Source organism: Chlamydia abortus, assembly GCF_002895085.1.
In the GTDB taxonomy this organism is placed as follows: domain Bacteria; phylum Chlamydiota; class Chlamydiia; order Chlamydiales; family Chlamydiaceae; genus Chlamydia; species Chlamydia abortus.
In genome coordinates, this window is the sequence record NZ_CP024084.1 from 863,232 (window position 1) to 920,902 (window position 57,671).

Here is a 57,671-nt window from a genome sequence, read left to right on the forward strand (position 1 = left end):
CAGGGATTCTTCCGCATCGTAATCTATAATATCCTGTAGAAGCACGAGTACCTGGAGCTATTGGCGAATCTAAATTTTGAATAACTCCAAGTACTCCTTCATGAATATCATCATTCGAGAAATTTCCTTTAACAACTTCCTCAATCCCGTAGAGGAATGCCTGATGGGAATCAAAAATTTCAGGATCACGATAACTGTAGCAATAAAATGCTCCCCTACCGAGATTCACTGCTGCTCCTGATCCATAGGCCCCACCTTGTTCACGAATTTTTGTATGCAACACAGTGTTATCAAGAATTTCTGCAGCTACGGTAAGGGCAGCAGCATCAGGATGATCATAAGGCAAATCTCCTATAGGGAAAGCTAGAGCATTAAAGGCCGCACGAGCAGGAATATACAAACCCTGTGATGCTAGGGAAATATCTATAGAAGGATTGACCCAAGGTTCGCAGGACTTACCTTCTACATCTAAAATCCCATAGAAATTATTCTCATATAAGTGTTGGTAATTTGCCTTACTACCACTAAGAACGAGTTGACGCTTACCAAAGAAACACTTGTTATATAAGGATTGTAGAATGCCGACTACATTGTCTATTTCCTTATCAAAATTATTTGTAAGATCACGAATTTTATCTACGTAAGGCAGACCTGAAGCTAAATAAGACATAGTTGCCGTTATAGATTTATCCATGCAGGCCATGCTGACAGCGTAACTCATCGGGCTATTACGCACACTATTTGTCAACGCCTCGTTATGCTGCATGAGTAATTCCTTGATTCTCGCTACGTCGGTAAAATCAACACTCATGAGAGTATCTCCCATAACTTGAAACAATTTATCAGCTTTCGATATTAAAGCTTTCCCACGTAGACTTATTGATGGTGATAACAAAGTGTTGTTATTGGCATGTGGAGAGAACTCATATGAAACATCGACACCTCCTGTATGCTCTAGGAGAAATTCCAACTGCTCTTTATAGGATCTTCCTCCACAGCCTAACTGTAACATGAGAAAAACAAGCAAACGCAACCAGGGCAGTTCTTCAACAGACAAAGGAGGAAGATCCATGACCAATTCTGCAAAGATCAAGTCATTAGTAAAGCAATCATGATGGAGAACTTCCCCACAAGATACATTTTCCTTAACAAGGTTAAACTCTTTTCCTGAATTCGGCACCTTATCTAAAGAAAAGTTTGGAAGAATCTTATCTAAATTTTCATTCTGAGTTTGATATTCTTCCAAGATTTTAGAAGTGAGACGAATTTTTTCGATATCTTCAGGAGAAAGCTTCTGTTGAATCTCTTTAAGAAGGGCTTGTTCTTCTTGATTTTCTATAGCAATCAAATCAGAATCAGGAAGAAGTATCACACGAGCAAAGTGGGTATTATCTAGAAAATACTTTCTGATCAGTTTTGGAAGATAATCTGGTTGTTTGAGCTTTTCTCGAAGGTCAGCAAATAAGCTATGAATTCTTAACCCATCTTCCGCATGCCCTCCATGCTGTCGCAACAATCCTGAACGGAAAAATAAAGATAAGCCGTACGGGAGGGAATACCCTGTGATTTCTTTTCTTGCCAACTCCAATTGATGTACAGCAGCTTCAACCAAATGATTCGGGATACCTTCTCTGATGATCTCTTCTAAACAGGCAAAAATCCATGATTCTAATTTCTGAGCTCCTCCATGAGAAAATCCTTTACAAACGATGGTAATCGGAATCTCTCGGATTTCACTGTCGATACCCATATCGGCTTGTTTACAAAATCCTGATTTTAATAAGCGGGATTTCAAAGGAGCGGCGTCAGTGCCCATTAAAACAACATCAAGAATATGCAAAGCCAATAATTCTTGTTGGTCTAGTATAGAACACGTCAACCATGATAAGCCAAAAAGAACCTTGTCTTCATCTTGCGTATCCGAAGGGTATTTAAGGATATTCCTTACAGGTTCTTTAAATCTTTTTTGTAGAGGAACAGTAACTGTTTGTTTTTCTAGCTTACCTACATGACGTAATAACTTTTCCTCGAGGAAATCCAAATGTCTAGAAGGTTTAATATTTCCATAAAAATAAAATAAGCAACGTCCAAGGGTGTACTGGCTCTGATGAAACGCGACAACGTCTTCATGAGAGAGGGTAAGGATTTCTTTAGGTTCGCCTCCAGAATTTACGCCATAGGTAACTGAAGGGAATAAAGCCGCATTTAATGCCTCCGACAACCGAGATTCTCCTGACATCATGGCGCCTTTCATCTCATTAAAAACCACACCGGTATAAGTTAGGGCATTTTCAGGATTAAGTTCATATCTCCATCCTTCTTGTAAAAAGCTATTTTCAGTCAGTAAAGGATGAAAGACGGCATCTATATACACGCTAAGTAAATTATAAAAATCTTCTGGGATTTGTGACGCCGCAGGATAACAGGTAAAATCTGCACCTGTAAAGGCATTCATAAACGTATTTAAACTACGTCGTGTCATGGAGAAAAAAGGATCTCGCACCGGATAATTACTGGAACCACAAAGCACCATGTGCTCTAAAACGTGAGCCACTCCATTAGAAGTTGATGGGCAAGTCCTAAAGCAGATATTGAAAACATTTTCATCGTCGTTATTGACGATCATCATAATAGAAACACCGGAGGGTTTATGTTCCACCTCAAGTAATTTGCTTTCTATCTCAGGGATATCTTGACTTAACTTAACGACGAAATTTCTATATGTATCTCCAGCTTTCATACTCTGTCCAAATCCCTAATGTGACACATCAGGTGTTCTCCATCTTTTTTTAATTTTATAGAGTTAATTACACGATAATGTTCTTACTTTTCAGCAAAACAAAGTTAAGTTACCTTGGGTATTATTTTCAATAACTCCTAGGGGAAGTTATGAACAATGATCTCAATTATTTTGAAAGTCATTATCAAAAATTGCTCAAGGAATTTTCAGATTTTCTTCACTTTCGTTCTATATCTGCAGATCCTAATTGTCTGGCCGACTGCGAAAGCTGCGCTGCTTTCTTAGTTGACAATCTTAAAGATATATTCTCAATAGAATTATGGGAAAAACCGGGTCATCCTCCGATAATTTATGCTACTTACCGTGAAGCAGGTGCAACAGCCCCTACCCTACTTCTCTACAATCATTATGATGTGCAACCTGCGGATATGGCAGATGGGTGGTTAGCCGATCCTTTTACAATGAGAAAACAAGGAGAACATCTGATTGCTCGAGGGGCTTCCGATAATAAAGGGCAGTGTTTCTATACTTGGAAGGCTCTTGAACACTATTATCAATCCAGGAAAGGGTTCCCCGTCAACATTACCTGGATTATCGAGGGAGAAGAAGAAAGCGACAGCCGCACATTAAAGGCTTTTGTTCAAGAGAAGAAAGAGCAATTGCACGCTGATTATTTCCTCATTGTTGACGGAGGTTTTTCTTCTGCCAAAGCTCCTGCTGTTAGTATAGGCGCTCGAGGTTTAGCAATTATGAAAATCACCTTAGAAGAAGGCCAGAAAGATATGCACTCAGGAATGTTTGGTGGTATTGCCTATAATGTCAATAGGGCTTTAGCGGAAATGCTGGCATCACTACATCACAATGATCATTCTATCGCGGTAGCGGGCTTTTATGATGATGTTTCTCTTCCTGAAGGGAGTGAGTACGGTGACCATCCCAAAAGCAATCTTTTAAAAGATGGGGAAAAAAGTTTAGGGTTTTGTCCTACTCTATATTCTCCGGCAACAACTGTAGAAGAAGCTTTGAGTGTGTATCCTACTTTAGATATCAATGGTATCTCCGGAGGTTATACAGGACCGGGATTTAAAACAGTGATCCCTTATAAAGCTACTGCTTATCTTTCTTGCCGGTTAGTTCCTAAACAAGATCCTCAGAAAACAGTAAAGCAAGTTATCCAGCATTTAGAAAAACGTGTTCCCCCTACATTAAAATTTTCCTATGAGATCTTTGAGGGTTCACCGGGATGGAGAAGTTCTCCCCATTTCCCCATAGTTTTAGCTTTGCAAGAGATTTACTCCCAACTTTATCAGCAGCCGTGTCTGCGGGTATTTATGGAAGCGACTATTCCGATAGCCCCATTATTAGGTGCCATCTCAAAAACAGAACCGATTATTTGCGGCACATCCTATTTAAGTGATGCAATTCATGCTGCGGAAGAAAACTTCTCCCTGGAGCAAATGCGCAACGGTTTCCTTTCTATTTGTCTTCTTTTAGATAAATTCGCAAAAGCATAAAAAAAGCACTCTCTTAGAGAGTGCTTTCATTAAAGTTATGGAATGTGAAGACTTCGGCCTAGTCTTCTGGTTTTAATACTACGAAGCGAATTATCTCTCCTTGTGAAACCATCAGGAGGATGCTTTCATTATTTCCATCCTTTAAAACAGTATTCAGTTCTTCTACTGAAGAAACTTTCTGTCTGTTGACCGCTAGGATAAGTTGGCCTGGAGCTATACCTGAAGAACTAGCGACAGAACCTGCTTCGACAGAAACAATCAGCACACCTTTACTATCAGGAGTCATTCCCAATTTCTTGGCAGTTTCTGAGTTGAGATTTTGCACTCGGATACCCACACGATTTAAAGCAGAGACACCGTCATCTTGAGGAGCTTGAGAAACTATAACAGGAATTTCCACGACCTGGCCTTCACGGACTACTTTGAGCAGTACTCTTGTATTCGGATTCATCAGGGAAATGGCATTGCGGAATGCACTAAGAGATTCTACTTCTCTCCCATTGTAAGCAATGATGACATCTTCTTGCTTTAATCCTGCCTTATCTGCTGGTGACCCTTTAACTACATCGGTGATCAGAGCTCCATAAACTTTATCGAGTTTATAGCAAGCTGCCAATTCCGCATCTATAGGTTGTAGAGTAACTCCCAGAAACCCACGAATTACCTGACCGTCGCTAATCAACTGATCGATAATCTTCTTAGCCATTAAACTAGGGATAGCAAAACCAATACCAATGTAACCTCCACTACCGCTAACAATAGCTGTGTTAACTCCAATGACCTTCCCATCGATATTTAGAAGAGGGCCGCCAGAATTTCCGGGATTAATAGCTGCATCTGTCTGAATAAAATCTTCGAAATCGGCTATATGCAGCTGATTTCTTCCTTTAGCACTAATCACTCCTACGGTAACTGTAGCTTGCAAGCCGAAAGGATTCCCAATCGCTATTGCCCAATCACCTACTTTCAAATTATCAGAATTTCCAAAAGTAAGATGTGGAAGCTTTTCCGCATTGATTTTAATGACTGCTAAATCCGTTTTAGGATCTAGACCTATAACCTTAGCAGGATATTTCTGACCGTCGTGCAGGGTCACATGAATCTTTCCGGCATCTTCAACTACGTGATTATTCGTGACTACATAACCATCGGGAGAAACTATAAATCCTGTACCACGAACGGCCTCTTTTGACATCGGGCGCTCTTTTTGCGTAGGTAAACCGAAGAAACGATTGAAGAACTCATCATTGAAATAATCAAAAGGATTATCGTAAGGTCCCCGACGTCCGGGGGCAGGATGTACAGGACGGTTACACTTAGGAAAGCTTTCGATATACACAACTCCTGGTGTTGCTTGCTCAGCAACCTTAGAGAAACCTCCAGAAATCTCCTTCAACAGCACCTCTTGAGGGACTTCTGCTATCCGCGAATCTTTTTTCACAGCAGCAAATCCTAAAGGAGACAGCGTAGAAATACTTAAAAACATTGCTGTGGCTAATAATACATGTATTGGCTTCTTCGTCATACCTTTTTCCCCATAGGCTCTAGATTTTGCCTAGATCTCGTGCTCATGTTTGTGAAAGCTTATGAATTCTAATACTTTTTAAATAGACAGTTTAAAGGACAGTGATTCACATGCCGCTTCGGATATAATCACGAAAAGCGGATTATATTGTAGCAAGGTATTACTACAAAGAATTTTCATCTTAAGAACTTTCTGAAAGAATTTATATCTTCTTAAAAAGAATTTGAAAGCAAGAAGAAATACAGAGTCTTATTCTCAACTTATAAACTTCTATACTCTTGCCAAATATAGAAACAGATTAATTATCAAATGGTTATAGCTAAGCTGTTTGTGCATTATGAAGAGCGTAATAAGGTTTCTACAGTTTCTCCAATTAAAGCTGGAGATTCAACAACACAGACCCCTGCTCTCCTCAAAGCTTCTTTTTTACTTTTAGCATCTCCAGAATTTCCAGAAATAATCGCGCCCGCGTGCCCCATACGCTTGCCTTTAGGAGCTGTTTCTCCAGCAATAAATGCTATTACAGGTTTGGTACAGTAAGCTTGGATCCATTCAGCAGCCTCTTCTTCAGCGCTACCGCCGATTTCTCCAATCATCAATATGAGTTCTGTTTGAGGATCATGTTGAAATTCTTCTAGAACATCGATAAACGAAGTGCCATTTAAAGGATCTCCACCGATACCTATGCATACGCTTTGTCCTATACTCCGTTGAGTGAGTTGCCAAACAGCTTCATAAGTTAATGTTCCTGATCTGGAAACCACACCTACATTACCAGGAAGGTGGATATATCCTGGCATGATACCAATTTTACATGCACCGGGCTTGATAATTCCTGGGCAGTTAGGACCTATCAATCGGGACGAGCTATGTTGCATCACATGGCTAACTTCGAGCATATCTTTGACAGGGATACCTTCTGTAATGCAAACAATCAGCTCAATTCCTGCATCCTCAGCTTCAATTATCGCTTCTGCAGCATAAGCCGGGGGGACAAATATCATTGTTGCACGACAATTCGTTGCTTGTTTTGCTTCTAATACAGAGTCATATACATGAAGATTTAGATGCTTTGTCCCTCCTTTTCCAGGGGTGACTCCCCCCACGAAATTTGATCCGTATGCCAGGCATTGCTCTGTATGAAATGAGCCGGCTTTTCCTGTGATTCCTTGCGTGATAATCGGGATTTTTTTACTTAATGAGCAAAACATAGAGCTCCTTAACCTTATTTACTTAATGCTACAGCAAGCTGTGCGCCTGTATTTAAGGAATCGGTAAACTTACAGGGGATTCCTGAACACTGTACAATTTCTTTGCCAAGTTCTACATTTGTTCCTTCTAGACGTACTACTGTAGGAATGAGATTTTCTCTAGTTTGCATCACAGCAACGAGTCCTGAGGCAACCGCAGAACAATCCATAATTCCACCGAAAATGTTGATAAAAAGAACCTCGACATTTTCGTCTGATAGGACTAAAGATACGGCTTCCTGAATTTGTTGTTCGGTAGCACTTCCGCCAACATCAAGGAAATTTGCTGCGGATCCTCCATGAATCTTAAGAATGTCTAATGTGCTCATAGCTAATCCGGCACCATTCACTAAGCAACCAATATTGCCATCTAGAGCAATGTAGGAAAGTCCTATCTGCTTAGCAAGTACATCACGAACATTTTCTTGAGAGGGGTCGTACAACACTTCAAGTTTTGGATGACGGTATAGGGCATTATCATCAATCGTTACTTTAGCATCTAGCACAAGAAGATCTCCTTCTTGAGTACGTACTAAAGGATTAATTTCCAGTAAAGAAGCATCATTGTCATAGAAACATTGGACAAGATTTTTAATCATCTGGACGCCTTGTTTCCCAGTATCTCCTTCCCAACCCATAAATTTAATCATCTGTCTAAGTTGGTAATTATATAGACGAGCAAAAGGAGTCAGGGATATAGTAAGCTGTTGGTCAGGATATTTTTGAGCTACCTCTTCAATATCCACACCTCCGGCTTTCGATAACATAATCGTTGGGCAGCGATTTTTCCTATCCATGATGACTGCTAGGTAATATTCGGCAGCAATATTCACTAAGGGGGTGATCAGAACTTTCTCTACCGGTAAAGCTTCTCCAGAAGTTTGATTGCTGACAAAACGCATGTGTAACAATTGATCAACAGCTGCAAGAATCTCCTCAGGAGATTTAGCAACAATTACCCCACCGTTTTTCCCCCTACCTCCAGCATGTACTTGTACTTTAACCACACCTGCGTTGATTCCTAACTCATTGAGCGTATGCCTACCTTCTTCAACAGACGAGGCTACACGATAAGGAGGCATAGGGATAGCATAAGAGGTTAAGAGGTCTTTAGCTTGGTATTCATGAAGGTGCATAAATAACCCTTTGAATTTTCCTCCTTATCTTGTATCATTTCTTTTACTTCAACTAACTTTGCTCTAATCCGTGTTCAAGTTCTTTAGTAGCAAGATTCAGTCTCTATTTAAAAAAACTCTCTCCCCAGATCTTTTAGAATTTACAGAAAGTTTATTTTACGAAGCAGATTTTGGATCAGATCTTACTGAAGAGTTGTGTTCTCGTTTGCGCAAATGCCGTAAGCCGGATGCGTCTACTGTTAAAGATCTTGTTTCCTCATTACTTCGTGAAACTCTAGACAGTTTACCTCTTGCAGAACCTTGTCAAGGACCAGCCCCTATTGTTTCTTTGATATTAGGGAGCAATGGGTCAGGGAAAACCACAACTGTGGCTAAACTTGCGCACTACTACCTGTCTCGGTCGGAGAAAGTGATGATTGTTGCCACGGATACTTTCCGTAGTGCTGGTATGAATCAGATGCGTTGTTGGGCTGAAAAATTAGGCTGTGGATTTGTATCTGGGAAGCCTGGCGGCGACCCTGCTGCTATTGCTTATGATGGCATTGCTTCTGCTATGTCTCGAGGTTACGACCGTGTACTGATTGATACTTCAGGTCGTTTACACACGCATACCAACTTACTCAATGAATTATCAAAAATTGTTTCGGTATGTAATAAAGTACATCCAGGATCTCCGCACGAGCGACTCATGACTATAGATGCAACTTTGGGAGGAAACGTCATTGAGCAGGTACGTGTTTTCCATGATACCGTTCCTCTATCCGGACTTATCCTAACTAAAGTTGATGGTTCTGCTAAAGGTGGGACATTATTTCGTGTAGCCAAACAATTAAAGATCCCTACAAAATTCGTCGGCTACGGCGAACTTATAGGGGATCTTGAAGAATTTCATATAGATAGGTTCTTAGAAAAGCTTTCCCCCCCTTCCTAATCCAAAAAAGTATTTTAGTTTCTTTTTCCTGAGGAGGAGAAAATTTGGAGAAGGTACCAAAATATCATAATCACGTTGCAATACATTTTTAATGCCATGATTAAAGATACCTTATAGCTTAAATCATCATCATTGCCTACATTTTGAGCTGCTCTACGGATGGCTTGCGCGTCCACGACAGTTAATCCTACAAAAATGGCTAATCCTAAATAGCAAATTAATAGGTAGAATATTGGCATATAAACAAATATAGAAACCAACGCGAATATCACAGAAACCAACAACAAACCGATCAGAGCAAACATCAAAATGCTGTGCATCTGAGTGAGATCAGTTTTAGTAAAAGCTCCATAAGCTGCCGACAAACCGAAAATCAAACCGGCGGATCCAAAAGCAGCCCAAACAACCCCCCCGCCATACTGTGCGGCGTATACAGGAACTAAAGTTCCAAAAAACAATCCTTCAAAAGCAGAGTATGCTAAGAAAAGTCCCATAACTGCAGGGACAGAAAGCTTATGAATCCTAGCTTTGATATAGAACGACACGCCAAGGGTAGCGATGCACCAAACCCACCAGAACGAAAATAAACTTCTATACATTCCAGAAAAGTATAATCCTAATGATATAAAAGTCGTCACAGCAAGACCGACGGTCATCCAACCATACACTCTGGATGTAAACGTCCCTGGCAAACGAGATTCTTGTACATAATCACGATCGTATAGTCCCATTTAACCTCCTATACTCACATATAATTTAAAATGAACAGACTTGATATTATTTATTTAAAATTTATAATAAAGGCTAGCCAAATTAATTACTATTACCAAGAGCATTAACAATAAAATAAACTTCCCTCCTGAGACTAAATGCTTTCCTTGATAACGTCTTTTCCCGTAGCGGCCTTTCCAGACCATAAGTACGGGAAACACTCCCATAATTAAAGCAGCACCTATGCCTCCGGCATAATTGAGACATTTGAGAACAATCTCAGGATAGCACATCGACCATGCTAGAGGGACAATAAAAGTTAAAAAGAAAATAGAAAAACGGTGTGTATTTTTTTTCCATTTCAAAGCATCAACTAGGAAATCCATAACTCCTAAAGCTATGCCTAAAAACGAAGACACCAAAGCAAAGAAACCAAAGAATTCCCCTGTAATATAAAACATAGAACACTGTAATGAACTTTTCATAGCTTCTACAGCTGTGAATCCATTTTCTTGAGCTTGCATAAGGAAATCTAGAGGGATGACTCCTAAAACCAACCCTTCCCAAATAACGTATAAGATTAGGGGTATCAAACTACCGATAACGATGGCTTTTTTAACATCTTTAACGTTTCTGTCCATGTAGTAGTACAACGAAGGGACCACATTTTGGAAACCAAAGGAAAGGAAAAGGATGGATAACCCATCTAAGGAGCGTACCCATGAACTACGTAAAAGTAGCCCCGGTTGCAAGGCTAAAACACCTAAAATGCAAAATACGGCAAAAGCGATAACTAATCCAAAAACAAAAAACCGATTACAATAGTCGATAATTTTTGTTCCCATCATGACAGTAGGACAAATCACAATTGCAAATGCTAAAGGCACTACATGACGTATCCAGGGAATTTCGAATCCTTGACAGCCAAAAATACGAAATAAAATATTTCCTCCCTCACAAAAGTAGGCAATCAAGAGAGAGTAAAAAAGGAATAGATAAAGAAGCCACATGAAAATCTTCCCCATATCCCCCAGGGTATATTGGGCCATAGACAACATGTTGACCTCTTGTTTATCCTTCAACCAAGTCATAACTTCAAGAAGACAAAGTCCAGACCCCATAGAAAATAGCCAAGAAAGGACATAAAGAAGAGTTGTAGGAAGAAATCCTGCATATGCTGTTAATACAGGAACTGCTAACACACCAGCACCTATGGCTGTCCCTGAAATAATCAGGGAACCCCCTAAGACTTTGCTAGACATAAAAAAAACCTTTAGAATTTTGTACTTTAAAATTAATGATAATTAGAATGAAAACACCAAGCTTTTACTTCATTCAACGGTTACAGATTTTGCCAAATTCCTAGGGCAATCTATCTCATTGCCTTTTTTCAAAGCCATAGTATAGGCCATAATTTGTCCCACAATCGTATAAAGAATAGGAGATGCTAAAGAATGACTATTAGGAACATATATTTGAAAATCTGAAACAGCAGCAATGTCTTCTTGTGCTTCTGAAGCCACAGCTATCACATGTGCTTGCCGAGCCTTCACTTCCATAATACATCCAACCATCTTTTCATAGACAGTAGAGTCACCACAGAAGGTAATCACCGGAGATCCCTTGCTAATTAAAGCAATAGGTCCATGCTTCATTTCACCTGCAGGATAACAGTTTGCTTCAACATATGCAATTTCTTTCAACTTCAAGGCTGCTTCCATACAAATAGGATACATGAGGCGACGTCCTAAAAATATGAACCTGTCCTCATTGCAATACGTATGCGCCCATGAATGTAAATTTTCATTTGCTAGTAAGCGATTGCATAACTCTGGAAGTTCCAGCAACCCTTTCCCACAAGCACAATGCTCTGTTAAACTTAGCGTATGTTTCGAAATTGTTAATTTTAATCCTAATAAGATAAGTAAAAGTAATTGGGCAGTAAAAGCTTTTGTAGAAGCTACACCTATTTCAATACCTGCTTCTAGAAATAAGCAATGATCTACACCTGTAGCTAACGCGGACTCTTCGACATTACAAATCCCTAGGACACAAGACACTTGTCTACGACGAAACTCTTTTAAAGCGGCTAAAGTATCCGCCGTTTCTCCAGATTGACTAATTAAAATCGCTAATGTCTTTTGTCCAATATAGGCTCTGCGATACCGAAATTCTGAAGCCACTTCAACATGAACAGGAATCGAGACTAAAGATTCTATAATGTACTTCGCTAAAAATCCTGCATGATAAGAAGAACCGCAAGCAACTATAGAAATCTCATCAAAGTCTTCTAAAGGGAAACCCTGTAAGAATTTCTCACTGATATGTCCTTGAGGATCTAAATATTTATGAACAAGACGTTCCAATACTTCAGGCTGCTCATAGATTTCCTTAAGCATATAATAGCTATAGCCTTGCTTATCCGAGCCTGCATCGGTATAAGTGACCTGACGAACTGGTTTAGAAATACGCTTTAATGCGAAATTATATGTCTCGACTTCATGACCCAGACCTACAATTGCTAATTCTCCAGAAGCTAAAGCTTGAATACTCTGCGTGTGTTTCAAGAATGCCCGGCTATCCGAAGCTATAAAATTTTCTCCCTCTCCTAGCCCAAGAATTAATGGACTCTCTTGAGCTGCACAAAGCAAAACATCAGGATGATCTTTATGGATAAGGCCACACGAAAAACTTCCCTGAAGTTGAGATAAGGTCCAGGAGAAGCTATGGATTAAATCTGCTGTAGTTTGATAACGGTATGCAAAAAGCTGGGCGATGACCTCAGAATCTGTATCTGAAGAAAAAGAAACACCCTCAGAAAGAAGGAAGGATTTTAATTCTTTAAAATTTTCAATAATCCCGTTGTGAACGACAGCACAAGTACGATTCTCATCTACGTGAGGATGAGCATTACTTACTGTAGGCACGCCGTGCGTTGCCCAGCGCGTATGGCCTATAGCTAATAAAGATTGGATATTTTCTTGTTCTAAAGAATGTCTAAGCTCATCAACACGTCCTATTGTCTTTCTCACAAATAGGTCTCCAAGATGAATAGACGCCAATCCTGCGGAATCATATCCACGGTACTCTAGCTTAGCCAAACCGTCTAAAACCACAGGAATAGCCAATTTAGAACCCAGATATCCGAATATTCCGCACATACATTACCTTACTCTACCATGCCCACTCCCAACTCAGAATCCACGATATCCGCTATAGTCTTAGCGAGAGAGTCCACTTGATGCTTCTTTAAACCCTCAACCATAACCCTACAAATATTTTCAGTTCCAGAATATCTTAACAAAACGCGACCAGAATCGCCTAAGGACGATCTAACATCTCTAAGTGCTTCTTGAACTAAAGGCAAGGTATCTAGAGGGATTTTTTCTTTCACTGCAACATTGATCAGTGCTTGAGGGCTTTTTACAATCAGGGAAGTTAAATCGGATAATGTAGATTCGCTTTCAATCATAATCCGCAAAACCTGCAAAGCAGAAACAATACCATCTCCTGTAGTATTATAATCTAGAAAGATCATATGGCCACTTTGCTCACCACCAAGGTTGACCTCATACTCCAACATATTCTGCAAGACATGGCGATCGCCGACGGGAGAAATGAGTGCTTCTATTCCTACACTTTCAAGATATTTCAATACGCCAAAATTGGTCATGACGGTAGCAATAACACGATTACCTCGTAAAAGATCCTTTTTCTTCAAATCATTAGCGCAGATACTTAAAATCATATCTCCGTCAACAATATGTCCCTTCTCATCCACCATGATAACGCGATCACCGTCACCGTCTAAGGCAATACCGACATCTGCCTTATGCTCAATCACAGCTTTTTGAATCACTGAAGGGAAAAGAGCCCCACAGTTATCGTTGATATTGCTCCCCGTAGGTTCACAACCATAACAGATCACTTCGGCATCAAGTTCTTCAAAAACAGAAGGAGCGACTTTGTAGGCTGCCCCGTGAGCACAATCTAAAACTATTTTCAATCCCTTTAGTGTTCTTCCTCTTGGGAAAGTTGCTTTAGCGAACTCTATGTACCTCCCCATAGCATCAACGACACGTTTATTCTTCCCTACAGCACAATCATCGGGAAAATTTCCAAACTCTTTAAGAGCTACCATTTGCTCAATACGCCGTTCTATGACATCACTGATTTTAAATCCTTCAGATGAGAAAATCTTGATCCCATTATCCCAATAAGGATTATGCGATGCGGAAATCATAATTCCGGCATCTGCGCGATAAGCACGGGTAATAAACGCCACTCCTGGAGTAGGAATGGGGCCCAACACTAAGGTTTCTATCCCCATAGAAGTCAAACCGGCAACAAGGGCATTCTCAAACATATATCCCGACAAACGCGTATCCTTACCTACGACAACACGATGTTTCCCGGATTTACTTTCTTGTAGAACACCTGCAACAGCTTTTCCTAATAATACAGAAAGCTCTACGGTCATAGGTTCATAATTTGCTTTCCCCCGCACCCCATCCGTGCCAAAAAGTTGCTTTACTTCCTTAGTCATTTATTTCCTTAAAGATTCGTTCTCAACAGATTCAGAGTGATGCACTCTTTCGTTTTGTAACAGGCAAGATGCTTTAGAAACACTATTAGGATATTCTTAAACAGCAACTGTTTAAAAATTATTGAATTTGAAGTCCTTTTCATCTCTTCCTCATACTTGTTAAATTTTCTATCATAAAAATTAGAATTGTGATTAGAAAAATCATGTTATTTAATTATTTTTTGAGTCTGAAAAGGCCTCATCCTAAGTGGGATTGCCAACATGTGGGAAATTTTTCTAAAAATGATGCTCGTATTCTTTATGAATTTCTATACAATTTCCTTCGTTCGTGGTTAACACACTTATTTTCTTAGGACACCGTCTAAATTGAATTATCTAAAAATCGGTGTAGTTTAGAAATCACAGAAAAGTAAAATGAAAATTCTATAAGGAAATGTAGATAAATAATCATAAAAATCCTTGTATAAGGTATAAATGTGTGTCTTTCTGCTAGGCATTTTGTTCTTGCAAACTTCAATGTTTTTGTTATGGTGAAATTCCCTTAGAAAAAAGAGTGCTCATATAAACCCTTTTTCTTCCAAGACTTTTTAACACCTGATATCTATAATAAATGGTCTGTGACAACAAAACTCTCTTGCGTAGAGGCTTAGAATTGTTTAGAAAAATTTCTAAATCTGCACCCACTCCAATTATCTACTCAGCTGCCGACCACAACATCAAACTTAAAAATTTTTCTCCACACGCACTTTCCGTAGTAAAGACCTTACGGAAAGCTGGACATAAAGCGTATATTGTTGGCGGATGTATCCGCGATTTGCTACTCAACACAACTCCCAAAGATTTTGACATTTCTACATCAGCTAAACCTGAGGAAATCAAAGCTGTTTTTAAGAATTGTATACTTGTTGGGAAACGCTTCCGCTTAGCGCATATTCGCTTCTCAAATCAAATCATTGAAGTCTCTACCTTCCGTTCGGGAAGTGCTGATGAGGATTGTCTCATTACCAAAGATAACCTTTGGGGGACTGCTGAGGAAGATGTTTTAAGGAGGGATTTTACCATCAATGGTTTATTCTATGATCCTACAGAAGAAACGATCATAGATTATACTGGAGGTGTGAGCGATTTAGAGAACCGCTACTTAAGGACTATTGGCGATCCTTTTGTTCGTTTTAAACAAGATCCCGTAAGAATGTTGCGTTTATTAAAAATACTCGCGAGAGCGCATTTCACTGTGGATCCTAAAACATTAGAAGCTCTTCAAGAGTGCCGTTATGAGTTAATTAAGAGTTCCCAAGCGCGTGTCTTTGAAGAACTCATAAAAATGCTAGGTTCGGGAGTTTCCTCGCAGTTTTTTAAATTAACGGCAAAATATCAGATTTTAGAAATTCTTTTCCCTTATATGGACAAAGCGTTTCGTCTCAATAAGACTCTAGAAGAACAAACCTTTGCCTGTTTGGATGTCTTAGATAGGCACATAGTCAACAAAAAACATAACTATGACCGCCATCAGCTCATGGCGATATTTTTATTTCCTATTGTAAACTTTAATGTACGTTATAAGCACCGCCAGTACCCGAGCCTTTCACTCACATCTGTCTTTGACTACATTAAAAATTTTTTAGGAAAGTTTTTTGCAGATTCATTTACCAGTTGTTCTAAAAAAAATTTTATTTTAACAGCTTTGATTTTGCAGATGCAATATCGGCTAACCCCATTAGTGCCAACGAAAAAAATCCACTTCTTTAACCGGAAGTTTTTAAACCACGTACGTTTTTCTGAAGCTCTTTCCCTATTAGAAATACGTAGCTTAGTTTATCCTAAGCTAGATAAAATACTTGCTGCTTGGATAAAGCATTACCAAGCATTACAATTTAAAAAGGAACTTCCTTCTTGAGTTTAAACTAGCCATGTTTCCTCTTTATCTGGTTCGTCTACTGTATCCTATAGGACTAATAGCTAATCTATTTTTTGGCTTTGCGTTTACTCTCCAGTGGTTTCTAAGTGAAAGACACAAAAGAGCTTGTGTCCCTAAGGCTTTTTGGATCTTTTCATCCATAGGGGCGATTTTGATGATTGCTCACGGCTTTATTCAAAGTCAATTTCCTATAGCACTTCTCCACGGGGCAAATTTGGTTATCTATTTTAGGAACCTAAATATCTCTTCTTCCCGTAAGCTCTCTTTAAAAACAACTTTGATCATTCTTGCTGTAACACTGCTTCTCACTGCATTACCTTTTGCCTTAGAAGCTTACTATCATCCTAACATGCAGTGGATGGCTTCTCCTAATATCTTTCACCTTCCTCTACCCCCACCGAATATGTATTGGCATATGATTGGTTGTTTAGGATTGTTCACTTTTTCGTGTAGATTCTTTATTCAATGGTGCCACTTAGAAATGAATAATCAATCGACATTACCGGTGCTATTCTGGCAGGTAGGTTTTGTGGGAGGTTTCCTGGCCTTTCTTTATTTTATACGCACAGGAGATCCTGTAAATATTCTGAGTTATGGTTGTGGATTGTTTCCCTCCATAGCTAATTTACGCATTATATATAAGAAATCACGTCTTTCGGAATTTCACAACCCCAGCTACTTCATATCTGCTGGAGAAGCTAGTGGCGACACTTTAGGCAGCGACCTTCTTCGCCATATCAAAGCTCTTCATCCCGATAAGCGTTGTTTTGGTGTTGGAGGACCTTTAATGCGCCAAGAAGGTCTTGAACCTCTAATCCACATGGAAGAGTTTCAAGTGTCAGGATTCTTAGAAATCCTCACCTCTATCTTTACTCTGATTAAGAAATACCGAAAGTTATACAAAGCTATTCTTAAAGAAAATCCTGAGATAGTCTTCTGCATAGATTTCCCAGACTTTCATTTTTTCCTTATTAAAAAGCTAAGAAAATGCGGTTATACAGGAAAAATCGTTCACTATGTCTGTCCGAGTATTTGGGCATGGCGACCTAAAAGAAAAAAGATCCTAGAAAAGTATTTAGATACCCTTTTGCTCATACTTCCTTTTGAAAATGAGCTTTTCATAAACTCCCCTTTAAAAACGATCTATCTAGGACATCCTTTAGTAAAGACGATATCGAATTTCCAACATTGCCCATCCTGGAAACAAGCTCTCGCTATTTCTGATCAACCTATTGTTGCCCTGTTTCCGGGTAGCCGACCTGGGGATATTCTCAGAAATTTACAAGTACACATTCGTGCATTTCTTGCCTCATCATTAGCAGAATCACATCAGCTTCTGGTATCTTCTTACAACCTGAAACACGATCAGACCATCCTCGACCTCTTAGAAAAAGAAGGTTGTTGTGGTAAAACTGTCCCGGCGATGTACCGTTATCACCTTATGCGAGATTGCGATTGTGCCTTAGCAAAATGTGGAACTATTGCTCTGGAAGCCGCTTTAAATCAAACACCCACAATTGTCACCTGTCTTCTTCGACCTTTTGATATCTTTTTAGCCAAGTATATCTTTAAGATCTTTATGTCTGCATATTCCCTCCCAAATATCATTACCAAATCGATTATCTTCCCAGAATTTATAGGAGGTAAATCTGACTTTACTCCTGAAGAAGTAGCAGCAGCTATAGATATCCTTGCTAATCCTAAATCTAGAGAAAAACAAAAACGTGCGTGTCAGACACTTCTTGAAACAATGGAAACAAATGTGGTGACGGTTCAAGAATGTTTACAAACTATACACTCATTAAAAAGTCGTTTTCATACAGAAAATGATTGCTTAGGGAACTACGTCCAGAAGAATGTTAGGCCGAGTTTTTAACTTTTTCTATGATGTCTGACTACAACAAGTAGTGCTTTTCTCCCTACATAGATGGGAACAGGGTGACGGGGAAAGATGAATAATCTGAGATGATCGAATGAAGTCCTCATCTATGCAATCTTAAGTCATTTCAAGCTAGGTTTCAGATCGTGTTTTTTTTCTGCATGAATTCCCGTTCTATCTCCTTTATGTAAGATCGTTGACGTTCAATCATCCTATTAGATTCTTTGAGCCTTAATTCCAGCCTACAAAGCTCTGCTTCATAAGCTATCCGATTTGCCATATGCATGTGCTATTCTTCTTGAAGTCGAGTATCACAATCTTCATTCATTTGTTGCAAAGCAGCTATATAATCTTTAAGCTCAGTGATACAGGCTTCTAGTTCTTTATTTTCAGAGCGCCAAGCATCTTCATTACCGAGGTAGGTAGCCCTGTCTTCTATACAACCTTGTAGAAGAGAATCATATTCATTTTTCATCTCGGCTGCCTCGTTCTTATAATCAAGAGCTTTATTTTGAAGATCTTGAATTTCTGCGAGCAATTTCTGTACTGTGGCATGATGCTCATCACGTGTAGAAGAATCTATAGTTTTGGTTTTCCAAGAATGAGCAAAAATATGCTTCAATCTTAACCCTAAGAAAACTAACCCTAGAATTATTGAAATTCCAGAAAGCACAACAACAAAAGAAGGGAGTAGAGAAGCAAAAGCACTTACTGCAATGACATGAGTAAGAATGAAAACCACACTTATAGCTATCAAAGTCGTATGAATTAATAACTGTTTTTTAGAAGAGTATGTGGGTAAGGTATTCACACTTGTTTGTTCTGAATTTTTTAACAAGGATATATCATTCATAATCTCAAACACTCCAAATAAAAAATATAGATAGTTTTACTCTTTTCTATTCTCAGAGCAAGGTAGTATATTACTATCGATAAATTCTTGGATACTAGAAGCATAGATATCTAATGCACTAGCAAATGCCGTTAGGCTATTGCTTATAGACGTTGTGATTTCCCCTTTTTTTATACTATCAGTAATCAATGACACGAGATCTTTTAACTTACTTTTCAATGTGATCAGTTTGTGACTTAACTGCCGAATGCTTCCTTGGTTTTGTCCTCTGTGCTCTACGTTATCTGTAAGAAGGAGCTGTAGGTTAGAAATTTTTTCCTTTAATTCATCAACTTTGTCCGTTAATTCTGAGATTCTCTGATCTTTTAGAAAAATTAATGCGGATTGTTCTTGGATTTCGGATTGCTGCTGAAGGAAACAAAACCTCAGATTACTAGATACAAGTTTTTCCGCATGTTCGGACTGACGAGCAATTATAGACTCTTGATTAAGCAACTCATTACTAGCCTGGAGTTTCTCTATAACCCTATGAGAAGTAGCTTGATTTTCCTCTAGGACATGCCTCAACTCCACTAATTCTTCACGTAAACGAGTCACCATGTTCTCTAAATCAGAGCGTTCTTGAGCCATCGCAGCATACCTATGGGTGAGGCTGTCTAGTTCATCTTGTTTGCTCTTTAAGAGAGTCTGCATGTGCAAAACATCTTCCATCTCCTCATTCTGTTGACTTGGAGGAAGATCGTCTTCTTCTGATACACGGTTCTCTTCATCCTGTGGATACGTTTGCAATTTCTGCATGATACTTTCAGATCCTGAAACCTCTGAACTATGAAGATGAGCTAACTGCAAAATCATACAGGAGAGCCTTCCTCCTATGCAGAGCATCAATGCAACTCCAACAACTACACTAATAAGAATCCCGTTAAAGATTGCAGAAGATTGAGCAGGGGATATCACAAGTAACGCTATTCCAGCTGCAATAACAACTAAACCTAAAATACCTGCGATTATAGAAGTGATAAGAACAACGTGCGGTTTATTAACATGATAACGACTAGAACCTAGTAGCTGCGTATCAGCAAGTTCTAAGCGATGAGAAAGTTTCATAAGTTACTCGCCTAAACATAATGTGATAAACAACTAATCCTAAATAGAATGAGCTACGAGTATTCAATATATGTAATGTATTTATTGGCAAGTTAATGATTTTTAAAATTGAGAAAATGACACACTGACTAAATAGAACACAAAAAAGGCTCCAAACATAAGCAAGGAGCCTTTTTTGACATTTTAATAACTATAGACTTATCTAGAAAATTCCTGTTCAGAAGATAGACTGGCCTCATCATCAGCATTATGATCTTCTACCACCATATAAGCCGTCCCCCGATTCCGGGGATCCTATAATATTATTAGCTTCAAACCAGTCCGCATGATCACCATCTTCTTCATTACTCGAAGGCATTTCTATATCCATACTAGCGTCTGCGAGTCGAGATTCTAATTCTCGAGACAGATTCACCACCTCACCTTGTATAACGCGTAATTGTTGTTCTAAATCTTTTTTTTCTGCTTCAAATCGATGAAGATCTTCTATACATCTTCCTTCAATATGTTGAGTCCTTTCCAATTAAGAGACCATTTCTTCTCTAAGATAATCTAATTCCATTCTTTGTTCTTGTAATTGTCTATTCAGCTCTATCTCCACCCCTTCTAGATGCTGTATATGCTGACATAATCTCTCCTGCTCTTCGCGGCTATGCCGCATAGTAGCACGAAGATGAAAAAGGTTATAAACAGCCACACAAATAATGAGAATAGAAGCGATTAAAATTAGAGTCAGAAAAATGATGTAAAGAGATCCCACCTGAATATGAGAGGCCGCACGAACAATAATTTGTGCTGCAATGATGATTATACTCAAGGCGATCGCAGAAATATTCATCATGCGATGGCCTTGGAATCCACGAACAGAAATCCTGTTTAAATTCATACCTATGTAATTAGCAACCCCGTCCAAAACTTCCCCTAGAACAAAATGAAAAACACATATGTATTGAGAAACACAAAAGTTTCGTATGTAGGTAACGCAAGGCTTTGCTGATGCTTAAAAAAACCCCGGTATATATTGGCTAACTTGTATCCTAACATGATCATTCAGGATATAAGCATTATCGAGACTGCACTTTACTCTCTAATTCTTCCACCTTTTTCGTCGCGGAATCAAGAGTTTATTCATGATAAAGAAGTAATCCAACTCATGATATGAGGCAAGATATCGTACATACGAGCTGTACGAATAAACGTAGACAGAGAGACGTAAGCAAGGTTACGAATGAATCAAAAGAATGGCTAAAAAAAACCTCGACCCTATTTACCCCATAGAGTCGAGATTATACTAATTTAAATAGGCTATAGACTTGGGTTTATAGTCTGTTCAATTAGTCTTCCAAATCGTTCGAATTGCCAGAACCACCTACATGATCATCTGCAGCCGATACTTCACTACCGTCTGGATCTACCTCAGAGGGAGCTGAATCGTCTACACTAGAAGCACTCGCTACTAATTGTTCTTGTAATTCATCTAGCTGTGCTTGCAGTTTGTCCATTCCAGATATCAGACTAGATTTTTCACTTTGTAGAACTTTGATCTCTTTCTTGCTCTCGTCAAGCTGTTCATTTAATTCTGCAACCTGACATAAAAGACGTGCTGTTTCCTGCATTGTTACATTCACTTTATGTGATACAGAAGCCTCTAATGCCTTGATTTGATTTTGCGCCTTGAGGAAGTCTTCTTCTACTTTTTTCTTTTCCTCTTCCAGCTCTTGAACTCTATTTTCTAAACGTAGCATGGCTGCAACTTTAGTATCCAGATCACAGTGGAGATTTTTCATCTTCTCTGTTAATTCATCTCTCATATAAGCTAATAAAGAAACTCGATCTTGAAGATCTTCTATCGACCTTTGATCTTTGTCTAGTTTTGATTCAAGACATCGAACCGTAGCAACAAGATCCGAATTTTGATTTATAAGGTTCTTAATACGCCCATCATAAAATTCAAGATTTTTCTCTTTTACTTCTATCTCTTCTACAAGATCTACGACTTTACCTTGCAACTTGACTACTGCGCTAACTCCTTCGTCTTGTAACTGTTTCAAACACAATTCCAATTCTTCTTTTTCTTTTGAAAGTGTGTCAACTTGTTTTAACGATTGTATTAGTTGTGTTTCTAAATCTTGTACTTGTTCCTCTAAACGACCTACATCTTGCTTAGCCGAAGTAACATCTGCGATCCTCTTTTTTAGCTCTGCTTGCATTTTTTGTGCTTCTTCAGCGATAGCTGGATAGCTTGCTACTAATTCCTTCAGTGCTTGAACTTTAGATTCTAAAGACGTTTTTTCTTGATTTGCTTGTGCTAAATCACCTATGACACTCATCAACTTCACTGACAATTCACTACAACGTCCTTGTTCTTCTGCTAACTGCGCTTCAGAACGTATGAGCTGCTCTCTTAGCCCAATCATTTCTGCCTCTAGACGTGTGTTCTCCTCACCAAGTTGGGGATCGCTAGAAACTCTTCGAGATTGAGAAACTAAATTATACATAGCCATGGAGAGAAGAATAACGCTAGCTAGTAAAGCAACAGATACAAGAGCAACTAGAGTTACAGATGTAGGTAAGGCAAAGAAAACCAAAGCACCTACTAAAGTTCCGACAAGCACCATGCCTGCTAATAAAGCTATAGCAGTTGCAATTCGTTGATATTTACTTACCGATGTGCTAAAGAGTGTGTGTTGCGTTGTAGATACATGTGTTGCAATAGGATTAGTGTTCACAGGGCTAGTTGTCATAAATAACTCATTTTTAATAACATAACTCAAAACATTGAAGCGGTCATAACGCTTTAAATGCAAGAATTTTATGCCCAACGATAAGTAAAAAAACTTCAGTGAAAATAGCGACAAATAACTGAGGGACTCATGTTTACGGACAAGAACGAGTTCCCTATATACACCAAGCCTTAGAAACAGCCACAAGTGCACAATATCCTTCTACAGTTCTACATGGGGGAATCTTGATGTCTTCAGAAAGTATAACCATGGCATGTTCGATGTATTTCATACATAAGCCATAGGGAAATTAAGGACTTCCAACTATTTGTGGAAAGTCCTTAATTAGAATATGAGGTTTTAACGTGTTTCCTCAAAATGTCTTAATTGACTTTGAGCAACACTAAGAAGATGAGTCTCTCGATTGAATTGCCTCTGATACCTCTAGCAACTGTTTTTGAAGATCAGAGAAACGTTTTGTACAAGCTTCTAATTGAACATAAGCTTCAACTAGTTGCCTATCAAGATCAGCAAGATCTATTTGTTCACCTTGCACTGTGACTAGTTTGCCAGCTCCTTCTTCTTTTATCTTTTCCAAAGCAGATTTCAACTCTTCTTTTTGCTTTACAAGTACTGCAACTTGGTCTAACGATTGTATTAATTGTGATTCTTCAGCGATGGCTGGATATTTTTCTACTAATTCCTTCAGCGCTTTAACCTTAGATTCTAAAGAAGCTTTTTCTTGATTTGCTTGGTCTAAATCAATCTCGGTACTCATCAACTTCACGGACAATTCACTACTACGTCCCTGTTCTTCCTGTAACTGCACTTCAGAACGTGTAAGCTTCTCTTGTAGCGCAATCATTTCTGCCTCTAGACGTATGTTCTCTTTACCAATTTGGGCATAACTAGAAGCTCTTCGAAATTGAGAAACTAAATTATACACAGACATGGAGAGAAGAATAACGCTAGCGAGTAAAGAAGTAGAGACAAGAGCAACTAGAGTTAAAGATGCAGGTAAGGCAAAGCAAACCAAAGCACCTATTAAAGTTCCAACAAGCACCATGCCTGCTAACAAAGCAATAACAGTTGCAAGTCGCTGATATTTATTCGATGATATGTTAGAGAGTGCATGTTGTGTCGTAGGTACGTGTGTCGCAATAGGAGTAGTATTCACAAGGCTAGTTGTCATAAATCACTCGTTGTTAATAACATAATTCAGAGCATTGAAACAGTTATAATCTTTTAAATGCAAGAAATTTATTTCCAACGATAAGTAGAACAACTTCAGTGGAAATAGAGACAAATAACTTAGGAACTCATGTTTACCGAGATGAGCGAGTTCCCTATACACACCAAAAGCCTGAGAAACAACCACAGGTGCACAATATTCTCCTACAGCTATGTAGGGGGAATCTTAATGTCTTCAGAAAGTATAGCCATGGCATGTTTGATGTATTTCATTACATAAGCCATAGGGAAATTAAGGACTTTCAACTATTTGTGGAAAATCCTTAATTAAAGTATGAGATGTTAACGCCCTTCTTCAAAATGCCTTAATTGATTTTGAGCAACGCTAAGAGCTAAGTCTCTCGATTGAATTTCCTGTGATGCCTCTACGAGCTGTTTTTGAAGATCAGAGAAACGGTTTTTATAATTTTCTAATTGAGCATGAGCTTCATCTAGTTGCCTATGAAGATCATCATTAATCTGTTGTAAATGTTGTTGCTCTGCTAATGATCGTGTTTCTGCACTCGCAGGGCTTAATGTTTCTTGATAAGCTCTTAGAGCTTCTGTAAGCTCATGAATTTTCGCTTCTAACGCCTTTGTACGTTCTTTTGCTTCTTCTAGATTTTCTCGTAATACAAATAGCTTAACTTCGCGGATATCGAAAACTTCCTGTTCCAATTCATAAAGTGCCGCAGAATCAATCGGAGCATTTGGAGGAAAATTAAATTCGCGTACTTTTGCTTCAAGTTCTTCATTCCCATCACAATATTGCTGCAAACGCATTGCCCTCAAATTATCCACATGATTTCTTCCTGGGACAGAGTTCTGCGTGCGGAAAAGATTAAACAACCGACTCTCTAAGTCAAATATGCTTTGATGATTGATGAAGTTTTCAGTAGCCCAACTTAGTGAGTCCACTTCTCTTTCTAGTACAGAACCCTTACTGAGTTCTTCCATTCTGGTGATTCTATCGCGTGCCATCGATACACGCTCTTTTGTATCAGAACTCATTTTTGTTCTTATATCTTTTCTTGCCTCTTCTAACTTAGCTATACTGCTGAATCTTTCAGGATCCGATTGCAACTTCAGACTTCTTTCATTTGTGTATGTTAAGACAGAGCCTCGTAATCTCCTATTATGCCTCTCTAATTCTCCGATAGTTATCTGATTTTCTCTTATCTGTCGGTTCAGTGTTTGTACTTCTTCTTGCAGACTAGACACACTGACTCCTGTTGTATTTTGTAATTGTTGGACCTGTGTGGCTAATTCTTGTCTCTCAGACTTACTTTCAGTTAATGCTAACTCCACCTCTTTTCTTTTACTTATCTGATAGTCTATCTGTTTCTTAGATACCCTTCGAATACGCATTACCTGATTAGAAAAGAGAATAACCTGCCTCTCTAAATCTAAAATCTTATTTTGTTTTTCCTGATTGTCTTGTTGTAAGTCTGCCATCCTAGCTGCCATTTCTTCCTCTAGAGGCTGCGAAATCTCAACTAGATCGTCTCCTTGAACTGCGGATGCTGTATTTCCTATTTGCAAATCACTCACTCGATTTGCAAAATTCCTGCACTTCTACTTGAGTTCTTCTATTTCTTGCTCATATTTCCTACGTTTCTCAATGAAAGCTTCCACTCGAAATGCTTGCTCTTTAGCAACATTTGCAAGCTCCTGTTCTAGTCCGCGTATTCTTGTTAGCCCCTCGGATTCGTTTTGTTGCAACTGTGAAATTTCCTCTTCGTAACGCCGTTGTCTTTCTTGACTTGCTGTTATATTCGCAAGAAATTCTTCTTCTTTACGACGTATCTTCTCTTTTAATCTAAGAATATGATTTTTAGAATCTTTCTGAGATTGATTCAGTTCTGTGATTTTTGATTCATAATGTGCGCGATCTTCTGATAAAGTAGACAGTCTCTCTGCGGCGACTTCCAATTGCACAATTTTGGCTTCTAATTCTAAGCATCTTATACGTAAATCATCTCTTTCTCTTTCTAACTTAACTCGGAGTTCTTCTTGATTTTTAACAACAAGTCTATGATTTCTATCTCCTTGTTGTAATATTCCTTCCAATGAGAGTACACGATCTTCTGTCTCAGATTTTCGTTGTGCTAATTCTTCTAACTGACTTTCTAAACAAAAAACACGTTCTCTAAATTGAGATTCATTAGAAGCCAACATCCCCTCTAAATCTTGTATTCTCTCTTCGGAATGCCTCTCGCTTACCCGATTTTCTTCATGTCTCAAAACCTCAGACTCTAACTCTGAAATTCTCGTCAACGCATGTGCGTGCTCTCTTTCTAACTCCTGTATTTGCTGATTTTCACATTGTACATTGCCGACACTCTCATCAGGAATCTGATCAGGCGCTACGTGCACAAGTGCCTCATGAGACAGCCTTTCATTCTGTGGAGGTTCTCTGTGTATATTCTGCTTTCTATTGACTATATGATAAAAGCTCATAGCTAGGAAAAATAACGCAACTAAAACGCTCATACCTCAAACAACACTGGGAAGTACCCCCAATTCAACACTGAAAAGAACAAGAGCGGTTATACTAGAAATAAGAACTAATACGGATAGGAATATAGAAAATACATAGATGGCTAAACAACCCTTTGAGGAATTCGCCCTGACTAAACATAGGTTAGTTTCTAAAGTTGGCGTTAAATACGCAGAAATACATCTCATAATTATCTCACAAACAAATATCACGATTAAAACAATAAGACCTAACATGTGTTGAGATCTTGTATTGAGAAAAAGAGCGATTCGAAACACTCTTTGTATATTAAAATAAGGAAATACGAAATAGAATAAGCTTCACAATTAGGCGTGAAGCCTATTTATAGAACAAGATAGGAATAGTCTATATACTTGAAAATCGGTTACGTGTTCTTGCAATCGGTTGTAAATTTAAAGTTTCTAACAAAGCTATGCGTTCTTCTTGCTGTCGAATCCGAACTAAAGCGCTGGTAAGAGAACTGATTCCGGTATCTGTTTCTAAGTTCTCATAATAGTTTACAGTAGATTGTAGATGCTCTAAGGCCTCTTCTTTCGCTTTTAATAAGTCTTTCAGCTGCTGAATATGGTCTGCATCTACTTCTTGTTGTTGAGTTACAGTGTGTCGTAAATCACTAATTTGCTGATCTTTTTCTTGTAATTCTTGATTAAACTTTTCTTGATTTTGCAATAGAGTTTGTCGTACCTCGGCTAATGCTGTATCCTTCTCTGTTTCTTGATTCGTCAACTCTGATTCTAACAATTGCATTCTTTCTCTTGTGGACCTTTCTTTAGATTCCATCTCTTGTTGATGCTTGTGATCAAGTCGAAGACGTAGATCCGTCTGTCTTACCATTTCTCTATAACATTCTTGGTCCTTCCTTTCTAACAATTGCGCGTGTTCTCTTCTGATTTCGTGAATAGTACTGTCTAATTGTACTATGCGCTCACATTTCTCTTGTAAGAGATCTCGTTGTTCCCCAGGTATAGAGACTAGACTTGTCTCTATTCCCCTGGCATTTTCCTGCTTGAACAAACGTAAAGAAACTAGTTCGTGATTAGCGACATCTAGTTGTTGTGATAATTCAACAACTCTTGCCTGTTCTATAGCATGAGAAGTCGCCTGTTGTTCAGGGCCACTCTGATAACAAAAATACACACCCAACGCTATAAGTAACAGCCCTGCGATAATAGCCATACCTAGGAGAATAGCACTTAATAAGCCCATATCTGCTCCCAGAAAAATGCAAGCGGCTATACTAGAAACTATGATCAAAATCCCTGACACGATAGCAATCGTATTGATAGTAATATGAGAATTCGTTCTGTCTACACGTGTAGACACTATTTCTTGTCCTTCTAATCTAGAAAACAAGTTCATCTGCATACATTTCATAAAAAAACCCGTAATAAAATAGATAACTTGCACACGCTCGTCTTTTACGCATGGGATATTGTCAAGCGTTTGATAGGAATAGCAGCACGGATTAACTAGAAAAGAAAATCACAAATGGTCTTGTTTAGTGCGCTAAGTATTCATCACAGAGTATTCTCCCCCTAAGATTCCACAGAAAATATGATGAAAAAGTAGAAAAAGTTTATCTGTTAAAATCTAATACGCTCATTTATGACAAGTACTCATTTCTCCTTGTCTTTGTTTACATTGTAATTAGTGCATAACACTTCTAACTTATTATTCTCTAGATTCACGGTGATCCAAAAAACGGATCCTCAGCAACCACGACATTGTGCACCGTATCTTCTTCTAAACTCATATCGATAATATCTAGATTAGTATCTTCAGAAATAGTATCTCCGGATCTTAAAAATCCACTTCTCAAATCCGCTATCTCTTGAGCTTGCTGAGAAGAGAGTTCTCTCAATCGTATGAGTTCTCTTTGTTGACTTTCTCTTTCATCTTCGAAATAACTCGCTATCATGGCCCCTACTTGTTTTCGAGTATATTCCTCGGAATTCGCAATCATCAGAAAATCCTGACTAGTTGCAGTCTCTGTGAGCATGGAAGGGGATTGCGATTCAAAACGTGTTTCCATCCTTTCAACCATCCTGTAATAAAAAGCTAGCGTGCGTTTGAGCTTCTCATTCTCCTCTTCAAGGGAACGTACGTTTATGATGTTGTCAGGTAATACTATTTCTCTGCTATGCCCTTCAGATTCTCTGCCTATGACTAAAAATGGGGCTTCTTCAAGACTATTTCTATTTTTCTCTACTTCTTCTAAACGTGTTTGCAAGGCACGTATTGTCCCTTGATTTACTGTTTGGGTATTCTGCAGTTTTTTTATCGAGCTTTGCAAATCTGTGTCCATACTAGACAAGACAACGAGATCCCTATTGCGTAGACTTAATGCATCTTCTAAAGCACGTATACGCGTTTGTGACTCATCCCTTTCTTGCAGTAAAATATGCACACGCTCATGTATAGGCGCAATTTTCTGAAAATGCATGAGATCCTGATGAGAGTGCATTTGCTGAAAAAGATCTTCATAACGCTGTATAGAACGCGCGTAGTCTATACTTTTTTCTCTGTATCTAGACAAGCTCTCTTGACATTCGTTGCTTAGATTATTACTGTCTTCGGCTGTAAACAGCCTATGGAGCCTTTGGACATCTGCATAGGCATTGTCAAACTCCTCCTTAGCACTATCCATGCTGATTTTTACTAGGTTTCTCTGACTTATACAACATTCGTAGGCGAGGCGCTCTTGTTCATATTCTGACAACAAAGTGTGTAATTCTCTTTCTATGGCTTCTACGCTTTCCTCTGTGAGTGTCGTGGCTTCTGAGAGCTTAGAATCATGGATATGAGATCGTGGATTGTCTTCTGAAAAACGCTGAGACTGAGATACTACAGCAGGACAGGAAAAACATTGTAAACTCACGCTGAAGAGTAATACTCCAATAGCAACAGATACACCGATTATGACGGTAGAATACAGTACTCCTAACTGTGTTCCAAATAGAATGACAGCAGCTATAGCCCCAGTAATAATCAATAAACTCGCTATTAATGATACAATCGTCGTAAGAAAATGAACTCGAGAATCAGAAAAATGACAACAGCGATCTTCAGAGTTCTCCAATTTCAAATAGAAACAAGGAGAAACGGATTTCATATAAAATCAATCCAAATTATAAACGGCTGAAGCATGATATTTTCTATTCTATTTTATTTCAAACTCTTATTAAGAAATCTGGTTTGACGATTCGATGAGCTTATGTAACTCATTTATAATCAAAAGAAAAAGCGCAATTATTGAGAAAGGTGCATTTTTTGAAGAAAAATGCGAAATTTAAAAAGGTAAACAAACTGAGTATAAAAAGAACTGCAGAAGATATTTTCAGCAAAAAACATTATCTCACTCATCTTGAAGAAATTCCTTTGTTACTTGCTATTTTGTTTATTTTCATCATTTGTCATTAAGATGTTTTTTGATTAGAATTACTTCTTTTTATAGTTATATCCACTTCCATTATCCGTACAGTTATTGCTTAGACGCTCTCTTTCTGTATCCGAGGTCTGTAATTCAATATAGAATCTGAGAGCCACTTTTTACTCACGAATCATACATGGCTTATGTATGAGCCCCACATCTAATCTTCACCACGCGTATATGCATACAATATTGAATGACGACTTAATGAATTTTGTAAGACTGAGCTACCCCTATGGCAAACATTACCCTGAATTGTTTTCCTAACTACTCCACCAGTCCCGTCGCTGAATTATCTTTAAAACAGCGTTTACAGACATGTGCAGGAAACATCCATTACCACGTCTTTTACTTTTTCATCACAACTACCTTATTGAAGCAGTCACCATATACTGTAAATCCAGCGAATGCGCGTATACTTCTTACTGTTATTCTTTCTGTAGTTGTCAGTAGTGTTCTTTTCGTATTTCTCTATCCGTTAAAACTCGCTCTCTTGGGAGTCAGCCTATGTTTAAAAGATGCTGAAACAGCCGCAATATCCCCTGTAAAGGTTTTTTCTCGTCATTTACAGGACATATGTCATGACACGCTGTATATCAATTCTGCTACCCTTCATGTCGTCCCTGAGTCCTCTCCCTTTTTAAAGTCCTTTTTAATTCCGGAGAAACACTCCTGGAAGTTATGCCACTTGGAAAGTGAGATAAGCAAAATATATTCTGGTACACCTGATCCCCTATACAAAATTCTTCACTATGTAAACACCAAGTTTTTACAAAAAAACGGCGCCTCTTCTAGCCAACAAGACTCCTTAGAAGAATCTCTGTATTATTCCGTTCTACAGAAGCTTACAGCAGCATTACAAGACCCATCTATCACAAAAGAAAGGAAAGAACAGCTGTTAAACTATATAGGATCTTATGCGTATGCATGCCCTCCTACATGGATTGAAGTCATATTTAGAGAACTGACCGAGATCTATAATAAACAAGACACTAGTGTGAACTACGTCCTATTGTGTGTACAAATGTTCAAAGAAAATTTGCTGCAGTTTATTACGAACCGTTCTTCACCGGAGTGGCACCACATAGCGAGCTTTAAACACTACCACGGGCGTTCTCTAGGGCTAAACATGGATTCCCTCGCACGGATTCAATTTACAGGTTACCTGATCTTGAAAAAACAAGGCCTATATGACCGCGTGTATAAGAGATTCATTTCTAGTTACAGAGATTCGGTATCAGACCTCATTGAATACATCCGTGATCAAATCTCTGAATCTTCTCAAGATCTAAAGAACTCCTTGTCACTATATCTATGTGAAACGATGAGGACACTCAGCGTCCCTGAAAACGAAATTTCCTCTATCCTATCCTCTCTGTTTTATGATGATCAGTTTAATCTGAATACTTCTGGGGTGGTGTTCATTTTACTCATACTGGGGATCCTGACGACAAATCCAGAGACAACCACTCAAAAAATAAAAAAACGGCTTGGTGCGATACTCTGTTAATTAGGAGAATTGCAAAAAAATCTTCACAAAAGACACAAATAATCTTTGAGTTAAAAATCTTTAAACTTCAATTACATAGTCAGTAAAAAGTTGTAATTAACCACAGGTTCTTCTAAAATGTTTTAGCTTTTCATAAAAAAGCACGAAAATAGACCCTTTTAGGGAGAATTTTTTGGCTTATTTTCATTCAGGTAAATTTTTATGTCACTAGACAACAATAATTTCCGGGCAGCTTTTGCATACCCACAACCTGCTTCAGCACTGCACGGAACCTCTCTAATAAAAACCGTTAATCAAAAGATTTCTTTCCTATCCATATTTAATGCGTTAGGAAATAAAATCGGTTCTTGTCTTTGTTTGCATCCAGAGCCTGATTCTAAAGCCGGATGGGTCTTTACCTTTGTTTTATCTGCTATTATTACAGTTCTGCTCTGTATTATTCTTCTCCCTGTGAAGTTAATCCTTCTAGGATTAAGTTGCTGCCCCTGCTTATCTAAACCTACCACAGGGGTGGAGGCACCTGAAGTGCCATCTTCTTCAAGACCTCCAATTCCCCCAGCAGGAGAGGCGGGTGCTTTTTCTCAACCTCCTGTAGGATTAGATCCATCTAGATTTTCGCCGGATTCGTTTATTCCTGCGCCTCCACTCAGTCCAACCTCAATGCCATCCGCAGGAGGCGTAGTGTCTCCAGGAATGACCCTTAGAGAGTTCTTGCAAACAAACTACCCTACAGTCGACTTAAACACCGTTACCCTAGACAGTTTAGGAATTCCCCTTTTATTAACATTAGACGATCTCCCTGAAGGAACTACTCTTCTTGATCTTCCCATGTCTCTACTTTTCGAAGAAGGTAATCGCGACCTATCTCAACTCCCCCTATTCCAAAGCCATACGGCTGACTCGTCTCCTATATCTTTAACTGGTTCTTTATCTTCACTTCTAGCACCCTTAGAAGAAGATCTAGAAGATTCTCAAGATCAGGGTGGCAGAACTACTGCACCAACTTCTCTAATTGTGGATACACCTGCAGCCATTCCTGCTGTAGAAGTTAACCAACAACTCTCTAGTAGAGAATTGTTAAATAGTTTGTATCCCAATATGGATCACACAAGATTCATGAACAGTGCGCGTGTAAACCTAAGACTTCAAGGCATTCCTGGACCTCTCAGTGACGATGATGTTCTTAATCTTCCTGCAATCATTGCCTTCCCCGATCTAGTTGCTGGACAGCCCGCGCGTCCTACCTCCTTAACTCTCACTGACACACCAGCATCCCTGGCTTCTGTACAAGAAGAACCTACTGCGCCCCCGCCTAGTGAAGAATTAATTTCTCCTAGTGACCCCCGATATACTTTCCTACAGAACCACTTTCCTGAACTAGAACCTGAATACTACAGCAGACACATTAGTTTACTAGCTTCACTTTCTGGTGTGGACGAAGGAAGCTTCAATCTTCTTGAATTACCTTTGGAAGCATTTATTTATACGCAACCTATTCTAGATTACGAGCCGATTCCTTCAGAGCATTTGCAAGAAAGATTAGGAGAGGTCTCTCCCGAAGAAGATGTACGAAGAAATAACGAGTTTATTGATAATCTCCTAGAAAATACACCCTATCGCTGGACTTTTCTAAATCGACTAAGAAGCAATATTACTAACTCTACTCAAAGTGCAGACTTGCGTAGACAGTGGTTCTCAATAATAGACATGATCGTTAATAAGAGCAGTCCGGAACTTGAAATCGAAGATATCAGCAATACTGCTCGTGCATACCTGTTCAGAATTCATAATATTTTAAAAAATCCTGAGATTCCTACTGAAAGAAAATCAGAGATGTTAAAATACATAGCCTCTCATTATGATCCGAATTCTGTGGCAATGTGTTTAGCAGCCATGCAACAAGAAATCGCTTTACAAAATGAGATAACCCCTGAGTTAGCTAGTGTCGAGGCAGAGATGGGAGCCAATGGCGTCAGCTCATCTATTAGTCAAATTCTTCCTCCTCTAGCCTCTCAAGCCACTCCTCAAGAAGTAGACGGATACATCCAACTGTTAAAAAGCCTTCTATCAGGCCCTATGCTCACAAATGAGGATAACATCCACTTGGCTCCAGCTAATGATATCTATCTAGAGTCATTGATGAGAGATGTACCCAACAGTTGGGGACCCATCCATCGACCACTACAAAATCGCATCAGACGACTTCTAGAGGCTGAGGACAACCGTATTCTTCAACAAGTACAAAACCGCGCAACTCAAACTGCACGATTGGCACAGAACCAACGGATACGCGATAATTGGAATAGCATATTGCTTGCTCTATCCGATGGTAGAGAGGGATCAGTTGCTTCCGACGAGGCCCAAGCTCTTTCCCGCTCTACAATGTATCAAGTGCTTCAACTTATCGATAATCCTAACATACCGCACGACAAAAAATTCTCAGTTATCAGCAACGTAGCCTCATACAGTGATCGGTGTCCTCCCACTTGGGTCCGAGTTGCCGGCCAGGAGTTACAAGCTATCTTTAATACTAACGATGAGACAGCAAATATTGTGCTTGTTTGGGCGCAAATATTTAAGGAAGGGCTTTTATCAGAAATTTTCAGAAACCAACGAGAATGGCATATGATGACAGCCTTTAAGATCATTCGCGGTTCTGAATTGGGATTAGACAATGTGGGTATTATTCTAGACCCGTATACAACCGCGCTAACTGGTCGTCACTACACTAATCAGCATAACCAATATTTCGCACAATTCCTAAATGTTTACCGAAATAGTGGTAACAACTTGATTAATTCTGCTCTAGAACAGTCTCTTGGAGGTTCTGAAGATCAGATACAAGCTCTAACCAATACGATCTTAGCAGACTTAACAGCTGCAGGTATTCCTGAAGCACATCGCGCTCAAATTATGGAGGAAATCTTCTTCCCGGAAGAAAATGACTACAAACCTTCGAGAGAAGCTATCTGTTATTTACTACTTAAAGAAGGTGTGATTATGACTCAAGACCACAACCAGTAAATATGAAAATCGTTCAATACATATCTTCTTGAAGCTAAGGCAACATAGCCCCACAGTTGTGTTGCCTCTATCTTTTAACCGAAACAAAAAATAACACTATTGTATATCCTAGAAAAATATAATCCCGCTATTGTGGCTCATATGTTCTCAACTCACGTTTAAAATCTACAATACAGAGCCGTTATTCTCTTGGCTTGAATCGCCGAAGTTCCTTCTTTAAGGCCGATCCCGAGTGGATGATCCATGTATTTGAATTAATATTTAAAACTAGAGTTAAAGTACTTCACTAACAAAGTTTGGGTTAGCATCAAATTAATCGATAATAGGGTATTAAAAACCTTAAATTATTTTTAACATTTAGAGAATACCCCCTATGAGCGTGTTCCTTAACCCAAGCAACTCACAGCCGACACCATCTGATCCTCCTCCCCTATCGTGTTGCCAACATATCACTTCTTACATAAAAGAGGTGAACTACTGTTCCTTATTCTCAACCATCTTCTCAAAAATCATCTCCACTGAGGATCTCGAACACATAGAATCTTTCTTGGGTTACCTCGCTATTACCCTAGCCTGCCTTACCTCTGCCCTGATTTCTCTAGTACTTTACGTACTACTGATTCCAGTGAAATTCGTGGTTGCTGCGATCACGCTTCCCTACTGTGGACATACCCAGGAAACCTCTTTACTTCCCGACCCTCCCAAGGTTCTTCTACCCTTAACGGAAACCCAAGAGGCTTTTGTTGAAGAAGTAAAACGATCTATGCTCGGAAATCTAACCCATGCATTTGAAATAAATATATCCGAGGATATCTTATCCCTAGCTCCTATACCTTCGCCATTTTTAACTTCATTAGAGACAGCATCTTGTGAAAGAATTTCGTGTAACTACAAAAAGTTAATACGACTAATTCATCACTTGCATTGCTGGGATTCTGGTTGGGAGACCATCATGGATTATCTTACTATTGAATTATCCGAAGATCCTTCTCATCCCGATGCTGAGACATTTCCTATCATGATGCACCACCTTATTCTAGCTCTGGAAGATCGCACGATTTCCAAAGAGAAAAAACGCTCTGCTCTTAATGAAATTTCTTCGTATGCAAATATGTGCCGACCGACTTGGGGTGAAACAATTTTCAGGTCTATCAATCATCTGTATAATACAAGAAATTCTGGAAGAGATCAGATACTCTTGTGGCTGCAAATGTTTAAAGAACACTTGCTCACACAACAACAACTCGTTGCACATGAAGAGGAATGGCATCAAATTAATGGCTTAAAACATATCTATGGGAAACAACTTGGCTTAGCCACTCATCATCTAAATCAGAATCTTGCTGGTCTAACCCTAAGACAAACCTCGTTGCTGCCTCAGAATATAGAAAAATACAAGGCTCTTAAACATAGTTTCGAACAAGCCTATACAGCATCGTATTCTCCACTTGTATCCTATCTACACAATGCATTTATAACATCAACACCAGAAATACAAGCGTACATTTATAACTACCTACTGGATATAGTAGCCAACACGATCAATCTTCCTGAAACAGGAGCTCACATTGATGTTGTACTTGAGTGTTTCTATAATGAAAATTATGAACTCAAACCCGAAGGAATCATCTACCTACTCTACATCATGGACATCATAATTCCTCAGAGCACCTAGAACAGTCAGACTAAACAATAAAAAAAGCGCTGTGAGAGATTTCACAACGCTTTTTTGCTTTTACAGATCTTAAACAATACGCCTTAGAAGATCAAACGCATACCACAATTCAAATCATAGGCTATAGTATGCTCTCTCCATTCATAGGTAAATCCTAAGAAAGTACTGAAATATGAATTCCACTCTGTATCATTACTAAACTGAGCTTTCATAGATTTTCTAGCAAGATTGGAACCAACGCCATTCCATGAATAAGAAGCTTCTGGCAAATGAATAAGAACATTAGGTTCCTGACGATAAACATCAATAGCATAAGAAAAACTCACGCTATTCACCTCTGAACGCTGCCCTCGAGAATAGTTATGTTCTAAGGTTACACCGAAGGGGATGGCTACATTCTGCAAATGTCCCTCGTCAAATGTTCTTGCCTCACTACCTATCTCTGTAAATTTAGGAAAATTCACATAGACGTATTCCGCTTCCACGAAGGGTACAACCGCAGAAACAATAGAAGAAATCAACCTACGTGAGTTTACAATATAACGATAATCTACGTGAGCATCTGCCAAGATACCACGACTATCCCAAGATCCTTTGGATCCACCTAAATTCGGCTGAGGATATTGCGTATTTAAGTCGTTATGCATGTTGCTATAAATCAACATACCCTTAAATAACCACGACCCAGTGAAGATACCCAAGTATCCTGAACCTAAATAACCACTTTGATCACTACGTGATGAATAAGATTGACTATCGGTGTAACCGAAGAATTGCGCAAAGCTTCCTCCAATTAAGAAGTCCTCTATTAATTGAGTATCCAATCCTAAAGCATAGCCACCGGCACGGTGAGTAAAGCCATCCACCTTACCAATTGTTGCACAATTAGTGAAAGTTCCCATCCCAGATCCCCAGATATTAGTTGAGAAATCTAACTCCATTCTTTGTGCGGTAATATTGTGAGCCAACTGTTGTTGTTTTAAAGATCGTAAGTCTCCACAATGCCCCCATAAGGAATTTAATACGATAGCCCCACTCTTCTCAGGATTTAACTTATAACTCGTGGGCTTCCAATTGATCATCAATTTTCCATCGACTACTTGTGGATCAGACCACCTGCCCATATGTCCATAAGTGTCTTCTGTTATTGTTGGAACAGAAACTTTCACACGTAATTCTTCTAAAGCGTGATCCAGATCAGGAGTATCTAATACCGAGGAAGCACTCTTAAACGAAAGTAAAGTAATATCCGTTTCCTTACCTAGTAAAGCATGGTTTTCATAACCGGCACCTACTGAATCTAAAAGATTTAAATCTAGAGACCCTGAACCAATTGTCATGCCCTTAGGCACAATAATCTGAGGAGGTACAGGCGTCTCGTCATCACTGGAAACAAATGAAGCTAGGTCAATTCCAATAGAATTGATATCTGCCAAAGTCTTGTTTTCCGGCTGTTTAACAGACTCGTGAGCACTATAATACACGTTAGATGTAGGGCTTTCTATCTTCTCAGTAGGCTTTGCATTCGGATCAAAAATACGCAAAACTGTTCCTGCAGAAAGTAAGATCTCACTACCTTTTTCTTGTTTTAAGCCGCATAGCCATAACTGAGCTTTATTAGATAACATCAGAGTTCCTGATTCTAACAAAGCGACCTGAGGGATTTTAGATGTGGCATGAGAAAAACGCACATTTCCAGAATGGGTAATTTCTGCATCATCTTTAGCTTTAGAATTAAATATCAACGTAGGATCATTTAACGCATCCTCATGATCTTTTGTGCCCTTTCTTAAGGTCAAATCTTCAAAAACAATAGCGTCGGAAAAAATCACAGAAGTCTCTCCAGCAGCGGAAACCTCCACTAATTTCGACTCTTTTCCTGAAAAGTACATCCCATTGGAGACATCTTCAGAATTCCTATTGCCTTGGAAAACTATATCCCCTCCTAAAGCCTGTAAAACCACGCTGCCTTTTTCACTAATACGAACAGCTCCCCCTGTAGGAGCATAGTTATTATAAAAAGCTACGGAACCTTCATTGTTCTTAATGATCAGGTCTTGAGTGTGAATGGCGCCACCACCGAATAAATTATGCTCAGGGTGTTTAGAAGCCGTAGTACTATTTCCTGAAAAAATCACATCTCCGGTATTCTCGGTAATCACGACTTTTGTATTATCGCTCTCTACTTTAGCGGCAAAACGCTCTTGAGATTCGGTTGAGGTTAATGAACCTGTTAAAATGGCCCCACCAAAACATCCTGCAGAGTTTCCTGAGAAAAGCACTTTATTGTCATTGCCTCGGATAACTACTGATGTCTTAGCAAAAATCGCTCCTCCTCCGCTATGATGCCCTTCTGAATTGATCTGTCCTTTCTCAAGATTTTCAATATAAGGATCCCCAAAAACAAAGTTATCCTTAAACTCCACTTTCCCTAGGTTTTGAGAAATAGATACAGCGCCTGCGGCACTTGCTAGTGCTCCACCAGCAGCAATTGTTCTATTTCCAACAAAAGATACAGTAGATTCATTATTCTCAATACGTAATGTATCCCCTAAAGCGCAAACAGCACCACCAAGAAATTTCGCACAGTTACGAGTGAACTGAACTTTCCCGTTGTGGGCAATGGCAACCTCCTTAGATAGAATCGCTCCTCCACTACTATTTCCCCCAGAAACTCGGTTATTGCTAAAGGCAAGATCTACGTTATTTTTCAAACCAACAGAATCAAGCCCAAACAAAGCTCCTCCTCCTAAAGGATTTTCTTTTTGCGCCTGGTTATCTCTAATTTCCATAGAGTTTTCAGAGAACGACACGAATGCAGAGTTATCTTCTACACTTATACTCTTAGCAAAAATCGCTCCACCACCACGAACCCCTAAATTTACTGGTGTAGAAGATTCTATAGGAGCATTCGAGGTACTGGATTCTTCGGCAGGTGTTGGAGATAAAGGCAAAGGAAGAATTTGCCCTTTATTGTAAGAGAAGGTGACTTCTCCTGAGTTCCCGGACAGTGTAACCACCTCATGAGCAAAAATCGCTCCGCCACCAATGTGTGTACTAGAAGATTCACATTGACCCGCTTGATTCTTAGAAAAAGTAATCACTCCGATGTTTCCAGAAATTAACACATTGGATCCATAAAGGGCCCCACCACCGAGATAGCTATGAGTCTCTTGAGAATCTAAAAGGTTCGCATTAGATGTAAAGTGAACCTCTCCAACATTATCGACGATTTTAATATCACCAGATCCAATGCGTGGCTCTTGAGCATCTGTATCAGGTTGCGCAGGAAGTAAACAATAAATAGCCCCACCACCGAACTTAGAGGTATTACCTTCAAAGGTAACGTTTCCAAAATTTTGATCAATTTCCACTTGATGCTGAGAACTAATCGCACCACCAGTGACTTCGGCTGTATTTTCCTTAAACAAAGAACTGCCAACGTTCTCTACGATTCTTACCTCTCTAGATAAAAGAGCTCCTCCACGGCACTTCGCAGTGTTTTTAGAACACAGTATTCCATGATTATTTAGAAAACTAATTCTCTCTCCAGCAGCTAAAGCTCCTCCTCCCAAGAACAGAGAACCTTCAGAAGAAGCTAAGGCCTGATTATTTAGAAACTCTATGGATCCCAAATTTCCGCAAAAATCCATAGATTTTGAAGAAGATACAGCGCCTCCAGATAAAGCATAATTATCTAGGTAATGGATATCACTATGGTTTACAGAACAAATAAAATTGCCACAAGCTACAGCGCCACCGTTAGCCTTGTCAGCATGGTTCCCACTTAAGAGAACAGACCCCTGATTATCTAAAAATACAACGTCTCCACTAGCAAATCGAGACTTATGCACTGGATGTACTTGATTAGCGTTAAAAGCACCGCCCCCTAAGGAAAAATCCGAACTCTCTCCAGAAGTAGGTTTAAGCTCTACATCTGTCTTAGAATTCGCTATTGTAAGAGCATGACAACCATGTATAGCGATACTACGTCCAGAAACAGCTCCACCACCTGCTTGAGACTCACAACCATCAAAAACGAGTTTTTCCTTAAAGCTTTCGAACAGGACATCTTCTTCAGAATACACAGCTGCTCCTGCAGCTGTAGATTTTAAGTTAGTGAAAGATAGGCCCGATTTCATTCTTGTTCCCTTTAGGGCTATACCTAAAAATCCAGGAGTATTTGCGTCTAAAAGATGCTCTGGTGCGTTTTTATAGCAGAATGCTAATCCCTGCTGGAGATCCTCTACAGCGTATTGTGGAGAGGTTTTTCCTTTCTCCGCTTCAGCATTTGTAGACCTAGTATCTAGATTTTCCCAAGATAAAACATTGCATGTTTGAAATATAGTGCTCGTATTTTCTAAATGTTGTCTCTGTTCATCCTCTGCAACTAGAACTTTGTACACACATGTAGATGTATTATCTAAAAGAGAAGTCTCTTGATCCGTTTCTCCTTTTTTAGGTCCTTGCGCATGGATAGGTTTTTCTTTCTTAAAAATACCTGCAGAAGGCACTTCTAATTCTGCTTTAGGCATAGAAAGCGTATCGAGAATCACCTCTGAAGCTGGTACATAACCATATAATTTATCATTATTGGTGATCATCCCAGTGGAAACTAATATTGCTAAAACTACGGAGTGAGAAAATGTAGACTTTTGAAACCTGGATACCTTTTTTTCGATCATCGTAAACCTAATTCAGAGATGTTTCAGTATTCGTTTTCAAAAGGTTTACACTATCAACACGATCCCGTCAATAAAGAAAGATCGCAAATGGGTAAACGCAAAAACTAAGAGAGACTAGATAAAATCCGCTCACAGACACGTGCTCGAACTAAATCTATAGATCCAGAAATTCCGTTAAACAAAGACCGGCCACAAGCCTTCCCGTGGCATTTTATGACAAGTTTCGATAGCCCACATACCATCGAACCGGGATAAATCGTATAGTCCAATTGACGTTTCACATCAGACTCTAATTTATCCCCTAGAATATGACTGAGAAAATCAAAAACGCCTTCTGCTGTCTTCAGAAAGATGTTTCCTGTAAACCCATCTGAAACAACAACATCGACACTACCACTGAAGACATCACCACTTTCAATGTTCCCTAGAAAGGCATGCTGAAAGGTTTCTCTCAACAAGCGAAATGTCAATCTGTGTGCTTCCGTCCCCTTACGTTCTTCTGAACCAATATTTAATAAACCTACGGTCGGATGCTCTGTATCCCCAAGACATTGCTTGTAAGCCAACCCCATACGAGCGAAACCTAACATCTCTTCAGGATTCACAGAGACATTAGCACCAACGTCTAATATAACCGCACATCCGCGCATAGTAGGAACACGAACAAGTAAAGCAGGACGACGAACTGTAGGGAACATAGGAATTTTTGTTCGTGATAAGGTAATCAATGCCGCAGTGTTTCCTGTGGAAATCAATGCGTCTATCTTATCCTCTTTGAGATAGTCTAAACCCAGAGCCATGGATGAAGACTTTTTGCGAATAGCCGACAAGGGAGAATCTTCCATAGTGATAAAGCTTTCTGAAGCTATTACCTCTGGGTATCCCTTATAAGTACTATGACTGAGTATCTGCTCTTTCACTTCATGAGAAGCAAAAGCAGTAAAAGAAATGTGCGAGTTCGAAGCTCTAGAGTTGAGTACATCGATTAGCACTTCCCAAATAACGAGAGGAGAGTGGTCTCCTCCCATCAGATCTATGCCAATTTGCACGTTCATAGCACAAATATTTTGTTATTTCTTTTCTACAGTCATAACGGCTTTCCCGTTATAAAAACCACAAGAAGTACAGACTGTATGAGGAATAAAAGCTTGCTTGCAGTTGTTACAGACAGCCGCATGACGTGCTTGTTTTGCATGATGACTTCTTCGGATATTTTTTCGCGCATTGCTATGTCGATTGCGTGGTACTGCCATATCTCTCACCTTTTATAAATTATCGAAAGGGGTTTCCCCTTTGATTTTCTTTCTATCTTCTAAAAATTGTACGATATTTCCTCTTTCAGGGCAGCCTTCTTTATTACATTCTTGAAAATGGTCGCTCTCTAGGAGGAGTTCTTGCCTAATTAAATCTTTGCAATCAAATACACCCGATTTCGCATCTTCATGGCAAATCAGGTGAGATACATCCATTAAATGCACAGAGTATAGAAAACTTTTGTCACAAATACAACAACGTAACCCTAAGTCGGTAGCGATATTTAAAGACAAAATCCATTGTTCGTTATCTATTTTTTCTAAGCTTCCGGATACATCAATGGTGCTGGAAAACAGTTCTTCTTCACCAGATTCACGTATACTTGCTGGGCTTAAAGAATATTTTATTACCTCTTTTTCTCCGGGAAGTTTGAGTCGGCAAATATATAATTTTAGATCGTCTATGTTTCCCATAAGAAAAAATCTCAAAGCGATGTTTAAAGCTTCTGCGAGTTTGAAGACAGGAGTTTACCAAACAAGGTAATTATAGAAAACAAAGACATGCTTTAAATCTATTGAGACAATAAATAAAACTATCATTTTAAATTAAAAGAATCAATAAACCATTTCTGTAGAATTTTTTACCTAATTTTTTTATAATTTTTCTCTCAGCAAGTAGACAAATATCTAGGAAGTTTAAGACTACGCCTCTACAAACAAACCTATTCCTGAATTATGTCCCAGAAAAAAGCAGGGAAATACGGATTAGGCATCAAGGAAGACCATGGAAAACGACATCTTATTAAATATAGAGTCCAAAGAAATTCGCTACGCTCATTTAAAAAACGGCCAGCTTTTTGACCTCATCATTGAAAGAAAAAAAATTCGCCAGCTCAAGGGCAACATCTATCGGGGTCGCGTAACTAATATCTTAAGAAACATTCAATCCGCATTCATCAATATTGATGAAAGAGAAAACGGCTTCATTCACATTTCCGACGTATTGGAGAACTCTAAGAAGTTTGAACAAATGTTTGATATGGATTTCGATGTTCTCCACCAAGAAAACAATGAAAAGCCAGAAGCTCCTATAGAAGAGTTATTGAAATTAGACAGTCCTGTACTCGTTCAAGTAGTGAAAGAACCTATAGGCACTAAAGGGGCACGTCTCACCTCTAACATTTCTATTCCTGGACGTTATTTAGTTTTACTTCCTAACTCCCCTCATCGTGGTGTATCTAGAAAAATAGAAGATCCGCATATGAGGGATCAATTGAAACAGCTCATCCGCTCCTTTGAAATGCCTCAGGATATGGGTTTAATTTGTCGAACGGCGAGTGTCCTCGCTTCTACAGATGCGTTAATCAATGAGGCTCACGACTTACTTGCAACATGGAAGGGTATCCTGGAGAAATTCCATTCTACCGATCAGCCCTGTCTACTTTATGAAGAGACTGATATCTTAAAAAAGGCTGTTATCACCTGTATAGATAAGAATTATAAACGCTTATTGATAGATGATTACTCTACCTATCAAAAATGTAAGCGTATGCTCAAAAAATATTCCCCTAATTCTTCTGTAAAGATTGAATACTATCGTGATTCTATCCCTATGTTCGAACGTTTTAACATTGAAAAAGAGATAGATAAAGCAACGAAAAGGAAAATCTGGCTTTCAAGCGGTGGTTATCTATTTTTCGATAAAACAGAAGCGATGCATACAATTGACGTTAACTCAGGTAGAAGCACGCAATTAGAAAGTGGTGTTGAAGAAACTCTGGTACAAATCAATCTAGAGGCTGCTGAGGAAATTGCTAGACAACTCCGCTTACGTAATGTTGGGGGCTTAGTCATTATTGATTTCATAGATATGAAGTCACGGAAAAACCAACGTCGTGTTTTAGAACGCTTAAAAGAACATATGAAATACGATGCTGCTCGCTGTACGATTTTAAGTATGAGTGAATTTGGTCTTGTTGAGATGACCCGTCAGAGAAATCGCGAATCTTTAATGCAGACACTGTTCACTACGTGTCCTTACTGTAGTGGGAATGCGATTATCAAAACCCCGGAAAGCGTGGTGATTGAAATTGAACGCGATCTCAAAAAAGTCATCAATCATAAGGAGCACACCCACCTGTGTTTAGTTGTGCATCCTGAAATTGCCAGTTTTATGAAACAAGAACAAGATGATGATGAACTCATCCGATTGGCTAAACATTTAAAAGCGAAATTACAAATCAATACCTCAGACTCGCTTCACCTCAATCACTACCAATTCTTTTCATTAGTTACAGGAGAGAGTATTGAATTATAGGCATGGTTATGCATTTTTCTACCTATTTACTAGAAGCCTTTGGCAACCAATCCTTACCTGAGTCCTTGTATCAGAAGTTTCAGATTTATCATCAAAACTATATCGATGCAGCGACGAGGAAATGTTCTTTAGAAAAGGCAGAAGAATTGTGTTTACAATGGTTAAAAATTGTCATCGAAGATCTCAAAGAGCCATTTGTTTTCCCTCCGTACCATAAGAAAATCCGTTCACCGGTAGACCTATTTGATTTCGGCAAACAATTTTTTTCAGTACTTGTAGATGATGAGCAATCTAAAATTCATAACCTTCATCATTTGGATCACATTCAAGAATTCATCGAGTGTAAAGATAACGTAATTTTGCTTGCCAATCATCAAACAGAATGCGATCCCCAACTGATGTATTATGCCTTAGGGAAGACCCACCCTGAACTTCTAGAAAACATGATTTTTGTTGCAGGAGATCGTGTAACTTCCGATCCTTTAGCACGTCCTTTTAGTATGGGCTGTGATTTATTATGCATTTACTCCAAACGCCATATCAACAACCCTCCGGAGCAAAAAGAAGAGAAGCTTCATCATAACCAGAAAAGCATGAAAACATTGAAAACTCTACTCCATGAAGGAGGCAAATTTATTTATGTAGCCCCTGCAGGAGGTAGAGATAGGAAAACGAAAGACAATCTTCTTTATCCTGCAGAATTTCAACCTGAAAGTATAGAAATGTTTCGATTACTCACCAAGGCATCAGGGAGACCTTCTCATTTCTATCCATTTGCATTAAAAACTTATGACATTCTTCCACCTCCACCAACAGTAGAAGATACTATTGGAGAATACAGAGCCATTTTCTTTGCTCCGATTCGTTTTAGCTTTGGTGAAGAGATTTTATTAGACCAATTATGCTCTGAAGACGAGCTTAGCCAAAGTGATAAGCATAGCCAACGAGCCTTGAGATCAAAAAAAGCATTTTCTATTCTAACACAGTTGTACGAGGAATTATAAGAATGAAGTGGAAGGCACTATTCGTTACTTTACTTATATCTATAGCAGTAACGTCATGCAAACAATCTTCCAAGATCCTTCCTGATCATTGTCCCCTAAAAGTTTGTACCCCTTCCATAGCCAATCAAAGAACAGCAAAAATCATCTGTCCCAACGGACTGCAGTTGCTCATCATTTCCCATCCAGGGATTTCTAACTCAGGAGCTGCTTTAGCAGTGAAAACGGGGAACTCCTCAGATCCACAGGATTTTCCTGGGCTAGCACATTTAACTGAGCACTGTGTCTTTCTAGGAAATGCCAAATATCCTGATACCGACGGGTTTTCTCATTTCCTAAGTAACAACAATGGCGTATACAACGCCTATACGAGTTCCTATACAACACGCTTCCTATTTTCTATAAAAAACTCAGCATTTATTGAAGCGATTGATCAATTTGTGCATTTATTTATCCACCCTCTTTTCCGTCAGGAGGATATTGACAGAGAGAAACATGCCGTACACCAGGAATTTTCCATGCATCTCAATCAGGATCTTCGTCGTGTACACCGCATTCAACAACTTATTGCGCCTAAAGGACATCCTCTACAAAGATTTGTGTGTGGCAATGCTTCCACGTTAGCGCAAGTTCAAGCTCAGGACATGCATCAATGGTTTCATCAGCATTATCACCCTGAAAATATGATAGCAGTCATCCACACAGCAGAAACTCTAGAAAAGGCTATCAAAATCTTTCCCAAAATTTTTGCGCAAATTCCTTCTAAGAAAAATCCTCGACATCCCACGTTATCTTCTGTTGATGACTATCTCTCATCGGGGAAACTTTACATAAATGCTGCGGTGGAGCCTACAGCAAGTATGCAGGTCTACTGGCATCTCTATACTACCTCTCAAGCTCCCATAGGCTGTTATGCCGCCCTTTCCTATATCTTAAAGCACGAAGCAACTGATAGTCTTGTCTATCTATTAAAAAAGGAAAAACTCATTACAGAGTTGGATTCTGGATTTTATAAAACCTCAGACAATACAGTGAATTTCACAATATACTATCAGCTCACGGAGAAAGGAGAACGAGAATACTCTAGGGTACTACTCCACACTTTTGCCTACTTACATCAAATCCAAAAGCAGGGTATTCCTGAACACTGTCTAAAAGACATAACTACTATGAATACTCTAGAGTATTGCTATAGCTCGAACACTAATCTTTTCACAACTCTTTGGGAACAAATCTCCGATCTTATTGACGAAGATATAACCACATATCCCTATCACTCTCTTGTTTATCCCGAATATTCCTCTGAAGAAGAGCACAGCATTTTAAAAACGCTTTCAGACCCTAGCCAAGCACGTTATGTGTTATCAACAAACCATCCTGCACATTGGCAAGAAGCCCTACAACACCATGATAGGATTTTTGATATGGTCTATTATGAAAAATCCTTACCGGATCTACAAGCCTATCAAGAAGCGGATGCACAAGGGCGTATGGCTTTGCCGCAACCGAACATGTATATTCCGAAAAATATTGAAGTTGCAAACGTATCTAAAACAGATATGGAAGGATTTCCTTTCTTACCTAGATTAGCTTATCAAGATCAGGGTCTTACCTTCTACTATTGCGAGGACAACTTTTATACCACACCTAAGCTCACGATAAATTTACGAATACGCTCTCCCAAGATTTCCAGAAAGAATCTCCGCTCTTTAATCGCGATAGATTTATGTTCTCTTGCTATTAACGAAACTCTTGTTAAACAATACTACCTAGCAGCTCAAGCTGGTCTGTCTTTCTCTACTTCTTTACGTGGAGACGGGTTGAATTTAGAAATTACTGGGTACACGACTACGATCCCTATCTTACTGAAGTCTATTTTATCTTCTTTCACACCTTCTATAGATAAAGACAAGTTTGATATGCAGAAGCAACAACTTCTAGAAATATATCAGAGGAAGATTTCAGAATGCCCTATACGTGCTGGGGTGGATCAACTGTGGTCTTATACACTTCACGATGTGTACTCTTATCAAGACAAGCTTGCCTCTCTAAAAACCATGGATTTTGAAGAGGTAGACAACTTTGTAAAAAATCTATTTGACCGACTACATGTTGATACTTTAGTTCTTGGGCCGCCATCACAACAACAAGAACAGGAACTCATATCTATAGTTAAGGATTTTGTTTCTTGCTATCCACAATATGATGCTGGCTGTTTTTACTATCAAAGGCAGGAGCAAGAAATCTCTGATATAAACATAGATTATCCTTTGTTAGGCAACGCTATGTTGTTAGTTCTTCAAGATAGACATTCCTCTTCCATGGATCATGTCGTTGCTACAGAAATGATGTTTACATGGCTACATCACATAGCCTTCTCTCATTTACGTACAGAACAACAATTAGGTTACGTTGTAGGGGCGTCTTACCACGAACCTCTACTATGCCCTTCAGGGATACTGTACATCCGTTCTAATGCTTATACTCCTCAAGAATTGGTCATGAAAACAAAGGCGTTCATCCAAAATGTTGCTGCCTCTGTGGAAGACTTTGGTATGTCAGAGTCATATTTTTCTGATTTAAAAGATGCCTATATAAAAAATATCACTCATCCTACCTGTACGTTAGAATCTATGGGGTCGACATTATTTTCGTTAGCCTTTGAAAAAGCGTCTGTACGATTTTCCCTACCTAACGAAAAAATTGCTGCTGCTAAAAATATGAACTACGCGGATTTTAAGGTTTACTGCCAGGAATTTCTCAATCAGAAATTAGGATCAGAAATTCCTGTATATATTCATGGAAAAGAGAGTTAGATGTTTATCTAAAGAAACAATATACAAATTCAGGAATATCTCTTAAAAACCAGAAAGTGATTAAAGAAATAATAGACGGTCCTAGGGCAAATAGGAATAGCCACCCTAAAGATAATGATGACGATGAAAATGAAGGTCGTAGAATAAGATAGCCCACGATATTTGGCATATTAGAAACAATCGTCAATCCGCCTGCAGACATGCATCCAGCGATCACGAGGTACAGGAAACAATCTGTAGCCACGGGAAGATTGTGGACAAGGTAATTCACTAAGGCATTATCTAAGAATATGGATAAGGTATATGAAGTGATCATATAACCGAAATCTGACATTCTATGCATGAGCTCTAACACCCACCACTCTTGGAGCTCTCCAAAAATCACCAGACCTGCATAAAACAATCCTACGAAGCATACCTTAGAAAGGTTGATCGCATGTTGATAGAAAATGGTAAATTTCTGGAATCCCAAATAGAAGATTAAGATAGCTGCCATTAGCAGTGGCACGGATCTGGCGAGAATAACAGAGCCCACAAGGATGATATGCACACAAATAATCCATTTGGGCACACGTTCATTCATCATAGAGGGATTTCTCACGACCTTAGGGAAGTTATTAAATTCCTTTCTGAAAATGAGATAGTAGATCGTTGTCGACAATAGGATAACGATGATCGCTTTCCAACAGAAATATTTTAGAATAAAGCTATTTCCCCATTTCACTGAGGGTAAAATAATAAACAAAGCTCTAGAAGATAATGCTGAAGTTAATCCTCCGATAGAGATGTTAGCAAATAACAATCCCATTGTTGCATAAGCAAAACGTGGAGATGGAGAAAACTTGTAAAAATTCCTAACTAGCAAAGTCGCAGCAATAATCATCGCTCCCGTCTCTTTCAGAAGGGCAGAAGACAACGGTGAGGCAATCATTAAAGTCCACCACCAACACCGTGGGGATTGCTTACCTATTTTTGCAATGTTTGAGAAAACACGTTCTGAGAAGTATACGATAGGTCGGGACTCGAGAAGAATGAGCATAATCACAATAAACAGGGAAAATACGTAATTCCTGCTATTGAAATAACTCATAGTGACTCTATACCCTTCGGAATAGAGAAACCATAAAAATAGTGGAGCTGCCCAGAGAACGAAAATAAGCTCTACTCTACTCACTAATCGGTAAAATTCACTCAGCCAAAGGTATTTCTTCCACCTTTCTGGGAATACCATTTTTTTATGCTGATAAAGTTGACATTGTCTGAACAACCAAGGCGTAAGAAATGTATGCAATATAGAGAAGAAAAAAAGCAGAGCGGCTCCTGTCTTCAACGACGAAGAATACTGAGGTAAAATCATAAACAACCTAGGAGACGACAATTCTTATAATTATCCATAGGGATATTTTGAGTAAAAATAAAGACTCAAAAACATTTTCCTAACTAAGGGAGTCAGTAATTAAAAAATCACTTCCTTTTGAAAATAGAATGTGGGAAAGAAATTGTAAAAAATTTTTTATTTCTATAAGTAAGAGAAAGAGATGAGGGTCTGATTATGACACATACAATTACACTATTGACTACTGACAACAATACTGAAGAGCTTAAACAAGCGCTTGAAAGGATTACCACAGCTTATTCATGTGTTTTTGGATCTTCACATGAACAAGAAAATGCTGATCAAAATTACGAAGTTTGCCAAGCGGAAAGCACTCTTTCTGTTGAGGCCAATAAAATAGTTTCCGTTGCTGAAGGCGCCTTATTGTCTTGTTGTTGCAAGTAGATTATCACCATGCTCGAACCATCCATTGTATTTGCGTAGGCTATTTACGAGTAAACCTTGGCTATTATGGATCGTTGCATGAAGAGCTTTAGCTGTGGAGGGATCTGTTTCGATTTCCCTGGAATAACTTACGAATAGCGTTGCCCCGGCTCCAGACATACGCACGTGAGCATTAAAAGGACTCCATATCCTTTTTAGCATGTGTTTTTTCTCTTCAAGGTCCTTGCGAAAACGAAACACGGATTGTTCTAAATCATTGTTTCTCGCGTATAAAGACAAGCATTCTTCTCTTTTAGAGAAATCTTCGGGGCGTACGTACGAAAAAGCGTCTTTAGTCAAGACAGGTTGATCTGAGAAATATAGGACGTACCTTTCATCACGATGATCATTATCGTAGGAAAGGATTTCCTCGCCGCATCCTATGCCTAAAGCCGATCCCAATGAGAAGAACAGAGGGACATCCATTCCGATCTTTTTCCCTAATTCTTGCAGAACATCATTAGATAGTTGCGTTTGGAAATGTTGATTTAAAGCGTAGAGCGCTGTAGCAGCATTGCTACTGCCGCCTCCTATACCAGATCCTATAGGAATACACTTATACAACCGCCAAGCCACAGGACTGTAGATTTGGGTATAGTCTCTGAAAACCTGGATACTTTTCCATATGAGATTTTGAGGCGTATTTAATTCTGGTAGATTACAAATAAGAGAATCTTCACTACTACTCTCTAAACTCAGTCTATCTCCAAAATCGATGACTTGATATAGGGTAGTCATCTCGTGAAAGCCATGAGATGTTTTGCCGTGAAGCTTTAAAAAGAGATTGAGTTTTGCTGGAGAGAAAAGATCCATAAAACCTATTTTTATATAGGCGAGGAGCAGACTCCCCACCTTGCCTAATTTAATTCTTCAGCAGCTGTCTGTTCTTGAGACGGTTGAGGATTAAGAACGGCAACATACGAACTCTCAGAAGACACTTCAACTATTAAAGTGGCAGTTACGTCTTCTTTTAGTTTTAAAGGCACACTTTTCTTTCCAAGATTTTTAATCGCGTAATGAGCGTGAGGGAAATTCTTACGTGTAAGAACAATATTTTTCTTAGCTGCCTCGGCAATAATATCACTTACTGTGACGGAACCATACATATTGTTATCTGGATCTACACGGACCTGAAACTCAAGAACGATATCTTTAAGAATTTGTGCTAATTTTTCAGATTCTTCTCTATCTGCCGCTGCACGGAGCAATCGTTCTTCTTTCAATTTAGCCTGCAACCTTAAGGTTCCAGCTCCTGCTATAACAGCTTTCTGTTTAGGCAGAAGATAGTTACGAACATATCCAGGACGTGCAGTTACAATATCGCCACTACGGCCTAAACCCTCAACATCCTCTAGTAAAAGTAGTTGTTGTTTCATTTTGTCTCTTTTCCTCTAAATTAATCTTCTCCTACAAAAGGTAGAAACCCTATATGACGCGCTCTCTTAATAGCTAGGGTAAGAATACCTTGAAAGCGGGAAGAGACACCTGTAATTCTTCTAGGTAAGATCTTACCTTTTTCCGTGATAAATTTTTTTAAAGTTTCCGTATCTTTGTAATCGATTGTTTTCCAACCTGCGGAAACAAAAGGGCATTTCTTATTAAAACGCTTCCTTCTGTGTTCATTATTATGAACAGGCTTATTCATATTTTCTCCTTAAACAATTATTCTGGTAATGATGCGAATTCTAAAACTTCTTTGACTGCATCAGTTTTAAGGGTTAAGAATCTGAGAAGATCTTCATTGAGATGATACTCTTTCCATAACTCGGCTATCACTCCGGGAACTACTGTAAAATAAATAAGATAGTAGTAACCTTCTCTAGCTCCACGAATAGTATACGCTAATTTTTTGCGTCCTTGGTCATGAATTTTTAGAATTTCTCCACCATAATTTGTGATGCCTGAAGTTACCTTCTCCAAAGCCTTGCGTCTAGCTTCCTCACTGAGAGTCACACTAAACACATACGCCCCTTCGTACAGTTGGGTTGTTTTTTCTTTCATTAAAAACTCCTAAACATAGCTAGAGTAGTTTATTTCCCTAAGATATCCCCGTCTACAAAAATTACTTAAGGGATCTCCTAGGCTGTTTGAGTCCCAGAACACCATTGAGAAAATAACGCACTGGCCTCGATAAATACGGATTGTATTCCAATCTGTTCTTCTTCAGTAAACTGCCCAAGAACAAAGTCCGACAACTCTACATTTTCTCTTTGAGGTCGACCTATACCCAAACGCAACTGCCAATAGTCATTCGAACCTAGGCTTTGTGTGATACTTTTTATCCCTTTGTGACCGCCTCCTCCAGCACTTTGGCGAAGACGCACGTTACCGAATGGTTGGTTCACATCATCAGCGATAACTAAAATACGGTCTGTTGCAATATTATAATATCCCTTAACTGCTAAAACAGCCTTACCACTTAAATTAACATAGGTCCTAGGCTTTATAAAAACCATAGACCCTTGGGACGATTCTACCTTGGCAATATCAGAAAATAATTTCGGAGCTTCTTTAAAATGTACTCCGGGGAACTGTTGAACTAGCCTATCTACACACAGGAACCCTACATTATGTCGCGTCCATACATATTGACGCCCCGGATTCCCTATGGCAACCACCAGACTCGTCATAAATTAAATTATCTTCTTGATACTGTTACCGCAACTTCCTTCAGAGGAGTAATAGGTCGAAGCCCGGCAGGAATTTGAATATCCGAAAGCTTTCTTGTCTGAGACAATCCTAGTGAGCGGACATCCAATTCTAAGTAGGGAACAATATCTTTAGGTTTACATACGACACGTAAAGCACGGATGACTTGTCTTAAAGATCCGCCTAATTTTACGCCAACACAATCCACGGCATTAATACAGCGAATTGGAATCTTTAATTTCACATCACGATCTTCTATAAGTTCTTCAAAATCTAGGTGGATCACTCTATATGAGGTCACATGATATTGAATATCTTTAACTAGGGCCTTAATCGTACGACCTTCGTAAGATAAAGAAAAAATTGTAGAAGATAGCGCACCGCTTTCTAGGCTAGATAAAAATTTGCTAAACACGTGAGCATCAACAACAATATTTGCCAGGCTCTTTCCGCCAGAGTAAATAACAGCAGGGATACCTCCTGTTTGACGAATTTTTTTAAGCAAAGATTTTTTATCAGTCTCGCGACTTGTAACTACGAGCTCCATAATGTGCTATTCTCCATAATCTTGAGCTAAAAGAATCCTCTGCAAAAACACCTCTTCCCAGAGCTAAAACATGCTTTCCCAGGGACCATTGACTGTCATGTCTAGAACATATATCTGAACAGTTTTCGAGGCAAAATTATAGCCCTATCTCGGAAAAAGTCAATCTTTTCCCTAAAATGAAGTTTTCCTTAACAGAACGAGAAACTATGTTGAGGGGAATAAAAAAAAGAAATAACAGAAACCTTGGGGTGAAAGGATTCGAACCTCCGATGCACGGTACCAAAAACCGCTGCCTTACCGCTTGGCTACACCCCAGCATAAGGTTATAGTTTATCTAATCTTAAGTTTTTGAAAATAGGAAAATTACAAAGTGACTAAGAATTTCGCCACAACATCAAGTGGTTATGGCGAAAAATCGCCCTTTTCGTCTTGTGATTTTTGTTCTTAGCTTGCTATGACGCATAGATAAGCTATAAAAAGAGAAAGCCATGAAAATCATACAAGCTTCTGTAGAATGTGCTCCTTTTATTAAAGCTGGTGGGCTGGGAGATGTTGTTTATAGTTTATCGAAAGCCTTATCTATCCACCATGACGTTGAAATCCTACTCCCCTTCTATCCTCTTCTATTCCCTGCGTTTTCTTCTCAAGTGCTTGATGAGCACGTTTTCGCTTATAACTTTTTAGGAAGACAAAATGCGACCGCCACCTCTTATAGATATGAGGGAATGACTCTTACTGTAATTACACTGGACTCACAATTGGAGCTTTTCTCAACGTCGACTATCTACACCGAAGATGACACGCTACGTTTCAGTGCTTTTTCTGCTGCTGCTGCTGCCTATATTCAAAAATTGGATAAAGTGGATGTTGTGCATATGCATGACTGGCACGTAGGACTTTTAGCTGGGCTATTAAAAGAACCTCATCTTCCTAGCTATCCAAAAAGAATTTTTACAATTCACAACTTTAGTTATCGAGGCTACTGCAGTACACAATTGCTTGGAGCATCTGAAATTAGTGATTTCGGGTTAAGCAATTACCAATTATTTAGGGATCCGAGCACGAGTGTCTTACTCAAAGGAGCCTTATATTGTTCTGATTACATTACTACTGTATCTCCTTCATATGCCCAGGATATACTCAATGATTATTCGGATTATGAAATACACGATGCCATCATGTCTCGACGTCATGTTTTCTGTGGTATTTTGAATGGTATAGATGAAAATATTTGGAATCCAGAAACAGATCCGGCTTTAGCTGTACGTTATGGTACGCATTTACTTAAGTCTCCTGATGTCCTATTTACCAAGAAAGAAGAAAACAAAATTGCCCTGTATGAGAAATTAGGGTTGTCTCTTGAATACTCGCCTTTAATGTGTGTGATCTCAAGGATCGTGGAACAAAAAGGTCCTGAGTTTATGAAAGCAGCTATTCTTCATGCTATGGAAAATAGTTATGCTTTAGTCATTGCAGGCACATGCTATGATCAAGAAACTCAAAGACAATTTACCAATTTACAAGAATCTTTAACGACTTCACCGAATATTCGAATTATTTTGGATTATAATGATCCCCTAGTACGCTTGATTTATGGCGCTGCGGATATGATCTGCATTCCTTCACATTTTGAACCTTGTGGACTTACACAGCTGATTGGAATGCGTTATGGAACCGTGCCTCTAGTTCGCTCTACTGGGGGTCTTGCGGATACCGTTGCTGCGGGGGTCAATGGTTTTACTTTTTCCCATACGGATAACTTCAATGACTTCTTTCATATGTTATCCCAAGCAGTTTCTACCTATAGGCACGAACCTGACGTGTGGTTTCAACTTGTTGAAGAGGGGATGTTACGCCCATCAGGACTAACAACCATGGCTGCTCATTACTTAGGGGTCTATAATTCCTTGTTGTGATCGTTTGCCTTAGACTTTGCCCTTTGTAGCACATGATTCTTATTCACCCAAAAGTACTCGGCTCCTGAACATACGGAATAGATAGCTACTATAAACCCAACCACCGAAGCAAAAAGCTCTAGTTCTCTCTCAGAAATCATTCCCAGCGAATGCGGGATCATAGCGAGCAAAATCAATAAAAAGCTTACACCCTGTAAAATCGCCTTTAATTTCCCACTCGCTCTAGCGGCCAGTACAACCCCGCGGAAAGCGCATACAGTACGTAATGTACTAATTACAGAGTCTCTAGCGAGAAAAATGAACACGAGAATTAAGGGGAAATTTACCGGAGGTTGAGTGAATGTGAGATATAGAGAAATGCGATAAATACTATCGGCCATAGGATCAAGAAGCTTGCCCAAATCAGTAACTTGAGAAAACTTTCTAGCTATATAGCCATCGATCGCATCGGTAAGCTCCGAGAGGCCTAAAAGAGCGAGTAAAACATAGGGAAGAACCACAGGGGTAATCCCCAGCCACTTTCCCTTAAGATAGAGGAGCATAAAAATTGGTGTTATAAATAGCCGGGAAAAAGTTAGATAATTAGGTAGTCCCACCCCATACCTCTATCAAAAAATTGCTTAAACGAGAACCTCAGCACTATAATGAATGCCTAAAAGACAAATTAAATAGATAAGAATTAGAGCGCAAGTATCGAGTGTTATAATGTTAAAAAACTATTTTTTGAAGATAGTATTTTCTGCTAAAGGGCAGCCTCTAGTTCTTTTCTTAGTATTGTTTGTTTTTATTTGTAGTGATATCTTTGCCCTTATTCTTAAGAAAAATCCTCATTTCTCACACTATCTATCGTGTACACCTAGGGTTTTTCTACGGTTTTTTTTGATTGGAGTTTTATTATGTCACCACCTCTTACTTTACAAGCAATGATTGCTAAAATTTTACAATTCTGGAGTGAACAGGGGTGTGTGATTCATCAAGGGTATGATTTAGAGGTAGGCGCAGGAACATTTAACCCAGCAACATTTTTGCGTGCTGTAGGCCCAGAGCCTTATCAAACTGCTTATGTAGAGCCTTCTAGACGTCCTCAAGACGGTCGCTACGGCACGCATCCCAACCGCCTGCAAAACTACCACCAACTTCAGGTACTGCTTAAACCCGTCCCCACAAATTTTCTCTCTTTATATAAAGATTCACTGCAAATGATTGGTCTGGATCTTCGTGAGCATGATGTTCGTTTTGTCCATGATGATTGGGAAAATCCTACGATCGGCGCTTGGGGTTTGGGTTGGGAAGTATGGCTAAATGGTATGGAAATTACCCAGTTGACCTATTTCCAAGCTATAGGAAGCAAGCCTCTCGATACCATTAGCGGAGAGATTACTTATGGCATTGAACGCATTGCTATGTACCTACAAAAGAAAAACTCCATTTTCGATGTTCTCTGGAGTGATGAACTCACCTATGGAGACGTTACTCGGGCGTCTGAGAAAGCTTGGAGTGAATATAATTTCGATGCTGCCAATACCCAGATGTGGTTAAAACACTTTGAAGACTTTGCTCAAGAGGCTTTAGCTGTCCTAGATAAAGGGTTACCCGTTCCTGCTTACGATTTTGTTATTAAGGCATCTCATGCCTTTAATATTCTTGATGCTCGAGGGGTGATTTCTGTTACAGAGCGTACCCGCTACATCACTAGAATTCGCCAATTAGCCCGTGCTGTGGCAGATGGCTATGTAGATTGGCGTGCCTCTTTAAATTACCCATTACTTCGCAACAGAAAAGCTGATGAGAATGTAGACACACAAATTCTTCCATGTCCTAAAATTGAAACTGCTAAAAATTTCCTATTAGAGATTGGTTCTGAGGAACTGCCAGCAACTTTTGTTCCCATGGGGATTCAGCAGTTAGAATCTTTAGCGAAGAAGCTTTTATCTGATTACAATATTGGCTATGACAGTTTAGAAGTCTTAGGATCTCCAAGGAGACTTGCGTTATTAATTTACAACTTAGAGCCGACAGCCATACAAAAAGCGAGTGAGAAGAAAGGCCCCGTCCTTTCCTCGTTATTTAGTCATTCCGGAGATGTGACTACGCAGGGTGAGCAGTTCTTTGCTACTCATCATGCGCATATCCGTCATTATAGCGAGCTTGCACAATACTCTTTGTTCGATATTCGTGAAGTCCAAGGTGTACGCTATCTTTTCCTTCTCTATCCCGAAGTACGTAAAGACACCGCTGCAATTCTATCCAATGAATTACCTAAATTAATTCAGTCTATGAAATTCCCTAAGAAAATGACCTATGACGATAGTGGTGTAGAATACGCTCGCCCTATTCGCTGGTTAGTTTCTCTATATGGGACCTCTGTGGTTCCTTTTTCCTTTGGAAAAGTTTCTGCTTCGAATATTTCTTGGGGGCATCGCCAGTTAGATCCTCGAGAAGTAC

40 protein-coding genes, 1 tRNA gene and 2 pseudogenes (2 of these 43 cut by a window edge) are annotated in these 57,671 nt (G+C 39.1%); 14 read left to right on the forward strand and 29 right to left on the reverse strand.

The features are described from left to right. Positions 1 to 2,740, reverse strand: partial view of an insulinase family protein gene (locus CHAB577_RS03945; protein ID WP_011097311.1) — the 5' portion only. It extends 185 nt beyond the left edge of the window; only the first 2,740 of its 2,925 coding nucleotides appear in the window; its start codon is at positions 2,738 to 2,740; the stop codon falls past the left edge of the window. A gap of 149 nt (positions 2,741 to 2,889) precedes the next feature. Here CHAB577_RS03945 and CHAB577_RS03950 point away from each other — a divergent pair, with 149 nt between their 5' ends. Further along, positions 2,890 to 4,254, forward strand: a complete 1,365-nt coding sequence (locus CHAB577_RS03950; RefSeq protein WP_006344360.1) for a M20/M25/M40 family metallo-hydrolase — start codon at positions 2,890 to 2,892, stop codon at positions 4,252 to 4,254. 58 nt (positions 4,255 to 4,312) lie between these two features. On the opposite strand, the gene htrA is transcribed toward CHAB577_RS03950, so the two are convergent. The 3 genes from htrA to sucC form a co-directional block, all read right to left on the reverse strand. Continuing rightward, complete coding sequence (htrA, locus tag CHAB577_RS03955; protein ID WP_011097312.1) at positions 4,313 to 5,779, reverse strand: serine protease HtrA; 1,467 nt, start codon at positions 5,777 to 5,779, stop codon at positions 4,313 to 4,315. A gap of 335 nt (positions 5,780 to 6,114) precedes the next feature. Then, the gene (gene sucD, locus CHAB577_RS03960) at positions 6,115 to 6,990 is read right to left on the reverse strand and encodes a succinate--CoA ligase subunit alpha (protein WP_006344362.1); all 876 of its coding nucleotides are present in this window, start codon (positions 6,988 to 6,990) and stop codon (positions 6,115 to 6,117) included. 14 nt (positions 6,991 to 7,004) lie between these two features. Continuing rightward, positions 7,005 to 8,165, reverse strand: a complete 1,161-nt coding sequence (sucC, locus tag CHAB577_RS03965; RefSeq protein ID WP_011097313.1) for an ADP-forming succinate--CoA ligase subunit beta — start codon at positions 8,163 to 8,165, stop codon at positions 7,005 to 7,007. A gap of 70 nt (positions 8,166 to 8,235) precedes the next feature. Between sucC and ftsY the strand changes: the two genes are divergently transcribed. Next, the gene (gene ftsY, locus CHAB577_RS03970) at positions 8,236 to 9,096 is read left to right on the forward strand and encodes a signal recognition particle-docking protein FtsY (protein ID WP_086393211.1); all 861 of its coding nucleotides are present in this window, start codon (positions 8,236 to 8,238) and stop codon (positions 9,094 to 9,096) included. A gap of 14 nt (positions 9,097 to 9,110) precedes the next feature. On the opposite strand, the gene CHAB577_RS03975 is transcribed toward ftsY, so the two are convergent. From CHAB577_RS03975 to glmM, 4 genes are all read right to left on the reverse strand, one after another. Beyond that, the gene (locus tag CHAB577_RS03975) at positions 9,111 to 9,827 is read right to left on the reverse strand and encodes a Bax inhibitor-1/YccA family protein (protein WP_086393210.1); all 717 of its coding nucleotides are present in this window, start codon (positions 9,825 to 9,827) and stop codon (positions 9,111 to 9,113) included. Positions 9,828 to 9,881: 54 nt separating this feature from the next. Then, complete coding sequence (locus CHAB577_RS03980; protein ID WP_006344366.1) at positions 9,882 to 11,069, reverse strand: aromatic amino acid transport family protein; 1,188 nt, start codon at positions 11,067 to 11,069, stop codon at positions 9,882 to 9,884. A 69-nt stretch (positions 11,070 to 11,138) separates the two neighbouring features. Continuing rightward, on the reverse strand, positions 11,139 to 12,968 hold the full coding sequence (glmS, locus tag CHAB577_RS03985; protein WP_011097316.1) for a glutamine--fructose-6-phosphate transaminase (isomerizing): 1,830 nt from the start codon (positions 12,966 to 12,968) through the stop codon (positions 11,139 to 11,141). Positions 12,969 to 12,976: 8 nt separating this feature from the next. After that, on the reverse strand, positions 12,977 to 14,353 hold the full coding sequence (gene glmM / locus CHAB577_RS03990) for a phosphoglucosamine mutase (RefSeq protein ID WP_006344368.1): 1,377 nt from the start codon (positions 14,351 to 14,353) through the stop codon (positions 12,977 to 12,979). 610 nt (positions 14,354 to 14,963) lie between these two features. Between glmM and pcnB the strand changes: the two genes are divergently transcribed. Next, on the forward strand, positions 14,964 to 16,250 hold the full coding sequence (pcnB, locus tag CHAB577_RS03995; RefSeq protein ID WP_011097317.1) for a polynucleotide adenylyltransferase PcnB: 1,287 nt from the start codon (positions 14,964 to 14,966) through the stop codon (positions 16,248 to 16,250). Between the two features lie 13 nt (positions 16,251 to 16,263). Further along, the gene (gene lpxB / locus CHAB577_RS04000) at positions 16,264 to 18,147 is read left to right on the forward strand and encodes a lipid-A-disaccharide synthase (RefSeq protein WP_011097318.1); all 1,884 of its coding nucleotides are present in this window, start codon (positions 16,264 to 16,266) and stop codon (positions 18,145 to 18,147) included. 292 nt (positions 18,148 to 18,439) lie between these two features. Here lpxB and CHAB577_RS04005 read toward each other — a convergent pair whose 3' ends face one another. The 5 genes and pseudogenes from CHAB577_RS04005 to CHAB577_RS04025 all read right to left on the reverse strand — a co-directional run bounded on the left by CHAB577_RS04005 (position 18,440) and on the right by CHAB577_RS04025 (position 24,025). Continuing rightward, the gene (locus CHAB577_RS04005; RefSeq protein WP_230456364.1) at positions 18,440 to 19,003 is read right to left on the reverse strand and encodes a coiled-coil domain-containing protein; all 564 of its coding nucleotides are present in this window, start codon (positions 19,001 to 19,003) and stop codon (positions 18,440 to 18,442) included. A 36-nt stretch (positions 19,004 to 19,039) separates the two neighbouring features. Beyond that, a complete protein-coding gene (locus CHAB577_RS04010) occupies positions 19,040 to 20,110 on the reverse strand; it encodes a coiled-coil domain-containing protein (protein WP_011097319.1) in 1,071 nt (356 codons plus the stop codon). Between the two features lie 198 nt (positions 20,111 to 20,308). Further along, positions 20,309 to 21,023, reverse strand: a pseudogene (locus CHAB577_RS05340) (hypothetical protein). Positions 21,024 to 21,444: 421 nt separating this feature from the next. Then, entirely contained in the window at positions 21,445 to 22,854 is a 1,410-nt protein-coding gene (locus tag CHAB577_RS04020; protein ID WP_011097320.1) for an IncA family protein, read from the reverse strand. Between the two features lie 382 nt (positions 22,855 to 23,236). Further along, positions 23,237 to 24,025, reverse strand: a complete 789-nt coding sequence (locus tag CHAB577_RS04025) for an IncA family protein (RefSeq protein WP_072667784.1) — start codon at positions 24,023 to 24,025, stop codon at positions 23,237 to 23,239. A 129-nt stretch (positions 24,026 to 24,154) separates the two neighbouring features. Between CHAB577_RS04025 and CHAB577_RS05155 the strand changes: the two genes are divergently transcribed. Further along, positions 24,155 to 24,304 carry a hypothetical protein gene (locus tag CHAB577_RS05155; protein WP_157668421.1) on the forward strand — a complete coding sequence of 50 codons (150 nt, stop codon included), beginning with the start codon at positions 24,155 to 24,157 and terminating at the stop codon, positions 24,302 to 24,304. 62 nt (positions 24,305 to 24,366) lie between these two features. Here the strand turns inward: CHAB577_RS05155 and CHAB577_RS05345 are convergent. The 3 genes and pseudogenes from CHAB577_RS05345 to CHAB577_RS04040 form a co-directional block, all read right to left on the reverse strand. After that, positions 24,367 to 26,799: pseudogene (locus CHAB577_RS05345) on the reverse strand (coiled-coil domain-containing protein). A 130-nt stretch (positions 26,800 to 26,929) separates the two neighbouring features. Then, positions 26,930 to 27,958 (reverse strand): coiled-coil domain-containing protein, encoded by a 1,029-nt coding sequence (locus tag CHAB577_RS04035; protein WP_173024164.1) that lies wholly within the window; start codon positions 27,956 to 27,958, stop codon positions 26,930 to 26,932. A gap of 310 nt (positions 27,959 to 28,268) precedes the next feature. Further along, complete coding sequence (locus CHAB577_RS04040) at positions 28,269 to 29,696, reverse strand: IncA family protein (protein WP_103025476.1); 1,428 nt, start codon at positions 29,694 to 29,696, stop codon at positions 28,269 to 28,271. Between the two features lie 553 nt (positions 29,697 to 30,249). On the opposite strand from CHAB577_RS04040, the gene CHAB577_RS04050 reads away from it, so the two are divergent. The 3 genes from CHAB577_RS04050 to CHAB577_RS04060 all read left to right on the forward strand — a co-directional run bounded on the left by CHAB577_RS04050 (position 30,250) and on the right by CHAB577_RS04060 (position 36,223). After that, complete coding sequence (locus CHAB577_RS04050) at positions 30,250 to 31,524, forward strand: DUF1548 domain-containing protein (protein WP_011097324.1); 1,275 nt, start codon at positions 30,250 to 30,252, stop codon at positions 31,522 to 31,524. A 201-nt stretch (positions 31,525 to 31,725) separates the two neighbouring features. Further along, positions 31,726 to 34,548 carry a DUF1539 domain-containing protein gene (locus CHAB577_RS04055; protein ID WP_011097325.1) on the forward strand — a complete coding sequence of 941 codons (2,823 nt, stop codon included), beginning with the start codon at positions 31,726 to 31,728 and terminating at the stop codon, positions 34,546 to 34,548. A gap of 373 nt (positions 34,549 to 34,921) precedes the next feature. After that, the gene (locus CHAB577_RS04060; protein WP_072667783.1) at positions 34,922 to 36,223 is read left to right on the forward strand and encodes a DUF1548 domain-containing protein; all 1,302 of its coding nucleotides are present in this window, start codon (positions 34,922 to 34,924) and stop codon (positions 36,221 to 36,223) included. Positions 36,224 to 36,306: 83 nt separating this feature from the next. On the opposite strand, the gene pmp18D is transcribed toward CHAB577_RS04060, so the two are convergent. The 4 genes from pmp18D to CHAB577_RS04080 form a co-directional block, all read right to left on the reverse strand. Further along, positions 36,307 to 40,908 carry a polymorphic outer membrane protein Pmp18D gene (pmp18D, locus tag CHAB577_RS04065; RefSeq protein ID WP_011097327.1) on the reverse strand — a complete coding sequence of 1,534 codons (4,602 nt, stop codon included), beginning with the start codon at positions 40,906 to 40,908 and terminating at the stop codon, positions 36,307 to 36,309. 104 nt (positions 40,909 to 41,012) lie between these two features. Then, positions 41,013 to 41,963 carry a phosphate acyltransferase PlsX gene (gene plsX / locus CHAB577_RS04070; RefSeq protein ID WP_011097328.1) on the reverse strand — a complete coding sequence of 317 codons (951 nt, stop codon included), beginning with the start codon at positions 41,961 to 41,963 and terminating at the stop codon, positions 41,013 to 41,015. Positions 41,964 to 41,978: 15 nt separating this feature from the next. Beyond that, on the reverse strand, positions 41,979 to 42,161 hold the full coding sequence (gene rpmF / locus CHAB577_RS04075; RefSeq protein WP_006344383.1) for a 50S ribosomal protein L32: 183 nt from the start codon (positions 42,159 to 42,161) through the stop codon (positions 41,979 to 41,981). Between the two features lie 12 nt (positions 42,162 to 42,173). Further along, the gene (locus tag CHAB577_RS04080; RefSeq protein ID WP_006344384.1) at positions 42,174 to 42,635 is read right to left on the reverse strand and encodes a DUF177 domain-containing protein; all 462 of its coding nucleotides are present in this window, start codon (positions 42,633 to 42,635) and stop codon (positions 42,174 to 42,176) included. 310 nt (positions 42,636 to 42,945) lie between these two features. On the opposite strand from CHAB577_RS04080, the gene CHAB577_RS04085 reads away from it, so the two are divergent. Genes CHAB577_RS04085 through CHAB577_RS04095 form a run of 3 tightly spaced genes read left to right on the forward strand, consistent with a single transcriptional unit; the run spans position 42,946 to position 48,295 of the window. After that, positions 42,946 to 44,478, forward strand: coding sequence for an Rne/Rng family ribonuclease (locus tag CHAB577_RS04085; RefSeq protein WP_011097329.1), 1,533 nt, complete (start codon positions 42,946 to 42,948; stop codon positions 44,476 to 44,478). 8 nt (positions 44,479 to 44,486) lie between these two features. Then, positions 44,487 to 45,482, forward strand: coding sequence for a 1-acyl-sn-glycerol-3-phosphate acyltransferase (locus tag CHAB577_RS04090; RefSeq protein WP_035395426.1), 996 nt, complete (start codon positions 44,487 to 44,489; stop codon positions 45,480 to 45,482). Between the two features lie 2 nt (positions 45,483 to 45,484). Beyond that, positions 45,485 to 48,295 (forward strand): insulinase family protein, encoded by a 2,811-nt coding sequence (locus CHAB577_RS04095; RefSeq protein ID WP_011097330.1) that lies wholly within the window; start codon positions 45,485 to 45,487, stop codon positions 48,293 to 48,295. A 4-nt stretch (positions 48,296 to 48,299) separates the two neighbouring features. Here the strand turns inward: CHAB577_RS04095 and CHAB577_RS04100 are convergent, their stop codons facing one another. Further along, positions 48,300 to 49,652: a putative Na+/H+ antiporter gene (locus CHAB577_RS04100; protein ID WP_006344388.1), complete on the reverse strand. Its 1,353-nt coding sequence runs from the start codon at positions 49,650 to 49,652 to the stop codon at positions 48,300 to 48,302. A gap of 195 nt (positions 49,653 to 49,847) precedes the next feature. Here CHAB577_RS04100 and rbp7 point away from each other — a divergent pair, with 195 nt between their 5' ends. Further along, positions 49,848 to 50,075, forward strand: coding sequence for a reticulate body protein Rbp-7 (gene rbp7 / locus CHAB577_RS04105; RefSeq protein WP_041461346.1), 228 nt, complete (start codon positions 49,848 to 49,850; stop codon positions 50,073 to 50,075). Here rbp7 and ispE read toward each other — a convergent pair. The 7 genes from ispE to CHAB577_RS04140 all read right to left on the reverse strand — a co-directional run bounded on the left by ispE (position 50,052) and on the right by CHAB577_RS04140 (position 53,625). Beyond that, entirely contained in the window at positions 50,052 to 50,927 is an 876-nt protein-coding gene (ispE, locus tag CHAB577_RS04110; protein ID WP_011097331.1) for a 4-(cytidine 5'-diphospho)-2-C-methyl-D-erythritol kinase, read from the reverse strand. The two genes, rbp7 and ispE, sit on opposite strands and share 24 nt — an antisense overlap. 44 nt (positions 50,928 to 50,971) lie before the next feature. Further along, positions 50,972 to 51,490: a 50S ribosomal protein L9 gene (gene rplI, locus CHAB577_RS04115; protein WP_011097332.1), complete on the reverse strand. Its 519-nt coding sequence runs from the start codon at positions 51,488 to 51,490 to the stop codon at positions 50,972 to 50,974. A 20-nt stretch (positions 51,491 to 51,510) separates the two neighbouring features. Continuing rightward, positions 51,511 to 51,759 (reverse strand): 30S ribosomal protein S18, encoded by a 249-nt coding sequence (gene rpsR, locus CHAB577_RS04120; protein WP_045071955.1) that lies wholly within the window; start codon positions 51,757 to 51,759, stop codon positions 51,511 to 51,513. A gap of 17 nt (positions 51,760 to 51,776) precedes the next feature. Further along, a complete protein-coding gene (gene rpsF, locus CHAB577_RS04125; protein ID WP_006343479.1) occupies positions 51,777 to 52,115 on the reverse strand; it encodes a 30S ribosomal protein S6 in 339 nt (112 codons plus the stop codon). Between the two features lie 77 nt (positions 52,116 to 52,192). Continuing rightward, the gene (pth, locus tag CHAB577_RS04130) at positions 52,193 to 52,744 is read right to left on the reverse strand and encodes an aminoacyl-tRNA hydrolase (protein ID WP_006344394.1); all 552 of its coding nucleotides are present in this window, start codon (positions 52,742 to 52,744) and stop codon (positions 52,193 to 52,195) included. An 8-nt stretch (positions 52,745 to 52,752) separates the two neighbouring features. Beyond that, positions 52,753 to 53,310, reverse strand: coding sequence for a 50S ribosomal protein L25/general stress protein Ctc (locus CHAB577_RS04135; RefSeq protein WP_006344395.1), 558 nt, complete (start codon positions 53,308 to 53,310; stop codon positions 52,753 to 52,755). A 243-nt stretch (positions 53,311 to 53,553) separates the two neighbouring features. Continuing rightward, positions 53,554 to 53,625 (reverse strand) — tRNA-Gln (locus CHAB577_RS04140). A 173-nt stretch (positions 53,626 to 53,798) separates the two neighbouring features. Here CHAB577_RS04140 and glgA point away from each other — a divergent pair. Next, the gene (glgA, locus tag CHAB577_RS04145; RefSeq protein WP_006344396.1) at positions 53,799 to 55,226 is read left to right on the forward strand and encodes a glycogen synthase GlgA; all 1,428 of its coding nucleotides are present in this window, start codon (positions 53,799 to 53,801) and stop codon (positions 55,224 to 55,226) included. Here glgA and pgsA read toward each other — a convergent pair. Next, positions 55,208 to 55,822 (reverse strand): CDP-diacylglycerol--glycerol-3-phosphate 3-phosphatidyltransferase, encoded by a 615-nt coding sequence (pgsA, locus tag CHAB577_RS04150; protein WP_006344397.1) that lies wholly within the window; start codon positions 55,820 to 55,822, stop codon positions 55,208 to 55,210. The genes glgA and pgsA overlap by 19 nt on opposite strands. Before the next feature lie 300 nt (positions 55,823 to 56,122). Between pgsA and CHAB577_RS04160 the strand changes: the two genes are divergently transcribed. Next, positions 56,123 to 57,671: the 5' portion of a glycine--tRNA ligase gene (locus tag CHAB577_RS04160; protein WP_011097334.1), read on the forward strand. 1,469 nt of this gene lie beyond the right edge of the window; 1,549 of the gene's 3,018 nt are visible here — the first part of the coding sequence; its start codon is at positions 56,123 to 56,125; the stop codon falls past the right edge of the window.

Bases quoted from the DNA above. Each gene is read 5' to 3' on its own strand.
- CHAB577_RS04050 (WP_011097324.1), top strand. From the start codon at position 30,250: ATGGCAAACATTACCCTGAATTGTTTTCCTAACTACTCCACCAGTCCC.
- plsX (WP_011097328.1), bottom strand. From the start codon at position 41,963: ATGAACGTGCAAATTGGCATAGATCTGATGGGAGGAGACCACTCTCCT.
- CHAB577_RS05155 (WP_157668421.1), top strand. From the start codon at position 24,155: ATGTTTACCGAGATGAGCGAGTTCCCTATACACACCAAAAGCCTGAGA.
- sucC (WP_011097313.1), bottom strand. From the start codon at position 8,165: ATGCACCTTCATGAATACCAAGCTAAAGACCTCTTAACCTCTTATGCT.
- CHAB577_RS04020 (WP_011097320.1), bottom strand. From the start codon at position 22,854: ATGACAACTAGCCCTGTGAACACTAATCCTATTGCAACACATGTATCT.
- CHAB577_RS04040 (WP_103025476.1), bottom strand. From the start codon at position 29,696: ATGAAATCCGTTTCTCCTTGTTTCTATTTGAAATTGGAGAACTCTGAA.
- CHAB577_RS04100 (WP_006344388.1), bottom strand. From the start codon at position 49,652: ATGATTTTACCTCAGTATTCTTCGTCGTTGAAGACAGGAGCCGCTCTG.
- htrA (WP_011097312.1), bottom strand. From the start codon at position 5,779: ATGACGAAGAAGCCAATACATGTATTATTAGCCACAGCAATGTTTTTA.
- CHAB577_RS04090 (WP_035395426.1), top strand. From the start codon at position 44,487: ATGCATTTTTCTACCTATTTACTAGAAGCCTTTGGCAACCAATCCTTA.
- glmS (WP_011097316.1), bottom strand. From the start codon at position 12,968: ATGTGCGGAATATTCGGATATCTGGGTTCTAAATTGGCTATTCCTGTG.
- rpsF (WP_006343479.1), bottom strand. From the start codon at position 52,115: ATGAAAGAAAAAACAACCCAACTGTACGAAGGGGCGTATGTGTTTAGT.
- glmM (WP_006344368.1), bottom strand. From the start codon at position 14,353: ATGACTAAGGAAGTAAAGCAACTTTTTGGCACGGATGGGGTGCGGGGG.
- sucD (WP_006344362.1), bottom strand. From the start codon at position 6,990: ATGTTTTGCTCATTAAGTAAAAAAATCCCGATTATCACGCAAGGAATC.
- pcnB (WP_011097317.1), top strand. From the start codon at position 14,964: ATGGTCTGTGACAACAAAACTCTCTTGCGTAGAGGCTTAGAATTGTTT.
- CHAB577_RS04005 (WP_230456364.1), bottom strand. From the start codon at position 19,003: ATGAATGATATATCCTTGTTAAAAAATTCAGAACAAACAAGTGTGAAT.
- pth (WP_006344394.1), bottom strand. From the start codon at position 52,744: ATGACGAGTCTGGTGGTTGCCATAGGGAATCCGGGGCGTCAATATGTA.
- CHAB577_RS03950 (WP_006344360.1), top strand. From the start codon at position 2,890: ATGAACAATGATCTCAATTATTTTGAAAGTCATTATCAAAAATTGCTC.
- CHAB577_RS04010 (WP_011097319.1), bottom strand. From the start codon at position 20,110: ATGAAACTTTCTCATCGCTTAGAACTTGCTGATACGCAGCTACTAGGT.
- lpxB (WP_011097318.1), top strand. From the start codon at position 16,264: ATGTTTCCTCTTTATCTGGTTCGTCTACTGTATCCTATAGGACTAATA.
- CHAB577_RS04095 (WP_011097330.1), top strand. From the start codon at position 45,485: ATGAAGTGGAAGGCACTATTCGTTACTTTACTTATATCTATAGCAGTA.
- CHAB577_RS04135 (WP_006344395.1), bottom strand. From the start codon at position 53,310: ATGGAGCTCGTAGTTACAAGTCGCGAGACTGATAAAAAATCTTTGCTT.
- pmp18D (WP_011097327.1), bottom strand. From the start codon at position 40,908: ATGATCGAAAAAAAGGTATCCAGGTTTCAAAAGTCTACATTTTCTCAC.
- rpmF (WP_006344383.1), bottom strand. From the start codon at position 42,161: ATGGCAGTACCACGCAATCGACATAGCAATGCGCGAAAAAATATCCGA.
- CHAB577_RS03975 (WP_086393210.1), bottom strand. From the start codon at position 9,827: ATGGGACTATACGATCGTGATTATGTACAAGAATCTCGTTTGCCAGGG.
- rpsR (WP_045071955.1), bottom strand. From the start codon at position 51,759: ATGAATAAGCCTGTTCATAATAATGAACACAGAAGGAAGCGTTTTAAT.
- CHAB577_RS03980 (WP_006344366.1), bottom strand. From the start codon at position 11,069: ATGTCTAGCAAAGTCTTAGGGGGTTCCCTGATTATTTCAGGGACAGCC.
- glgA (WP_006344396.1), top strand. From the start codon at position 53,799: ATGAAAATCATACAAGCTTCTGTAGAATGTGCTCCTTTTATTAAAGCT.
- CHAB577_RS04035 (WP_173024164.1), bottom strand. From the start codon at position 27,958: ATGAAATGTATGCAGATGAACTTGTTTTCTAGATTAGAAGGACAAGAA.
- rbp7 (WP_041461346.1), top strand. From the start codon at position 49,848: ATGACACATACAATTACACTATTGACTACTGACAACAATACTGAAGAG.
- ispE (WP_011097331.1), bottom strand. From the start codon at position 50,927: ATGGATCTTTTCTCTCCAGCAAAACTCAATCTCTTTTTAAAGCTTCAC.
- CHAB577_RS04025 (WP_072667784.1), bottom strand. From the start codon at position 24,025: ATGACAACTAGCCTTGTGAATACTACTCCTATTGCGACACACGTACCT.
- rplI (WP_011097332.1), bottom strand. From the start codon at position 51,490: ATGAAACAACAACTACTTTTACTAGAGGATGTTGAGGGTTTAGGCCGT.
- CHAB577_RS04080 (WP_006344384.1), bottom strand. From the start codon at position 42,635: ATGGGAAACATAGACGATCTAAAATTATATATTTGCCGACTCAAACTT.
- CHAB577_RS04085 (WP_011097329.1), top strand. From the start codon at position 42,946: ATGGAAAACGACATCTTATTAAATATAGAGTCCAAAGAAATTCGCTAC.
- CHAB577_RS04055 (WP_011097325.1), top strand. From the start codon at position 31,726: ATGTCACTAGACAACAATAATTTCCGGGCAGCTTTTGCATACCCACAA.
- CHAB577_RS04060 (WP_072667783.1), top strand. From the start codon at position 34,922: ATGAGCGTGTTCCTTAACCCAAGCAACTCACAGCCGACACCATCTGAT.